At 34.3% G+C, this 57,671-nt stretch carries 54 protein-coding genes, 1 pseudogene and 3 other annotated features (1 of these 58 running past the window's edge); of the genes and pseudogenes, 43 read left to right on the top strand and 12 right to left on the bottom strand.

Annotated features, from left to right (window positions below; translation table 11 throughout):
* The 3 genes from G9F74_RS22775 to G9F74_RS22765 form a co-directional block, all read left to right on the top strand.
* On the top strand, window positions 1-1,898 hold the 3' portion of the coding sequence (locus G9F74_RS22775) for a bacteriocin-processing peptidase family protein (protein ID WP_016108301.1). The gene continues 2,305 nt to the left of window position 1, outside the view; 1,898 of the gene's 4,203 nt are visible here — the last part of the coding sequence; the start codon falls outside the window, past its left edge; its stop codon occupies window positions 1,896-1,898.
* Between the two features lie 105 nt (window positions 1,899-2,003).
* Window positions 2,004-2,243: a binding site (T-box leader), on the top strand.
* Window positions 2,244-2,297: 54 nt separating this feature from the next.
* Entirely contained in the window at window positions 2,298-5,399 is a 3,102-nt protein-coding gene (gene ileS / locus G9F74_RS22770) for an isoleucine--tRNA ligase (RefSeq protein WP_000754889.1), read from the top strand.
* Between the two features lie 339 nt (window positions 5,400-5,738).
* Window positions 5,739-7,247, top strand: a complete 1,509-nt coding sequence (locus G9F74_RS22765; protein WP_016108302.1) for a M36 family metallopeptidase — start codon at window positions 5,739-5,741, stop codon at window positions 7,245-7,247.
* A 108-nt stretch (window positions 7,248-7,355) separates the two neighbouring features.
* Here G9F74_RS22765 and G9F74_RS22760 read toward each other — a convergent pair whose 3' ends face one another.
* The gene (locus G9F74_RS22760) at window positions 7,356-7,835 is read right to left on the bottom strand and encodes a hypothetical protein (RefSeq protein WP_016108303.1); all 480 of its coding nucleotides are present in this window, start codon (window positions 7,833-7,835) and stop codon (window positions 7,356-7,358) included.
* A 221-nt stretch (window positions 7,836-8,056) separates the two neighbouring features.
* Window positions 8,057-8,269, top strand: a binding site (T-box leader).
* 105 nt (window positions 8,270-8,374) lie between these two features.
* On the opposite strand from G9F74_RS22760, the gene aspS reads away from it, so the two are divergent.
* From aspS to G9F74_RS22745, 3 genes are all read left to right on the top strand, one after another.
* Window positions 8,375-9,673, top strand: coding sequence for an aspartate--tRNA(Asn) ligase (gene aspS / locus G9F74_RS22755; RefSeq protein ID WP_000372098.1), 1,299 nt, complete (start codon window positions 8,375-8,377; stop codon window positions 9,671-9,673).
* Window positions 9,674-9,842: 169 nt separating this feature from the next.
* Window positions 9,843-10,091: a binding site (T-box leader), on the top strand.
* A 117-nt stretch (window positions 10,092-10,208) separates the two neighbouring features.
* Window positions 10,209-11,549 (top strand): sodium-dependent transporter, encoded by a 1,341-nt coding sequence (locus G9F74_RS22750; RefSeq protein ID WP_000814551.1) that lies wholly within the window; start codon window positions 10,209-10,211, stop codon window positions 11,547-11,549.
* Between the two features lie 36 nt (window positions 11,550-11,585).
* On the top strand, window positions 11,586-12,500 hold the full coding sequence (locus G9F74_RS22745) for an alpha/beta fold hydrolase (RefSeq protein WP_000584213.1): 915 nt from the start codon (window positions 11,586-11,588) through the stop codon (window positions 12,498-12,500).
* Window positions 12,501-12,536: 36 nt separating this feature from the next.
* On the opposite strand, the gene G9F74_RS22740 is transcribed toward G9F74_RS22745, so the two are convergent.
* Both G9F74_RS22740 and G9F74_RS22735 read right to left on the bottom strand, forming a co-directional pair.
* Window positions 12,537-13,112: a nucleotidyltransferase family protein gene (locus G9F74_RS22740; protein WP_016108304.1), complete on the bottom strand. Its 576-nt coding sequence runs from the start codon at window positions 13,110-13,112 to the stop codon at window positions 12,537-12,539.
* Between the two features lie 24 nt (window positions 13,113-13,136).
* A complete protein-coding gene (locus G9F74_RS22735) occupies window positions 13,137-13,934 on the bottom strand; it encodes a lipid II flippase family protein (RefSeq protein ID WP_000028917.1) in 798 nt (265 codons plus the stop codon).
* Window positions 13,935-14,128: 194 nt separating this feature from the next.
* Here G9F74_RS22735 and G9F74_RS22730 point away from each other — a divergent pair, with 194 nt between their 5' ends.
* From G9F74_RS22730 to G9F74_RS22705, 6 genes are all read left to right on the top strand, one after another.
* Window positions 14,129-14,794 (top strand): HAD family hydrolase, encoded by a 666-nt coding sequence (locus G9F74_RS22730; RefSeq protein WP_000288768.1) that lies wholly within the window; start codon window positions 14,129-14,131, stop codon window positions 14,792-14,794.
* A 203-nt stretch (window positions 14,795-14,997) separates the two neighbouring features.
* Window positions 14,998-16,437 carry a GntP family permease gene (locus G9F74_RS22725; protein ID WP_000424323.1) on the top strand — a complete coding sequence of 480 codons (1,440 nt, stop codon included), beginning with the start codon at window positions 14,998-15,000 and terminating at the stop codon, window positions 16,435-16,437.
* Window positions 16,438-16,523: 86 nt separating this feature from the next.
* The gene (locus G9F74_RS22720; protein WP_016108305.1) at window positions 16,524-17,726 is read left to right on the top strand and encodes an iron-containing alcohol dehydrogenase; all 1,203 of its coding nucleotides are present in this window, start codon (window positions 16,524-16,526) and stop codon (window positions 17,724-17,726) included.
* 146 nt (window positions 17,727-17,872) lie between these two features.
* The gene (locus G9F74_RS22715; protein WP_000848586.1) at window positions 17,873-18,571 is read left to right on the top strand and encodes an aspartate/glutamate racemase family protein; all 699 of its coding nucleotides are present in this window, start codon (window positions 17,873-17,875) and stop codon (window positions 18,569-18,571) included.
* A gap of 87 nt (window positions 18,572-18,658) precedes the next feature.
* Window positions 18,659-19,132 (top strand): SAM-dependent methyltransferase, encoded by a 474-nt coding sequence (locus G9F74_RS22710; protein WP_000493241.1) that lies wholly within the window; start codon window positions 18,659-18,661, stop codon window positions 19,130-19,132.
* Window positions 19,129-19,569 (top strand): GNAT family N-acetyltransferase, encoded by a 441-nt coding sequence (locus tag G9F74_RS22705; protein WP_001223858.1) that lies wholly within the window; start codon window positions 19,129-19,131, stop codon window positions 19,567-19,569. The genes G9F74_RS22710 and G9F74_RS22705 overlap by 4 nt, the downstream gene beginning before the upstream one ends.
* 56 nt (window positions 19,570-19,625) lie before the next feature.
* On the opposite strand, the gene G9F74_RS22700 is transcribed toward G9F74_RS22705, so the two are convergent.
* Together G9F74_RS22700 and G9F74_RS22695 are read right to left on the bottom strand one after the other, a co-directional pair.
* Entirely contained in the window at window positions 19,626-20,153 is a 528-nt protein-coding gene (locus G9F74_RS22700; RefSeq protein ID WP_000181774.1) for an HAD-IIIA family hydrolase, read from the bottom strand.
* Window positions 20,154-20,182: 29 nt separating this feature from the next.
* Complete coding sequence (locus G9F74_RS22695) at window positions 20,183-20,614, bottom strand: GNAT family N-acetyltransferase (RefSeq protein WP_000009785.1); 432 nt, start codon at window positions 20,612-20,614, stop codon at window positions 20,183-20,185.
* A 628-nt stretch (window positions 20,615-21,242) separates the two neighbouring features.
* Here G9F74_RS22695 and G9F74_RS22690 point away from each other — a divergent pair.
* From G9F74_RS22690 to G9F74_RS22675, 4 genes are all read left to right on the top strand, one after another.
* On the top strand, window positions 21,243-21,830 hold the full coding sequence (locus G9F74_RS22690; RefSeq protein ID WP_001134417.1) for a YpjP family protein: 588 nt from the start codon (window positions 21,243-21,245) through the stop codon (window positions 21,828-21,830).
* Window positions 21,831-21,936: 106 nt separating this feature from the next.
* Window positions 21,937-22,572 carry an HAD family hydrolase gene (locus G9F74_RS22685; protein WP_001174982.1) on the top strand — a complete coding sequence of 212 codons (636 nt, stop codon included), beginning with the start codon at window positions 21,937-21,939 and terminating at the stop codon, window positions 22,570-22,572.
* A 1-nt stretch (window position 22,573) separates the two neighbouring features.
* Window positions 22,574-22,960 carry a VOC family protein gene (locus G9F74_RS22680; RefSeq protein WP_001094654.1) on the top strand — a complete coding sequence of 129 codons (387 nt, stop codon included), beginning with the start codon at window positions 22,574-22,576 and terminating at the stop codon, window positions 22,958-22,960.
* Between the two features lie 11 nt (window positions 22,961-22,971).
* Window positions 22,972-23,904 (top strand): aminoglycoside phosphotransferase family protein, encoded by a 933-nt coding sequence (locus tag G9F74_RS22675; RefSeq protein WP_000848159.1) that lies wholly within the window; start codon window positions 22,972-22,974, stop codon window positions 23,902-23,904.
* A gap of 50 nt (window positions 23,905-23,954) precedes the next feature.
* Here G9F74_RS22675 and G9F74_RS22670 read toward each other — a convergent pair whose 3' ends face one another.
* Entirely contained in the window at window positions 23,955-25,412 is a 1,458-nt protein-coding gene (locus G9F74_RS22670; RefSeq protein ID WP_000034328.1) for a serine hydrolase, read from the bottom strand.
* 199 nt (window positions 25,413-25,611) lie between these two features.
* Here G9F74_RS22670 and G9F74_RS22665 point away from each other — a divergent pair, with 199 nt between their 5' ends.
* The 5 genes from G9F74_RS22665 to G9F74_RS22645 all read left to right on the top strand — a co-directional run bounded on the left by G9F74_RS22665 (window position 25,612) and on the right by G9F74_RS22645 (window position 30,922).
* Window positions 25,612-26,568, top strand: a complete 957-nt coding sequence (locus G9F74_RS22665; protein WP_016108306.1) for a thymidylate synthase — start codon at window positions 25,612-25,614, stop codon at window positions 26,566-26,568.
* A 19-nt stretch (window positions 26,569-26,587) separates the two neighbouring features.
* Entirely contained in the window at window positions 26,588-27,076 is a 489-nt protein-coding gene (locus G9F74_RS22660) for a dihydrofolate reductase (RefSeq protein WP_000637202.1), read from the top strand.
* Window positions 27,077-27,233: 157 nt separating this feature from the next.
* The gene (pbpC, locus tag G9F74_RS22655) at window positions 27,234-29,219 is read left to right on the top strand and encodes a penicillin-binding protein 3 (protein WP_001227253.1); all 1,986 of its coding nucleotides are present in this window, start codon (window positions 27,234-27,236) and stop codon (window positions 29,217-29,219) included.
* Window positions 29,220-29,455: 236 nt separating this feature from the next.
* Complete coding sequence (locus G9F74_RS22650) at window positions 29,456-30,091, top strand: FMN-dependent NADH-azoreductase (protein WP_000170037.1); 636 nt, start codon at window positions 29,456-29,458, stop codon at window positions 30,089-30,091.
* A gap of 111 nt (window positions 30,092-30,202) precedes the next feature.
* Window positions 30,203-30,922 carry a lysophospholipid acyltransferase family protein gene (locus G9F74_RS22645; protein ID WP_000616571.1) on the top strand — a complete coding sequence of 240 codons (720 nt, stop codon included), beginning with the start codon at window positions 30,203-30,205 and terminating at the stop codon, window positions 30,920-30,922.
* Between the two features lie 41 nt (window positions 30,923-30,963).
* Here G9F74_RS22645 and trhA read toward each other — a convergent pair whose 3' ends face one another.
* Window positions 30,964-31,620, bottom strand: a complete 657-nt coding sequence (gene trhA / locus G9F74_RS22640) for a PAQR family membrane homeostasis protein TrhA (RefSeq protein WP_000136879.1) — start codon at window positions 31,618-31,620, stop codon at window positions 30,964-30,966.
* A 213-nt stretch (window positions 31,621-31,833) separates the two neighbouring features.
* Here trhA and G9F74_RS22635 point away from each other — a divergent pair, with 213 nt between their 5' ends.
* The 4 genes from G9F74_RS22635 (at window position 31,834) to G9F74_RS22620 (ending at window position 34,394) form a co-directional block, all read left to right on the top strand.
* Window positions 31,834-32,019: a twin-arginine translocase TatA/TatE family subunit gene (locus tag G9F74_RS22635; protein ID WP_000492443.1), complete on the top strand. Its 186-nt coding sequence runs from the start codon at window positions 31,834-31,836 to the stop codon at window positions 32,017-32,019.
* 42 nt (window positions 32,020-32,061) lie between these two features.
* Window positions 32,062-32,805 carry a twin-arginine translocase subunit TatC gene (gene tatC, locus G9F74_RS22630; RefSeq protein ID WP_000390131.1) on the top strand — a complete coding sequence of 248 codons (744 nt, stop codon included), beginning with the start codon at window positions 32,062-32,064 and terminating at the stop codon, window positions 32,803-32,805.
* A 341-nt stretch (window positions 32,806-33,146) separates the two neighbouring features.
* Window positions 33,147-33,398 carry a DUF2535 family protein gene (locus G9F74_RS22625; RefSeq protein WP_000629011.1) on the top strand — a complete coding sequence of 84 codons (252 nt, stop codon included), beginning with the start codon at window positions 33,147-33,149 and terminating at the stop codon, window positions 33,396-33,398.
* Window positions 33,399-33,551: 153 nt separating this feature from the next.
* Window positions 33,552-34,394, top strand: coding sequence for a DegV family protein (locus G9F74_RS22620; protein WP_001169473.1), 843 nt, complete (start codon window positions 33,552-33,554; stop codon window positions 34,392-34,394).
* Between the two features lie 335 nt (window positions 34,395-34,729).
* On the opposite strand, the gene G9F74_RS22615 is transcribed toward G9F74_RS22620, so the two are convergent.
* Window positions 34,730-35,704 (bottom strand): MBL fold metallo-hydrolase, encoded by a 975-nt coding sequence (locus G9F74_RS22615; protein ID WP_016108307.1) that lies wholly within the window; start codon window positions 35,702-35,704, stop codon window positions 34,730-34,732.
* 335 nt (window positions 35,705-36,039) lie between these two features.
* Between G9F74_RS22615 and G9F74_RS22610 the strand changes: the two genes are divergently transcribed.
* Window positions 36,040-36,627 (top strand): SCO family protein, encoded by a 588-nt coding sequence (locus G9F74_RS22610; RefSeq protein ID WP_000833349.1) that lies wholly within the window; start codon window positions 36,040-36,042, stop codon window positions 36,625-36,627.
* Between the two features lie 34 nt (window positions 36,628-36,661).
* Here G9F74_RS22610 and G9F74_RS22605 read toward each other — a convergent pair whose 3' ends face one another.
* The gene (locus G9F74_RS22605) at window positions 36,662-37,126 is read right to left on the bottom strand and encodes an Hsp20/alpha crystallin family protein (protein WP_001288081.1); all 465 of its coding nucleotides are present in this window, start codon (window positions 37,124-37,126) and stop codon (window positions 36,662-36,664) included.
* 217 nt (window positions 37,127-37,343) lie between these two features.
* On the opposite strand from G9F74_RS22605, the gene asnB reads away from it, so the two are divergent.
* The 10 genes and pseudogenes from asnB (at window position 37,344) to G9F74_RS22560 (ending at window position 45,956) form a co-directional block, all read left to right on the top strand.
* Entirely contained in the window at window positions 37,344-39,245 is a 1,902-nt protein-coding gene (gene asnB / locus G9F74_RS22600; protein WP_000333815.1) for an asparagine synthase (glutamine-hydrolyzing), read from the top strand.
* 94 nt (window positions 39,246-39,339) lie between these two features.
* Window positions 39,340-39,699, top strand: coding sequence for a GNAT family N-acetyltransferase (locus G9F74_RS22595; protein ID WP_000559960.1), 360 nt, complete (start codon window positions 39,340-39,342; stop codon window positions 39,697-39,699).
* 51 nt (window positions 39,700-39,750) lie between these two features.
* Complete coding sequence (locus tag G9F74_RS22590; protein ID WP_000200454.1) at window positions 39,751-40,080, top strand: hypothetical protein; 330 nt, start codon at window positions 39,751-39,753, stop codon at window positions 40,078-40,080.
* Between the two features lie 105 nt (window positions 40,081-40,185).
* Window positions 40,186-41,187 (top strand): N-acetylmuramoyl-L-alanine amidase, encoded by a 1,002-nt coding sequence (locus G9F74_RS22585; RefSeq protein WP_000779881.1) that lies wholly within the window; start codon window positions 40,186-40,188, stop codon window positions 41,185-41,187.
* A 234-nt stretch (window positions 41,188-41,421) separates the two neighbouring features.
* A complete protein-coding gene (locus tag G9F74_RS22580; protein WP_000903334.1) occupies window positions 41,422-42,384 on the top strand; it encodes an ABC transporter substrate-binding protein in 963 nt (320 codons plus the stop codon).
* Between the two features lie 215 nt (window positions 42,385-42,599).
* Complete coding sequence (gene dat / locus G9F74_RS22575; RefSeq protein WP_016108308.1) at window positions 42,600-43,475, top strand: D-amino-acid transaminase; 876 nt, start codon at window positions 42,600-42,602, stop codon at window positions 43,473-43,475.
* Window positions 43,476-43,572: 97 nt separating this feature from the next.
* Window positions 43,573-44,220 carry a nitroreductase family protein gene (locus G9F74_RS22570; protein WP_001105130.1) on the top strand — a complete coding sequence of 216 codons (648 nt, stop codon included), beginning with the start codon at window positions 43,573-43,575 and terminating at the stop codon, window positions 44,218-44,220.
* A 262-nt stretch (window positions 44,221-44,482) separates the two neighbouring features.
* Entirely contained in the window at window positions 44,483-44,971 is a 489-nt protein-coding gene (locus tag G9F74_RS22565; protein WP_000713451.1) for a putative periplasmic lipoprotein, read from the top strand.
* 76 nt (window positions 44,972-45,047) lie between these two features.
* Window positions 45,048-45,293, top strand: a pseudogene (locus tag G9F74_RS30450) (hypothetical protein).
* Between the two features lie 114 nt (window positions 45,294-45,407).
* Window positions 45,408-45,956: a cysteine hydrolase family protein gene (locus G9F74_RS22560; protein WP_016108309.1), complete on the top strand. Its 549-nt coding sequence runs from the start codon at window positions 45,408-45,410 to the stop codon at window positions 45,954-45,956.
* A gap of 33 nt (window positions 45,957-45,989) precedes the next feature.
* Here the strand turns inward: G9F74_RS22560 and G9F74_RS22555 are convergent, their stop codons facing one another.
* The gene (locus G9F74_RS22555; protein WP_000540498.1) at window positions 45,990-46,439 is read right to left on the bottom strand and encodes an NUDIX hydrolase; all 450 of its coding nucleotides are present in this window, start codon (window positions 46,437-46,439) and stop codon (window positions 45,990-45,992) included.
* A 349-nt stretch (window positions 46,440-46,788) separates the two neighbouring features.
* On the opposite strand from G9F74_RS22555, the gene G9F74_RS22550 reads away from it, so the two are divergent.
* The 5 genes from G9F74_RS22550 (at window position 46,789) to adhP (ending at window position 52,024) form a co-directional block, all read left to right on the top strand.
* On the top strand, window positions 46,789-47,682 hold the full coding sequence (locus G9F74_RS22550) for a mechanosensitive ion channel family protein (RefSeq protein ID WP_000025244.1): 894 nt from the start codon (window positions 46,789-46,791) through the stop codon (window positions 47,680-47,682).
* A gap of 225 nt (window positions 47,683-47,907) precedes the next feature.
* Window positions 47,908-49,026, top strand: a complete 1,119-nt coding sequence (casK, locus tag G9F74_RS22545; protein ID WP_001008436.1) for a two-component system sensor histidine kinase CasK — start codon at window positions 47,908-47,910, stop codon at window positions 49,024-49,026.
* Window positions 49,027-49,040: 14 nt separating this feature from the next.
* Window positions 49,041-49,676 carry a two-component system response regulator CasR gene (gene casR, locus G9F74_RS22540; RefSeq protein ID WP_000694625.1) on the top strand — a complete coding sequence of 212 codons (636 nt, stop codon included), beginning with the start codon at window positions 49,041-49,043 and terminating at the stop codon, window positions 49,674-49,676.
* Window positions 49,677-49,805: 129 nt separating this feature from the next.
* Window positions 49,806-50,660 carry a MurR/RpiR family transcriptional regulator gene (locus tag G9F74_RS22535; RefSeq protein WP_001119637.1) on the top strand — a complete coding sequence of 285 codons (855 nt, stop codon included), beginning with the start codon at window positions 49,806-49,808 and terminating at the stop codon, window positions 50,658-50,660.
* A 326-nt stretch (window positions 50,661-50,986) separates the two neighbouring features.
* Window positions 50,987-52,024, top strand: coding sequence for an alcohol dehydrogenase AdhP (adhP, locus tag G9F74_RS22530; protein WP_000649126.1), 1,038 nt, complete (start codon window positions 50,987-50,989; stop codon window positions 52,022-52,024).
* A gap of 151 nt (window positions 52,025-52,175) precedes the next feature.
* Here adhP and G9F74_RS22525 read toward each other — a convergent pair whose 3' ends face one another.
* Both G9F74_RS22525 and G9F74_RS22520 read right to left on the bottom strand, forming a co-directional pair.
* The gene (locus G9F74_RS22525; RefSeq protein ID WP_000836570.1) at window positions 52,176-53,195 is read right to left on the bottom strand and encodes an ABC transporter permease; all 1,020 of its coding nucleotides are present in this window, start codon (window positions 53,193-53,195) and stop codon (window positions 52,176-52,178) included.
* Window positions 53,192-54,094 carry an ABC transporter permease subunit gene (locus G9F74_RS22520; protein WP_016108310.1) on the bottom strand — a complete coding sequence of 301 codons (903 nt, stop codon included), beginning with the start codon at window positions 54,092-54,094 and terminating at the stop codon, window positions 53,192-53,194. The genes G9F74_RS22525 and G9F74_RS22520 overlap by 4 nt, the downstream gene beginning before the upstream one ends.
* 655 nt (window positions 54,095-54,749) lie before the next feature.
* Here G9F74_RS22520 and G9F74_RS22515 point away from each other — a divergent pair.
* Both G9F74_RS22515 and G9F74_RS22510 read left to right on the top strand, forming a co-directional pair.
* Window positions 54,750-55,907: a serine hydrolase domain-containing protein gene (locus tag G9F74_RS22515; RefSeq protein ID WP_016108311.1), complete on the top strand. Its 1,158-nt coding sequence runs from the start codon at window positions 54,750-54,752 to the stop codon at window positions 55,905-55,907.
* Between the two features lie 152 nt (window positions 55,908-56,059).
* Window positions 56,060-57,391: an erythromycin esterase family protein gene (locus G9F74_RS22510; RefSeq protein WP_000728396.1), complete on the top strand. Its 1,332-nt coding sequence runs from the start codon at window positions 56,060-56,062 to the stop codon at window positions 57,389-57,391.
* Window positions 57,392-57,671 lie beyond the last annotated feature (280 nt).

Raw genomic sequence — 57,671 nt, 5'->3', positions numbered from 1 at the left:
CTCATTTCGGACTTACGCAAGTTTATATGGCAAAAGAGCGATATGATGAAGCGAAAGAATATATTCTTGGTCTCGAAACACAAATTGAAAAGAGCCAAGATTTCCTTATGAATGCAGGAATGGTTTTATGGGATGCAGAGGTTGAACTTGGTGGAAATGAAGATGGGTTTAAAGTAGCATTGTCTAAGTTAGAGAGTGGTATAAAGCAGAGTGAATATAATGTAGCAAGTGCGTTAGATGAATATGTGAATCGAATTAAAGGAACTGTATTTGTACAACGAGGTATAGCATTCTTAAGAACGTTACAAAAAGAAAGAAATGAAGTAAGTGAATACAGTTGTTATGCAGGTATTTTACATGAATCTATTGGACAGTATGGCCAAGCGATGAAAAGATATAATAAAGCAATAGAACAAAAGAAAACGGCATTGCCATATTACCGAATTGGTGAAACACTTATGGCATTAGGACAATTGACAGAAGCAAAACAAGCGTATGAAACATGTTTAGAGCTTGATGAAAACTTTTTAGGTGTACATTTACAACTAGCAGAAATATACGAAAAAGAAGAAGACCGTTTCAAAGAACAAATTCATATGGTTCATGCGATGAAAGAAGAGCCTTTGTATATAAATATGGAATATTTGGCACAGCTTTCAGTAGAAATAAATCTTCAAGAAGAGTTGCTAAAGGAATTAGAACATCTAGCAGGCGAAGTACCCGAAATATGGCGCTTAGATGCGATTGCGTATGTGTATGGAGCGATGGATGAAATAGATAAAGAACAAGCACAGATTGAAGAAGCGCTACAATTAGATAGTGAGCATGCAGAAGTTCTATATCATTATGCAAAAGTATTAGTGAAAAAAAGAGATGCAAAAGCGATTGAAGTTGCAATGAAAGTAATACAAAAAGATGTAAATAATGAACGTATATTTGATGTTTATGTAAAAGCGGTAGAACAACATAAGAAATTGTCTAACATCCGGGATTTTCTTCATACATTAAAAGTGAAAAAAGCAGAAAGAAGTACAGCATTCATGTGTGCAGCAGCTGCGGTTACGGAAAGATGGATTGAACGTCAACAAAATGAACAACCGAAAAAATCTATATTTACGAGAGCTTTTTATCGTATGAAAAACCGGGCAAAAGAAATTTCAATGGTTACAACAATTATTGAGTTATATGAAATCTCATTAAAGTTAAATCCAAAAAATAGTATGGCAGCACAACGATTTGGATTATTTTACGAAAATGTATCGATGAATAAAGAAGCGATAGATGTTCTGCAAACATCGTTAGAAAATAAATGGGATTATGAGGTAGCGAAGCAACTTGTAAATCTTTTCATTGAGTGTGAGGACGAAGATTTGTTACAAGATGCTGTAGAGTTAATGAAGCAATTAGTTCGAGAGCTACCGGATGATTATGATACGCTTCTTATACAAGCGCAAGTATTCTTGAAAGTTGGGGAAGAAGGAAAAGCAGAAAAAATATGCTTACAATTAACGGAGAAAACACCGTTTGTAAGTAGAGGATTCCTTGCTTTAGGAGAAATATACCAAAGTCAAGAGAGATATGAAGAGGCAATTCAGTTATTAGAAGATGCTTCTATACATCATCCAAATGATACGGCAATTCTTCTCTCATTAGCATCTTCATATCATAGTGCCGGCCAAACGATAAAGGCAGAAAAAATAACAAGTGAAGTAGTAACAATGGATACGAGTGATCTGTTAGCAAGATATGATCATGCTTGTTATTTAGCGTTATTAAATAGAAATGCAGAGGCGAAAGAAGAGCTTGAACATGTACTTCGTGAGGATGAATCTGGATTTTTTGCTGAACTTATCGAAGAAGATGAAGATCTAGCAAGACTGAGAGAGTTTGAAAAGTAATTGTATATGTATATAAGTAGTGAAAAAAGGATATAAATAAAAATATATTTTGAATTAGTTGACAATTTATTGTTAAATGGCATAAAATAGCTTTTAACAAAGTATACAAATCTGAAGACGAGAAAGAGTAAAATAATGAACTGTTCTCCAGAGAGCCGGTAAAGTGCTGAAAGCCGGTGTTCAGACGTTATTTGAAAATCATCTCCGAGGAGCCGAGGCTGAAAGTAAGTAGGCCCGGACGGATGTCTACCGTTACAAAGAACGCGTATGTTAGTACGTTGCTAAGCGCTATTAGTGAAAAGCTAATAGAATTAGGGTGGTAACGCGGGTAAACCCGTCCCTACTTCATAGGGGCGGGTTTTTTGTGTGCTTTTAAAACATTCAAAGGAGTGATTGTAGATGAAGAAAGTAGATGTAAAAGAGTCAGCTGTAGGGAGAGAAACACGTATTCGTAAGCAGTGGAACGAACAGAGCATTTTTGAACAATCAATTCAGAATCGAGAAGGCGCGCAATCGTTTGTGTTTTATGAAGGACCACCAACGGCGAACGGTTTACCACACGTCGGCCATGCACTTGGTCGGGCAATTAAAGATTTAGTAGCAAGATATAAAACGATGGCCGGTTTTAAAGTAGTAAGAAAAGCAGGATGGGATACACACGGTTTACCTGTAGAATTAGGTGTTGAGAAGCAACTTGGTATTTCTGGTAAACATGAAATCGAAGAGTACGGAATTGAGCCATTTATTAAGAAGTGTAAAGAGAGTGTATTCACATATGAAAAGCAGTGGCGTGAGTTCACTGAAAGTATCGGTTATTGGGTAGATATGGATGATCCATACGTTACTTTAGAAAATCCATATATCGAAAGTGTATGGCATATTTTAGGGACGATTCATGAAAAAGGCTTGTTATATAAAGGGCATAGAGTTTCACCGTACTGCCCAAGCTGTCAAACCTCTCTCAGTTCACATGAAGTTGCACAAGGGTATAAAACAGTAAAAGATTTAAGTGCAACAGTTAAGTTTAAAGTGGAAAATAGTGAAAATGAGTATTTCTTAGGTTGGACGACAACACCATGGACACTTCCAGCAAATGTTGCACTTGCTGTACATTCAAATATGGAATACGTTAAAGCGAAACAAGAAGGTCATGTATACATTGTTGCGAAAGAACGTGTACAAGAAGTATTAAAAGAAAACTATGAAGTATTATCTGTTCATAAAGGTGAAGAATTAGTAAATACATTTTACACAGCACCATTTCCAATGAAAGAAGTGACAAATGGTTACCGTGTTATTGCAGCGGATTTTGTAACGGCAGATAGTGGTACTGGACTCGTTCATATTGCTCCAGCATATGGGGAAGATGATTATAGAGTTGTTCAAAGTGAAGGATTGTCGTTCCTACATGTTGTAGATGGAAAAGGTGAGTATACAGATGCAGTACCATTTTTGAAAGGTAAATTTGTAAAAGATTGTGACGTTGATATCGTTCGTTATTTGGCGAAGGAAGGTTTGCTATATCATAAAGAAAAATATGAACATAGTTATCCGCATTGCTGGCGTTGTGATTCACCACTTCTTTATTATGCAGGAGAAAGTTGGTTAATCCGAACAACTGCAATTAAAGATACATTTTTAAAAAATAATGATTCTGTTACTTGGTATCCGGATCATATGAAACATGGACGTTTTGGTAAGTTTTTAGAAAATATGGTTGACTGGAATATTAGCCGAAATAGATATTGGGGAACACCATTAAACGTATGGGAATGCGAAAGTTGCGATCATCAGTTCGCACCGAAAAGCATTGCTGAATTAAGAAAGCATAGTAAGAAAGAAACACCTGAAGATTTAGAATTGCATAAGCCGTATGTAGATGAAGTGCAAGTCTGCTGCGGGAAATGCGGAGGCACAATGAATCGCACACCAGAAGTAATCGATGTTTGGTTTGATAGTGGTTCTATGCCATTTGCACAATATCATTACCCATTTGAAAATAAAGATTTATTTGAAGAGCAGTTTCCAGCGGATGTTATTGCAGAAGGAATTGATCAAACACGCGGCTGGTTTTATAGTTTATTAGCAGTATCAGCACTATATACAGGCAAAGTGCCGTATAAACGAGTGTTATCACTAGGGCATGTTTTAGATGAAGAAGGACAAAAAATGTCTAAAAGTAAAGGCAATGCACTAGATCCAGTTGATTTAGTAGAGAAGTTTGGTGCAGATGCGCTAAGATGGGCTTTACTCGTTGATAGTGCCCCGTGGAATGCGAAGCGTTTTTCTGAAAGAACAGTACTGGAAGCGAAATCTAAATTTGTAGATACATTAGTCAATGTGTATAGCTTCTACGTTTTATATGCAAATTTAGATGAGTATAATCCGAAAGAAACGTATGACGTAAAGCTTACGAAATTAGACGAATGGGTATTATCAAGATTGCATAGTACAACGAAAAAAGTGAGAACAGCACTTGATGAGTATCAATTTACGAATGCAGCTCGTGAAATTGCAGCACTTGTAGATGAAGTGAGTAACTGGTATGTAAGACGCTCACGTAATCGTTTCTGGGAATCTGGTATGAACGCTGAAAAAGCATCTGCCTATGAGACACTTCATGAAGTGCTTGTAACAATTAGTAAATTAATTGCACCATTTACACCGTTTGTCGCGGAAGACATTCATCTGAATTTAGAAGGAAGTAGCGTTCATTTAGCGGATTATCCAGTTGTAAATGAATCACTACTTCAGCCGAAATTAGAAGCGGAAATGGATGCTGTTTTACAAGTTGTCGAACTTGGAAGAAGTAACCGTAATCAGCATTCTTTAAAAGTAAAACAGCCGTTAGCTGAGCTTGTATTACTTGAGCATAAAGAGAATGATATCGATTGGGAATCGTATCGCGATATTGTAATGGATGAGCTAAATGTGAAAGCATTCCATGTTGAACTGGATGAAACGAAGTATACATCATATCAATTGAAGCTCAATTTTAAAACAGCAGGGCCGAAGTTCGGTAAAAATGTGAATGCAGTAAACGGCTGGTTAAAACAATTATCACAAGAAGAAGTACAAAAATTTGTATCAACAGAAAGAGCAGTTTACGAAGCAACATCAGGAGAAGAAGTGGTTGTAACCGCTGAAGATGTGTTAGTTGAGAAAGTTGCAAAATCAGGATTCTCTAATACGACTAACGGACAATATACGGTTATGTTAGATACGAATGTAACGGAAGAATTGTTACAAGAAGGAGTAGCTCGTGAATTCATTCGTGCGGTTCAAGAATATCGTAAGCAGTTGAATTTACCAGTTAACTTACGAGTTGATGTGATTCTTGATGCAGAGGAAGAACTACAGCAAACGTTAACGAATCATAAACATCTATTGGAAGAAAACTTACTCGTCAAGCAATTTACATTTGGCCACTTAACGAATGAAGACGACGAGCTTTCTTTAGGGGAGACAAAACTCCGAATTAAGTTAAGCGAGGCTAATTAATGAAAAAAGGAAGTTGGAATCATTCCAACTTCCTTTTTTGTATGAAGGGAGATTAACCGGATGATTTCCTCATAATCCACTCGATAGGGACACTGGAACATTTCTTTCTTCATATTTTAAAAGTATAAGGTTGAAAGAATTGATAAAGAAATATATTTCTAAAGTATTGTTTTCGTTTTACACATAAATATTGAGAAAATTTCACTTACCCCAAATGTAAAGGTAATAGAATTGCTCGTATAGAATTACTCGTAGATTCACTTTATTTCGTTACTTGTCGACAGTAATAGCCTTATAGGAATGGGGTAAAGGTTTCAATTTATTAGGGGGAGTGGTTTTATGTTAAACAAAAAAATGGTGGCAATGGCAATGACTGTACCATTAGTAATGGGGACGATTTCTACAGTTTCCGCATTGGAAAAGAAGCAAGTAAAGGTAGAAGCTTATTCACCACAGAAAAAAGCAGTTGAATATTTAAAAGGGAATGCCAATCAGTATGGATTAAAGCCCGATCTTTCAGACTTGCAATATATTTCTACAACAGAAACGTCAGTAGCTTCATATGTTAGGTTCCAACAAGTAGTAAATGGCGCGCCTGTATTTTCAAAACAAATTACGGTTACTCTTAACGGAGAGGGAAAAGGAGTACTTGCTGTTTCTGATTATCAACCTGTTACAGGTGTGAAAGAAGTAACGACAAAAATTAGTGAAAAAGATGCAATACAAAAATCAATAGCGTATGTTGGAGAAGCGAGTGAGCAAAACTTATGGGCTCCTACAGAAAAAGAATTCGGATATATTGTAGAAGAAGGTGTCGCTCTTCCAGTATATAAAGTGGTAGTCCATTCTAATAATCCATTCGGTGCATGGGAAACATTCATTGATGCAGAAAATGGAAAGTTAATTAAAAAGGTTGATATAAACCGAAAAGCTGAAGGGTCAGGAAAAGTATTTTTACCTAACCCGGTCGTATCTAGCGGTAGTAAAGTAGGATTAAAAGATAATAATGATGCAGATTCAACAGCTCTAACGAACCAATTGAAGACTGTTACGTTAAAAGGTTTAGATGGAACAGGATTTTTAATTGGAGAGTATGTAACGATTTCTTCAAAAGCGATGACGAAATCTACAAACTTACAATTTAACTATACACGTGCAAATGATAGCTTTGAAGATGTTATGTCGTATTATCATATCGATACATTGCAGCGCTATATTCAAGGACTAGGCTTTAAAAATATTAATAATCGTTCGATTAAAGTAAATGTTAATGGTACAACGGATGATAACTCATTCTATTCTCCATCAACGAAAGCTTTAACTTTCGGTACTGGCGGAGTTGATGATGCAGAAGATGCTGGTATTATCGCGCATGAATACGGCCATTCAATTCAAGACAATCAAGTGCCTGGATTCGGTAGCTCACCAGAAGGTGGAGCAATGGGAGAAGGATTTGGTGATTTCTTAGGTGCTACTTATGAAGATGCAGTGTCGACTACAGGGTACGGAAAAGCATGTGTTGGAGAATGGGATGCGACAGCTTATTCTAGTTCGGATCCAACATGCTTACGCCGATTAGATACGAATAAAGTATATCCGAAAGATATTACGAATGAAGTACATGATGATGGGGAAATTTGGGCTCAAGGACAATACGAAATGGCACAAGCTTTTGGCCGTGATGTAGCAACAAAAATTATTTTACAATCACATTGGTCATTAACGCCAAATGCTAAATTCCGTGATGGAGCAAAAGCAATTAAGCAAGCGGATGCTCTTCTATATGGCGGACAACATGCTGCTGATATCGATCGTATTTGGGCAGCAAGAGGAATTAGTACGAATTAATATAAAAAGTCGTGGCGTTTATAAGCCACGACTTTTTAATTTACATAAGAACTGGTACTAGTAAATAAATTAATATCAATGATAATGTGAATACATCCGCAGCCTCATTTACTTTTTAGATTCTTTAAAAACAAAATGCTCTTTAAATTTTCTAGACTCAACTTTTTGACCGTTTCGCATCGAGCGGAAAGGGTGTTCTTGCCACGTAATAATCACGTCAACCTCATCTGTTTTTGTAGAAATAGGTAAGTTAGCATGTTCAAATCCAGTTTTGTTGCTTGCTAAACGACTTTCCTTTAGGGAAAGGAGTTCATATTTCGTTTTTGTATTTGGCTCGTTGCGGAAGACTTCAACTTGTACGTTATACACTTCGCTTTTTCCGAGATTTTTTACAGAGAAATAATATGTTTGAAATACACCTTTTTTAGGTTGCAACAATTTTTTACTCGTTTTTTTCACTTCATCAATATTCACTTGCCATTGATTAGAATGTTGAGAGATTGGTAAAGATTTTGGTGAATATGCGTACGTTTCATTTACTACAATTAGGCATAACAAAAGGAGAAAGAAACTAATTGCTTTTTTCATATGTACACCTCCGCTACAATTTTGCTATTAATATGCGTGGGAAACATGTAAATTATGTAATAAAATGGAAATGTATATAGAGCGTGAAAAAGACTAGTGTAAATCTAAATGGGAAAATAATAATAGAACATGAAAAATACGCATATATAACGGTAGATGAAGAATCTTAAATAAAAAGGCTTGCGTTTTATAAAATAAAGAGATAGAATACTCTGTAAATATAAAAAGTGATGATCAGGAAAAGTACATGATGCAAAGGTCTACAGAGAGCAATCGGTTGCTGGGAAGATTGCGATACCGCATGATGGAAAGACACCTGTGAGTGTTGCTTTGAACGTGATTATTAGTAAAAGCAAACGGTACCTACCGTTATCAGGGCTAAGATGGTCATTGTGACAATTTGGGTGGTACCGCGGAAAAAATCCGTCCCTATTTCTAGGGGCGGATTTTTGTATTCTTTGAAAGGAGGTGAGTGAACGTGGATGACGATGATGACAACAATAACGTAAATAAAATGAAAACTATTGGAGGGAAATATAATGGATCAAATAATGACGCGTTCACTCGCTCAAGCGTGTACGGAGCATGTTGGAAAAGTGGTACTCTTACAAGGGTGGGTAAAAAAGATCCGTCATCTAGGTAATGTGAGTTTTTTATTATTACGGGACCGAACGGCAGTTATTCAATGTGTATTAGAAAACGAGTTAGCTGGATACAAAGTTGATGTAGAAAGTGTCGTTCAAATAGTTGGTGAAATTGTAGAGACTTCGAAAACAGAATTAGGGGTTGAAGTACTTGCTCATGAAGTGAAAGTATTAAATGGTGCAGAACAACTTCCATTTGAATTAAATAAAAAGAAATTACAAGTTGGTTTAGATCAACTATTGAATGAACGAGTATTATCGTTAAGACATGAGCGAACCGCGGCGATATTTAAAGTGAAAGCTACACTCGCTCAAAGTTTTAGTGACTATTTAACAGAGAACGATTTCATACGTATATTTACGCCGAAAATTGTTTCGCAAGGGGCAGAAGGAGGAGCGAATGTTTTTAAGCTTCCATATTTCCAAAAAGAAGCTTATTTAGCTCAATCACCACAGTTTTATAAACAAATGATGGTAGCGGGAGGATTGGAACGTGTTTTTGAAATTGCACCTGTTTACAGAGCGGAACATCACAACTCTTCCCGTCATTTGAATGAATATATATCGTTAGACGTAGAGCTTGGATTTATCGATGATTTTCATGAAGTGATGCAATTAGAAACGGATGTTTTACGACATATGTTTCAGCAAGTAGGAGAAACATGTGAGAAAGAACTACAACAATTACAAATAGAAGTACCTGTCATTACTGAAATACCGAAAATTACATTATCAGAAGCACAAGAGATTTTGAAAAGTAAGTATCGAAAAGAATCACCGATTGGAGATTTAGATACAGAAGGTGAAAAGTTACTAGGGAAATATGTGAAAGAAACATATAATAGTGAATTTGTTTTCATTACACATTATCCGAAAGAAGCGAGACCGATGTATACGATGCCGAATAAAGAGAATCCAACTATTACTGATTCTTTTGACTTATTGTATAAAGGATTAGAGATTACGTCAGGTGCACAGCGTATTCATAATTATGATCTATTACTCGCATCTTTTAAAGAAAAAGGATTACACCTAGAGAAATTTCAATCTTATTTAAATACATTCCGATACGGTTGTCCACCGCATGGCGGTTTCGGCATTGGGCTAGAAAGGATTGTATATAAACTTTTAGAATTAACGAACGTACGAGAGGCGAGTGCTTTTCCGAGAGATTGTACACGTCTTACACCATAAAAAAGAACCTTCGCGATTATCGCGAAGGTTCTTTTTTAATGTTCTTTTATTTTTACATTGAAAGTTTATAAAAAACCTTTTCGACAAAAAAATTAATATATACCTTGACAGTTATAAATATAACCGATATACTTCATATTAATTTCAAAAGAAAATATATTCTAAATATTAAAATGTGTTGAATAGGAGTAGTAAGGTCATGTATTTGTGCAGAGAGCTATGGGTTGGTGCGACATAGTCAAATGACATCCTGAACTCGCCTAGGAGCAGTAAGGTGGAACGGAATCACATTCTTAGTAAATCTTAACGGTTAACCTTCGATATTAGGTTTGTAATCAAACGATTACTACTAAGGTGGATTCATAATGGAATCAATAAGGGTGGTACCGCGTTAAGTAAATGGCTTAGCGTCTCTTTATATAAAGAGATGCTGAGCCATTTTTTATTTTATAGAAAAAGAAATGGAGGGTTTATTCGGATAGGTATGTAAAATTTAATTATTTGTATAAAAAGATTTAATTAGGAGGAAAATAAGATGAAACAGACAGAGCAATGGACTTCGAAATTAGGATTTATAATGGCTGCAGCAGGATCAGCAATTGGATTAGGCGCAATATGGAAGTTTCCTTATATCGCTGGGAAGAGCGGGGGAGGAGCATTCTTTTTAATTTTTATATTATTTACTGTGTTAATTGGACTACCACTATTAATAGCTGAATTTATGATTGGACGCAGTACACAGAAACAAGCAGTTGGCGCATTTAAAAGTATTGCACCAAATACAGGGTGGCACTGGATTGGACGCCTTGGCGTTGGAACGTGTTTTATATTACTTTCGTTTTATAGTGTTGTAGGTGGATGGGTATTGATTTATTTATTTAGAGGAGTAACTGGACAACTTATTACTCCGGGACAAAATTACGGTGCATTATTTACTGAAACAATTGGAAATCCCGCTTGGGCTATTACTGGACATTTCGCTTTTATGTTCATTACGATATGGGTTGTATCAAAAGGTGTACAAAACGGAATTGAAAAAGCAAGTAAATATATGTTACCAGCATTGTTCGTTTTATTTGTCGCCCTTATTATTCGTTCATTAACATTGGATAATGCAATGCAAGGTGTGAAGTTTTTCTTACAACCAGATTTCTCAAAGATTACTTCAGAAAGTATTTTGTTCGCAATGGGCCAATCGTTCTTTGCGATTAGTATCGGAATATCAATCATGGTTACGTATAGTTCCTATTTAAATAAAAAAGAAAGTTTACCAAAATCAGCAATAACAATTGTTGGATTGAATTTATTTGTTTCTTTATTTGCAGGTCTTGCAATTTTTCCAGCAGTATTTTCATTAGGAATGGAGCCGACGGAAGGGCCTGGATTGCTATTTATCGTATTACCATCTGTATTTAGTCAAATTCCATTTGGCGGATTGTTCTTAACGGTATTTCTTGCGCTATTTACATTTGCCACATTAACATCGGCGTTTTCTCTACTAGAGACGGTTGTTTCAGCATTAGCAAATGGTGAACAAGAAAGAAGAACGAAACTATCATGGATCATTGGTTTCTGTATTTTCTTAGTAGGTATACCATCTGCGTTATCATTTGGAGTATGGAGTGATATTACGATTTTTGGAAAGAATATTTTTGATGCGGTAGACTTTTTATCTAGTAATATATTAATGCCACTAGGAGCGCTATTTATTAGTATTTTCGTATCATTCAAAATGGAAAAGAAGGTGCTAGAAGCAGAATTTTTTGTAGGTGGAAATTACGGAAAGAAAGTATTTACTTGTTGGGCATTTTTACTTCGGTTTGTAGCACCAATTGCCATAATCATCGTCTTTTTAAATGTAATAGGAATTATTTAACATAAAATGTTATAATATTCAGTAAAAAAGAAGGTGATGATTATAAAGGCGAATTTGATAGAAGCAGGGAAATACATGGACATTAGAGGGAAGAAGTTATATGTTGAAGCACATGGAAACCCTAAAAGTAAGCCTGTATTATACTTGCACGGCGGTCCGGGAGAGAGCTGTTATGATTTTTCATTTCATCAAGCGGAACGTTTAAAAGATTCTTTATATGTAATTATGATAGATCAAAGAGGTGTTTGTCGCTCAGAAGAAATTCTTGAGGACGAAGCTTTTGGATTAAATGATTTGATTGAAGATTGTGAAGAACTAAAAAAAGTATTGCAAATTGAGAAGTGGTCTGTAATTGGACATTCTTTCGGTGGATATGTAGCATTGTTATATGCATCGATATATCCAAGTTCAATAGAGAAAATAATATTTGAAGGACCAACTTTCGATTTTGCATTAACAAGTAGAGCTTTGTTACAAAAGACAGGGGATTTATTAAAAAAGTATGGAAAAGAAGAAATAGCAGAAGAGTCCATCGCTTATTCATCTAGCAATGCTAGTTCCGAAGAGTTGCTTGAAGCTTATATAAGATTAAGCGATGAATTAGAAGAAAAAAGAATGGAGATTTACAATAATAAGGAAGATAGGACAGATGAGAGTTTATACAGTGATCAAGAGTGGGAAATATTTTCAAAACGCTCCAAGATTCATTTTGATAGATTAAAATTAGAAGGCGCATGTCATACATCATTATTATCCAAAATAAAAGATGTACAAAATCCAATGTTATTACTTGTAGGAAAACATGATGTAGTAACGTGTGAAAAACAAATTGAAATATTTAATAAAGATGCTCGAAACGGCAAGTATATTGCATTTGAAGAGAGCGGTCATTCACCTCATTATGAGGAAGCAGATAGATTCGCAGAAACAGTCATGTATTTTTTGAAATGAAGAAAAGGGTGCTTCTATTAATGAGAAGCACCCATTCTAAATTTCTGGATATGTGATTGTTATGTTAGGCCATTTACTTTGCCAATTCTTTTTAATAACTCTGTTTTTGTACATATGTATACGTCCTTTTGATTCGAGAAAATGAGCTGTTGGTCTCACTTGTAATGAAAGAACATCTTCAATACCGCACGGAGCTGTTAATATAACATTGTTTTTTTCGTCTAATGTAACCCCTAAAGCCGTTGCTGTTTCAGGGAATTTAGAAATAGCATCAACAGAAGAAGAATATGGTGGCATGTTGTTCACCACATGCATACGAGCTTGATTTTTAACCGACCAAGGTATAGAAGCATCCATATTTGTTAGTGTTTTCACTACGGATTGTTCATATGTCTCGTCTTTATGTAATGGATCAAAATAGATGACATCAACGTCCGGTGTAGCAGTTCTTACTTCGTAGTTATGCAAAGTATCCCAAAGTTTAGAACGAACAAAACCGGCGCAAATCCACCAATCAGGTAGCTCTAGTGATTTTGCTATGTGTAATACGTTCATCATCCATTTGTCGTTTTCTATTAAGCGAATTACATCTTGTTCTGTTTGTATCTTCATTGATAAATTCACCTTCCTAGTAAATTAATGCATCAGTTCAATAATCCATAAAATCCAGTAAGCACCTGGTACGAACAACAGTTGTGCGAGTAAAGTACCGAGAAGTCTAGATATCATTAACCAACCATACATTTTACTCATAGATTCAGCACCATTTTCTGATTGTAAAGCACGCTCTGTTAATAGAGCAATGCGTGGATCGAGCAATACTGTTAATAAAATAGTAGCAAAACCATTCACAAGGCCAGAAGCTGTACTTGCATTTGTTGCGTAATCTGGATTTAGAAAAGAAGCATAAAGGGCAGAAAGAACACCTGCTGTATAAATTGCAGTAGCAAACATGTTAATAAGCATAATACGCTTTGGAATACCACCGATACGCAATCTATGAATCATTTCAAATCTTGGAAAGCGCACATATTTTTTTGTGTACTTTAATTTTTGAATGTTATTTGTTTTCATCATTCGAATGAAAGAACCATCTGTTTCAAAGTTTTGAATGACATATCCAAATAGTTTTGTCAAAGTTGGATAAAGAATAATCGCAAGTAATGTACCTATGGAAGCAGATAATAGTACAAGTCGTATAGTATGCTCTAAATTAATAGAAGCATCTCGTTTTGCTTCATCGACAATCCCGCCAATTAAAAAGGCTTGTAGTAAATTTGAAGTTCTTGAAATAAGTAATACCATTCCTACGACAGATAAGGCAACGACAATCTTTTTTAAACGAACACCAGCTAATCGAATACTATAAGAACTAGTTTCGACTGCGTGGATGACAATTGTGAAAGCCATTATAAAAATTAACGTAATTGACATTTGTTTCACCAGTTTCTATTGAATTAATTGTAACTTTCTTACTTTATCATATCTATCCGTCTAATGTAACCGAAACTATGTAACATAGAAAAAGTGATTTTTTTGAAAAAACAAATAATGGTAGTATAGTAGAGGTAGAGTAGTAAAAAAACCTTTAGTATTACATGTAAAGTAGGATGAGTGGGGGATTAAATATGTATACAACATTTTTATTTGATTTAGATGGAACAGTAACGGATCCTAAAAAGGGGATTGTAAATTCAGTTTTGTACGCGTTAGAAAAGGTTGGAATTGAAGAATTACATGTAAGTGAGTTAGATTCATTTATTGGTCCTCCTATTCAGCAATCATTCGTAGAGAGATATAATATGAATGAAGGAGAAGTTGAACGAGCTGTTTTTTATTTCAGGGAATATTTAAAGCAACGTGGGTTGTTGGAGAATAGTGTATACGAGGGTATTCCAAATCTCCTAAAACAATTAAAAGATAACGGAAATCGTTTATTTATAGCTACTTCAAAGCCTACTATCTTTGCTAGACAAGTAATAGAGCATTTTCAACTAACGAATTATTTTGAAGATATCATTGGAAGTAATTTAAATGGAACAAGAATAAAAAAAGAAGAAATAATTGCACATATTTTACTTCAGAATGAAGGACTTAATAAAGAGGAAGTTGTTATGATTGGAGATAGAAAGCACGATATAATAGGTGCAAATCATAATGGAATTGCTTCAATTGGCGTTTTATATGGCTATGGTAGTGAAAATGAGTTGATTGAAGTTAGTTCGACCCATATAGCGAAGGATATAGAAGAACTACACCATTTTTGTATAGAAAATAGTTTAATAAAAAAATAAAAATAGAGACTAACAATCCCTTTATAACGTATGACGATGAAATCGTTTTTGTTTAAAGGGATTTTTCATATGTAATCGAATATGTATAATTAGACATTTTAGTATGAAAAATTTGTATGAATTAGAGGAGGGATGTCAGAAATGAAAGATTAGTAGAAGTTTATCAAAAAAGATTGAATTTTCAGTTTAAAGGAGAGGTATAATTGGAGCTAGTTATTATATTATTAGCACTTAGCTTACTTATGTTTGTAGCCTATAGAGGGTTTTCTGTTATTTTATTTGCACCAATTTTTGCATTATTTGCGGTATTTTTGACAGAACCTAGTTTTGTATTACCTTTCTTTTCTAATATTTTTATGGAGAAAATGGTAGGGTTTATTAAACTATATTTCCCGGTGTTTTTACTTGGAGCAATTTTTGGGAAAGTAGTAGAAATGTCAGGAATTGCTGATTCTATTGCAAAGACGATTGTAGAGTTGGTTGGAGAAAAACGTACAATTTTAGCGATTGTTTTAATGGGTGCTATTTTAACATATAGTGGTGTTAGTGTATATGTAGTGGTATTTGCTATATTTCCGTTTGCAGCTAAGCTTTTTCGACAAGCTAATATTCCAAAACGCTTAATACCTGGAACAATTGTCCTTGGAGCAGTAACATTTACAATGGATGCGCTCCCTGGATCACCACAAATTCAAAATGTAATACCTACAACATTTTTTAAAACGGATATTTATGCTGCACCGATACTTGGTATTGTAGGGGCAATTTTTGTACTCACGTTAGGTTTATTATATTTAGAGAGTAGGCGTAAGAAGGCAAAAGCGGCAGGTGAAGGATATTTTGGTTTTAACGATGGTAATACTGAAATGGCAGCATCTTTGGAATTAGAGCAGAAAGAAATACCGCTGTTAAATAGTTTAGAAATTACGAGGGCACAACAACTTATTGCTTTTATACCACTTATTTTAGTAGGTGTAATGAATAAAGTGTTTACTATTATGATACCGAAGTGGTATCCGAACGGTTTTGACTTTTCAGCAATTGGTATGAAAGCATTTGGAAAAGTAGAATTGAGTGCGGTAGTTGGAATATGGTCTGTAGAATTGGCACTTATAATAGGAATTTTAACAACTCTTTTATTATACTGGAGACGGGTAGTAACAGGATTTCAAGCTGGACTGAATACAAGTATTGGTGGAGCACTACTTGCAACAATGAACACTGGAGCAGAATTTGGTTTCGGTGGTGTCATTGCAGCACTTCCAGGTTTTGCAATTATGAGAGATGGCATTTCTGCAACGTTCACAAATCCTTTAGTGAATGGAGCGGTAACGACGAATATTTTAGCCGGTATTACAGGTTCTGCATCAGGAGGAATGGGGATTGTTTTAAGTGCGATGGGGGATAAATTTATTGCAGCAGCCAATCAATTTGATATTCCATTAGAAGTTATGCACCGTATCGTATCAATGGCATCAGGAGGAATGGATACATTACCACATAACGGGGCTATTATTACTATTCTTACAGTAACAGGTTTAACACATAAACAGTCATATAAAGATATATTTGCTATTACAGTTTTGAAAACGCTTGCTGTGTTTTTAGTTATCGCATTCTATACTATTACAGGAATTTATTAAAAATAGATACTATATGAATTGTAAAGGTTTATTTAGTTGATATTTTATAAACTAAACATTAATAAGGGTAAGAAGGGGTGGAGTATTTGCAAGAAGTTGCTGAGTTTCGTATGCCGAAGTCTGTACTATATGGAAGAAATTCGATTGAAAAGCTGGGGGAACAATCAAAGAAGTTTGGGAAAAGAGCTTTTATAGTTACTGATACAATTATGGAGAAATTAGGGTATGTTGAAAGGTGCATAAAACAGCTAAATAAGAAAGGGATTACTGTTATTACATATAATAAAGTGAATGCTGAGCCTACAAATTTACACGTATTAGAAGCGTTAACGATTTGTAAAGAAGGAAAGTGTGATTTTATTATCGGTATTGGTGGTGGAAGTTGTATTGATGCTGCGAAAGCAGTAGCGGTGTTATATACTAATGGTGGAGCAATTGAATATTACGTCCAAAAAGATGTTGAAATAGAAAATGATCCACTACCACTCATTGCAATTCCAACAACTTCAGGTACTGGGTCAGAAGTAACAAGTGTAGCAGTAATTACGAATAAAAAAACAGATGTAAAAATGATGATGAAGCATCCGAGTTTTACCCCGCAAGTAGCGATTATTGACCCGATATTAACAAGTTCGGTACCACCTCATATTACGGCAGCGACAGGTATAGATGCATTATGCCATGCAATTGAAGCATATATTTCTAAATTTTCTCAACCACTTACAGATGTACTTGCTCTTTCGGCTATTGAAAGTATTATGAAATATTTACGTATTGTATATGAAGATGGAGGTAATATGGAAGCAAGGGAAGCAATGATGATCGCTTCATTACAAGCTGGAATTGCATTCTCAAATGCATCTGTTACATTAGTTCATGCAATGTCAAGACCAGTAGGGGCGTTATTTCATGTACCACATGGTATATCAAATGCAATACTATTACCTACAGTTTTAGAATATACAAAAGTGAGTGCAACAAAAAGACTAGCGGAAATTGGATGTTGTTTAAATAAAGATATGTATTCCTATTGTGATGAAGAAGTAGCCGATTATACGCTGAGGGAAATAAAAAAACTTTGTTTTGATCTTCGTATTCCAAATTTAAAAGAATACGGAATCGGTGAGGTTGAATTTGAAAATGCTATTTCAAAAATGGCCTCGGATGCAATTGAAAGTGGTAGCCCAGGAAATAATCCGCGAGTTCCTTCTTATAATGAAATTAAACAGTTGTATCGACAATGTTTTAATTATCAATATGAAGATTCTATAAAAACATTAGGGAATTAATTTCAGAATATTCACATAAAATTTCCTTGGAAATAGTTAAAACAAGACTTTATATTATAAACTTAAAGTCTTGTTTTATTGTGTATAATATACATAATAAAACATTGTTATTAGTTTAGAAAAAAGTTTAGGTAGGTGTGTTATATATGAAAACGATAGGGCTTATAGGTGGTATGAGTTGGGAATCGACTTCGGAATATTATCGAATTTTAAATGAAGAGATAAAAAGTAGATTAGGGGGATTACACTCAGCAAAATGTTTGATTAATAGTGTGGATTTTGAAGAGATTGAACGATTCCAGTCTAACGGGGATTGGGATGGAGCAGGAGAAGTATTAGGGAATGCGGCGTATTCATTGCAGAAGGGAGGAGCAGATTTTATAATCATTTGCACAAATACAATGCATAAAGTAGTGGAGAAAATAAAAGAGAATATTAACATCCCCGTATTACATATTGCTGATACTACTGCAAAAGAAATTAAAAGAAAAGGTATTCAAACGATTGGTCTACTTGGAACGAAATATACAATGGAGCAAGATTTCTATAAGTCACGTATAGAAGAGAATAATATAAAAGTAATAGTGCCAGTAGAAAAAAATAGAGAAAAATTAAATGAAATAATTTATACAGAATTATGTTTAGGAAAAATAACATCGCAATCTAGAGAATATTATAAAAGAGTCATAGAAGAGCTAGTGCAAAAAGGAGCACAGGGAATAATTTTAGGTTGTACAGAAATAGGATTATTAATAAAGCAGGAAGATGTATTAGTTCCGATATTTGATACAACTTTTATACATGCAATGGAAGCAGTAAATGTGGCTTTAGAAAATAGATTATAATTATATTATGTAAACTTAGTTCGTGTATGTGGAAAACATTCAGAAAATATTTTATAATGTAAGTGGTTACATTTAAGGGGGATGCGTATGTTTTCAGTTCAACCAATCGCATTTGTACATAATGAAAGAAAGGAAATAAAAGATGACGAATGGGGAGAAGTAAGATCCTGTATTACTTTAACTGAATTGTATACAGAGGAAAGTATACAAGGGATTGAAGAATTTTCTCATATTGAAGTTGTTTTTTATTTTCATAAAGTAACGGATGAACAAATTCAATATGTTGCTAGACATCCTAGAAATAATAATGATTATCCTAAAGTAGGCATTTTTGCACAGCGCGGGAAAAATCGCCCGAATCGCTTAGGTGTAACAATTGTAAAAGTGATAAAAAGAGACGGTAAATCAATTATTGTTGAGGGATTAGATGCTATTGATGGCACCCCTATATTGGATATAAAGCCGGTAATGAAAGAATTTATGCCGAAAGAAGAAATTCTACAGCCTAAATGGGTAACGGATATAATGAGACAGTATTGGAAGGGGAATGGAGTAAAATGAGAATATATGAGGCAACAATTGCAGATTTAGATGGACTAGCATCAGTTTTTAATAACTATCGTATGTTTTACCGACAAGATTCCGATTTAGATGGTGCAAAAGTATTTTTACAAAATCGTATCGAGAGAAAAGAATCCGTTATTTTCGTAGCAGTTGAAGACGGTGAATATATTGGATTCACGCAACTATATCCATCATTTTCTTCCATTTCAATGAAAGAATTATGGATTTTAAATGATCTGTTTGTACAAGCCGCGAAGCGCGGAACTGGAACAGGTAAAAAATTATTAGAAGCTGCTAAAAAATTCGCATTAGAAAATGGCGCAAAAGGTGTAAAATTACAAACAGAGATTGATAATTTATCAGCACAGCGATTATACGCTGAAAATGGTTATTTAAGAGATAATCGTTATTTCCATTATGAATTAACATTTTAAAAAATGTAAGATTAAAAGAGACGTTTTCAAAATGAAAACGTCTCTTTTAAATTGTATTATAGTTGATTTAATATCCAGTTTGTTGCATCTTCAAAGTTTTCTGCAATGTAGTTTGGCTCAATATGTGCCCACCTGTCTCGGTACGTATGTAAAGCATCGTATCCAGCGCCTGTTCGTACTAATATTGTTGTCGCATTCACTTTTTCACCTGCCACAATATCAGTCCAACGATCACCAACTACAGCACATTGTGTTAAATCAAGCCCATGTTTTTCCGCTGCTTTTAGAAGCATGCCTGTACTTGGTTTACGGCATTCACAACCATCACCATGTTTGTGAGGACAAACGTAAATATCATCAAAACCGAAATCTTTTAATTCTTGTACAAAATCAGCTACAGTCGCTATTCCATCCGCGATACCTGGTTGATTTGTGAAAGAGAAAATTTTTATATTTTGAGCTTTTATTTTTTGCAGAGCTGCTTTTGTAAAGGGGAATAATGTAAAAGAACCAGGGTAATGTATTGTAGTGTCGCCGCCAATTGTACCGTCACGATCAATGAAAATTGCTTTAATGTTTGTCATATTTATAGTCCCTTCAAGTAAAAAGTAGTTTAAAAATGTTTTACAAATCGATATCCATTTACTTCATAACCTAATTTTTTGTAAAAAGGATGTGCTTCTACTCTTTTTGTTCCACTAACTAGCCATGTTCCAATGCAATGATGCTTCTTTGCTAATTGTTCTGCATAATCCATTAACACTTGTCCAATGCCTTTCCGCCGTATTGTAGAATCGACGCTAATAATTGAAATTTCTCCATAACGAGTTACATCTTCTAAATTTTCGCGTATACGAAACCCGAGTAATCCAAATATAGTTTCTTCTTCCACATAAACATATAAAAAATCAAAAGGACTCATTTGTACGAATTGCAAGCGGTTGTTCATATCTTCATAGGAAATAGAGGAACCTTTTAATTCTTTCGTTAAAGAACAAAGTGCATCTATATCATCTATCGTCGCTTCACGAATTTGAAAAGACATATTATTCACTCCAATAAAATGTAATCAAACATTTAATATTCTGTTAAAAAATGTTTTTTCCTGCTATGAAAATAAATATTTTATAATGATATATAAATAGTTATACTTCTTCATTTTTATTTATTACCAGCTGTAATTGCCGGGATTATTTTTATAGTATGGATTGGTTGGATTGTATTTTTACCATAGAAAAAGAGCCGAAAATGGCTCTTTTTCTAATCTGTCACACATTGATAAATAAAATATACTAAAACGAGTATGCTTGCGGCGGAATACATGACATCTAAAGTCATTTGGTCGCCTCCTTATTGTTGTTGTATTTTATTGTATGAAATCTTACAATTTCATATTCAAGTGAAAAATATGTGAACGTTAACAAAATTGTAAAGTGCAAAAATTACAATCATTTTGTATAATAGAAGAAACAACCGTTATATAAAGTGAAACTTTAATCAGTGGGGGGTTTTCTTCATCCCCCACTGATTATTAGCCTTCACCAATCGGGCTTTTACGGGCAGTTGATCCCCTGCCTAACTTTTTTGCCTTCACTGAATTTTGAGGTGGTGGGGGTCTTGCTTACCCGTTAATGCGGGATAAAATATAATGAGTGAAAGGGGAGGGAACATAAATGCCAAATTGGTTTAGAAAAACCTTAGTCGCATTAATTACCGTATTTACATTTGGTTTAGTGACGCCTCCTTCCATATTGCTTGATAATGCCAAAGCTGCGGACAAGCCTACGAGTACAGCTGGGCAACAAAATTTGGAGAGTACGTCCTATACATATGAAGAAACGAATGACAGGTTAACCACCGATACTTTTATTACTTATGCAATGCAAGAAGCAGAGAAGCAGTCGATGCAAAAGTTTGGAACTAAAATTGGTCCAGTAATTGAAGATGAGTTTAAAGATGTAATATTACCGAAAATTGAAGAGGCAATTGCTGAGCTTGCAAATGATGTTCCAGAGGAGTCGTTGCAATCATTATCGATTTCTCAGAAACCCGCTGGTGGAAATAATGAAAAGATTTTTCACGTTTACGATACGAAATCTGGAAATGACTTACTACGATTTCATGTAAGAAGAGATCATCCACCGCAAGATGGTTATTATTTCAATTTCCATTATCATCGTTTTGATGATGGATACTCTGGACATCATGAACTAGGAAATATTTATTGGAATACGAATGTACCGCCAAAATGGCTTTCTTAAAAAGAACAAGAGAAAATCTTGTTCTTTTTTTGTTGATAAAAGGGTAAGACAACTATGTTGTTGAATAACATATGTTTAGGAAAAAAGAAGAAAAGGGAGTATGGAAATGCAAAAATATATTGTTTTTGACTTTGATGGCACATTAGTAGATTCACAAAATATATTTGTACCGATCTATAATCAAATAGCTGAAAAGCATGGTTATAAAACAGTAAGGGAAGAAGAAATTGAGCATTTACGTAAATTAACGATGCCCGAGAGATGTAAAAAACTCGATGTACCACTGTATAAACTACCGATATTAGCGTTAGAGTTTTATAAATTATATCAACCAGCTATAAAAGATCTCGTTTTGTTCCATGGGATGAAGGATGTATTAGATGAATTACATAAAAAAGGCTACGGGATTGCCGTCATATCCTCTAACTCAGAAGAGCATATTCGAGCGTTTTTACATAATAATGGTATCGAAAATATTCAAGAAGTGTATTGTTCTAAAAATTTGTTCGGTAAAGACAAAATGATAAAAAGGTTTTTAAAATCAAAAAAAATAACAGAGCAAGAAATGTTATATGTCGGTGATGAACAGCGAGATGTAGCAGCGTGTAAAAAGGCTGGTGTGAACGTAATTTGGGTATCTTGGGGATATGATGTCATTGAAACAGTAGAAAAAGATGCACCAGATTATATGGTTCATACGCCTATGGAAATTGTACAAGTCGTACAAGGGGCACATTCTTAATATGAATACACTTCGAGCAGGTATTCATCATATTGAATTTTGGGTCGCGAATTTAGAGGAGTCTATTTCTTTTTATGATAAATTGTTTTCGATAATTGGATGGAGAAAGTTAAATGAAGTAGCATATAGTACGGGAGAAAGTGAAATATATTTTAAAGAGGTGGGCGGGGAAATTGTAAGGACTTTAGGGCCTAGACATATTTGTTATCAAGCTACTCGTAGAGAAATAGTTGATGAAGTAGCAGATTTTCTTGCTAGTACAAAAGTGAAGGTAATACGTGGTCCGATAGAAATGAATCATTATTCGGACGGATACTATACGGTTGATTTTTACGATCCGAATGGATTTATTATAGAAGTAGCGTATACACCAAATGTAGAAATGTAAGGGGAATAAACATGAAGACAATTGCAGCACGGCAAAACAATATACAAATAGTAAAGGATGCAGCAAATATTGAAGAAATTTCTAAAGGTTTCTCACCTGATAAAAAATATATCATTACGACTATTAAAGATGAAAAGTATTTGTTACGGACAGGCGATATAAAAGAGTTTGAAAGAAAGAAAATAGAGTTTCAAATTTTAAATGAAATGCAAAAACGTAGTGTGCAAGCACAAAGGCCAATTGAAATGGGTTTGTTGGAAGAAGAAGGTTTATGCTACGGTGTTTTTTCGTATATAGAAGGAGAAGATGCGAAAAAATTGTTGCCTACATATACACTAAAAGAACAATATGATATTGGTATAGAAGCAGGAAAAGATTTAGCAAAAATGCATACATATGAAGCTCCTAAGGGTATACTTCCATGGTATGAAAGAGCCATGAAAAAACATCGAAAATATTTAGAGGCATACAAAACATGCGGAATAAAAATAAAAAATGATGATAAAATCATTAAGTTTATAGATGAAAATGAAATGTATGTACAAAACCGCCCAAATCGATTTCAACACGATGATTTTCATTTAGAAAATATAATTGTGCGGGATGGGAAATATGTAGGTGTTGTTGATTTTAATGGTTATGACTGGGGCGACCCACTTCATGATTTTGTAAAAATTGCACTATTTGCAAGAGACATTAGTATTCCGTATTCAATCGGACAAATAGAAGGATACTTTAATAGGAGAATACCAGAGGAGTTCTGGAAATTATATGCGGTGTACGTCGGCATGACAGTTTTCTCATCAGTTGTCTGGACATTACGAGCAGCACCGCATATGTTAGATGATATGTTAGAGCGTCTTACTATAGTTTTAGAGGATCATAATAACTTTGAGTTATCGAAGCCGATTTGGTTTCAATCAGATAAGATTGATATGAAATAGAAAAGATAGGTGTAATTCGCACCTATCTTTATTTTTTACCATCAAAATACTTATTTAATTTTCTTAAATATAAGCGACTGAGTACTTAACGTAGCTGGCACATGTAACTGAAGGGATGGAAATTCACCACTCACACTCATTTCATAAGCGAATAATAAACTCATTTTCATTCGGAATAAGTCAACTTTTGCAGAGAAGACGTCGTAATGATGATGTGTTAATTGAATGTCCATTTCCATGAATTGCACAAATAATGAATCATCTCGCTTGTATACTTGTAATGTTCCGTATGCAGGATGTTCGAAAGTACCAGTATAATCCTCTAATTTGTGAGAAGGTGTAGTCCCTTTAATTTGCTCAGGAAGGGATTCAGTTGCTTCTTTCATCATTTCCTTCATTTTTTCAGTATCTTCTACAGCACGTTTATGCCAATCGATGCCTTCTAATTCAAGTAGCTCGTCATAAATTTGGTTAGCAAGATAAGTAGGAAGTAATGTGCCTCCAGCATTCGTTAAAATGACAAGACCTACATTTTCTTTTGGCATGAATGAAACAAGTGCCGAAAATCCATCAATATTACCGCCATGATGAATCACTTTGTTACCACGATAAGCGCTAATAAACCAACCGAGGCCGTAACTATTTAATGGAGATTCAGGGAGTGATAGAACTGGTTGATCTGGAATTGAATTGTGTGGTGTATACATTTGTTGTAATAATTCAGAGGAGATTAATTCATGATCTCCAAACTTTCCTTTGTTTAAGTGAAGAAGTACCCAATTTACCATATCTTCAATTGTAGAATTAATACACCCAGCAGCGCCAACTGTATCGATGTTACGGAATGGAACTTCTTTTATTTCACCGTCTTTTTCAATGTAAGGTAAAGCATAATCCTCTGTAATTTGTGAATCTGTAACAGAGAAGTTTGTATGCCTCATATTTAAAGGTTCTAAAATATGTTCTGTAGCGTATTGCTCCCACGTTTGATTTGTAATGTTTTCAACAATGCAGCTAATTGTCGCATACATTAAGTTGTTATATAAAAATGCTGTTCGGAACGGTGCATCAAGTGGTAAATGTTTTATTTTTTCAACGAGATCTTTTCGAGATAAGGAAGAGCTGTACCAAAGAGCATCATGACGACTCACTCCAGTGCGGTGAGAGGCTAAATCCCGTCCTGTAACTTGTGAGGTAGCAAGTAGTTCACATAAAGAGAAGTTAGGTATATAAGACTGGACAGGAGTATCCCAATTAAACTTTTTTTGCTGTGCTAACAAGCTTAATGAAAGTGTGCCAAAAGCTTTCGTTGAGGAACCGATTGCGAACCGGGTGCTCGGTGTAACAGCCTCTTTTGTTTCTATATTTCGATAGCCGAAACCTTCTGAAAGAATAACTTCACCGTCTTTTATAACAGCTACAGCAGCACCAGGAACTTTTAAATCCTTCATCATTTTTTCAACCGTAGTTTGTAACGAAGTCATAACAGGAGTTTCAATTTTAGACATAATTCTAACCTCCAAATTTAAATTTTGTCCTACCGCACTATACTTTCGGTAATAGAAAATGAAAACCTTTTTAAATATGGAAAGTTAATAATTTTGTAAGAATTACTGAAAATAATTTTTATTTATCAAGATTATTAAATTTGTTGTTTTTCATGTTATGATAAATTTCATATAAGATTGAAAGAAGGTTTTTCTACATATGAAACATGCTGAATATGAATACTTAAATTTATGCCGCCATGTAATGGAGCACGGTACGAAGAAAGAAGATCGTACAGGGACAGGAACTGTATCTGTATTTGGATATCAAATGCGTTTTGATCTGAGTAAAGGATTTCCTTTATTAACCACAAAGAGAGTACCATTTCGCCTTGTAGCAAGTGAACTACTTTGGTTTATGAAAGGTGATACAAACATTCGCTATTTATTGCAGCATAATAATAACATTTGGAATGAATGGGCATTTAAGAGCTGGGTAGAAAGTGACGAGTATACTGGGCCTGATATGACAGATTTCGGTCTTCGCTCACAACAAGATGAGGAATTTAAAGTGCAATATGATGAGCAAATGGACCTATTTAAAAAGAATGTTTTAGAAGATGATGATTTTTCGAATAAATATGGCTACTTAGGAGACGTATATGGCAAGCAATGGCGTGCTTGGAAAACGACGGCTGGTGAAACACTGGATCAACTAAAAGATGTAATTGAAATGATTAAAAAAACGCCAGATTCACGTCGCTTAATCGTTTCTGCTTGGAATCCTGAAGACGTACCGAGTATGGCATTACCGCCTTGTCATACGCTATCCCAGTTTTATGTAGCGGACGGAAAACTTTCTTGTCAGCTATATCAAAGAAGTGGCGACATCTTCCTTGGAATTCCATTTAACATCGCAAGTTATTCACTACTAACACATTTAATTGCACATGAATGTGGTCTTGAAGTAGGAGAATTTGTTCATACAATTGGAGATGCGCATATTTATACGAATCATTTTGAACAAGTAGAAAAACAATTGGCACGTGAACCACGTCCGTTCCCGAAACTTACATTAAATCCAGATGTGAAATCTGTGTTTGATTTTGAGATGGAAGATTTAACGATTGAAGGATATGATCCACACCCAGCGATTAAAGCACCGGTTGCAGTGTAATTGTAGAGGAGATGACAAGATGATTGTTTCATTTATGGTCGCAATGGACGAGAATAGAGTAATTGGTAAAGATAATAACTTACCTTGGCGTTTACCGAGTGAATTACAGTATGTAAAGAAAACAACGATGGGTCACCCACTTATTATGGGGAGAAAGAACTATGAAGCAATTGGTAGACCATTGCCTGGAAGACGTAATATTATTGTAACTCGTAATGAAGGGTATCATGTAGAAGGCTGCGAAGTAGCTCATACTGTAGAAGAAGTGTTTGAACTATGTAAAAATGAAGAAGAGATTTTTATTTTTGGCGGAGCGCAAATTTATGATCTCTTTTTACCGTATGTAGACAAGTTATATATAACAAAAATCCACCACGCATTTGAAGGAGACACATTCTTCCCAGAAATGGATATGACAAATTGGAAAGAGATTTTTGTAGAAAAAGGTTTAACGGATGAAAAAAATCCGTATACGTATTATTACCATGTATACGAGAAACAACAATAATAATAAAAATTGATGTGAGTATTCGCATCAATTTTTTTTATTTGTATTTATAAATGTAAGTTTATAGATGGTATTCAATAGTGCTATAATGAAAGGTAGCATGTGAAAAATGCTAAAATTTTCAAAAGTATTAATATAGAAAGAGGAGGAGAATCAGTTGAGAAAAATATGGGGGATTCTTTTTCTTTGCTTAACATTCATGTTAGTTGGATGTGGTAAAGAAGAAAAACCACAAGAAGCGTTTGATACATATGTGAAATCATGGAATAAACAAAAATTTGCAGATATGTACGATCAATTATCAGAAAATGCAAAAAAAGATATTTCCAAGAAAGAGTTTACTGAGAAATATGAAAAAATTTATTCTGGTATTGAAGTGAAAGACTTAAAGGTAGAAACAGGGGAAGTAAAAGAAGATAAAAAAGATGAAGGCCCTGTTCCTTTTAAAGTAAGCATGGATACAGTTGGTGGTAAAATCACTTTTGGTCATGAAGCAAAAATGGTGAAAGAAAAAGATGGAGATAAAGAATCTTGGAAAATAGATTGGACACCTGATTTCATTTTCCCTGGCATGACAAAAGATAGTAAAGTGCGTATGCAAACGACGGAGCCAAAACGTGGTGAAATATACGATCGTAATGGAAAAGGTCTTGCGACGAATGGGAAAGCTTCTGAGATCGGAATCGTTCCAGAAAAATTAGATGAAACTGCTCCGCAAACGAAAGAAGCAGTAGCTAAGTTGTTAAATATGTCTGTAGAAGAAATTGATCAAAAACTAACTGCTAAATGGGTAAAACCAGGGTATCTTGTACCAATTGGAATTTTACCTGAAGGGGCAACGCAAAATACGTATATTGATTTACCTGGTGTTGCAACAAAACCTGTAAATGTTCGTACATATCCGTTAGGGGAAGCGGCAGCTCATCTAACTGGTTATATCGGAAAGATAAATGCTGAAGATTTAAAAACGCTACAAAAGAAAGGCTACCAAGCTGATGAGCCAGTTGGTAAAGCTGGATTAGAGCAAGTATTGGAAGAAAAGCTACGCGGTAAAAAAGGTGGCCGTGTCTTTGTAGAAGATGCACAAGGAAAAGAAATTAAAAATTTAGCAAAAACAGAAGCTGTTGATGGAGAAAATGTAACTTTAACTATCGATAGTGCTGTTCAAGAAAAAACGTATAATGAAATGAAGGGCGAAGCTGGTTCAAGTGCGGCAATTAATCCGAAAAGTGGAGAAACAATTGCACTCGTAAGTAGTCCAGCATATGATCCTAATTTAATTGCACGAGGAACATCGAAAGCACAACGTGAAGCTTGGAATAATGATCCGAAAAAACCGATGACGAACCGATTTACACAATTATCGGTACCAGGTTCTGTATTTAAGCCAATTACAGCTGCAATCGGTCTTGAAACGAAAACGATTGATCCAAAAGAAGAATTGAAAATTGAAGGATTGAAATGGACAAAAGATTCTTCTTGGGGCAATTATTACGTAACACGTGTGAAAGATGCAAATCCGATTGATTTGGATAAGGCAATGAAATATTCGGATAATATTTACTTCGCACAAGAAGCTTTGAAAATCGGAAAAGATAAATTTATGAGTGAAGCGAAAAAATTCGGATTCGATGAGAAATTACCAATTGAATATGGATTCCCAGCTTCTAAAATCGCAAATGATGGTATTAAAAATGATATTCAAATGGCAGATACAGGATATGGTCAAGGACAAGTGTTAATGACTCCTCTTCATCTAGCTTTAACATATGCGCCAATTGTAAATGATGGAACAATTCCGTCACCATATATCATTAAAACAGATAAACAACCAAAAGCTTGGAAGGAAAATGTCATTTCAAAAGGAAATCAGGATATATTAAAAACTGCTATGACTAAAGTAATTAATGATCCGGATGGTACAGGGAAAATTGCTAAAATTGATGGTATGACCCTTGCTGGAAAAACAGGTACAGCGGAATTAAAAGTATCTAAAGAGGCCGAAGGAAAAGAACTAGGCTGGTTCGCTGCATTTGATTTAAATGCACCTGATATGGTCATTACAATGATGATTGAAGATGTAAAAGGTAGAGGTGGAAGTAACATTCCAGCTGAAAAAGTGAAACATATTTTTCAAAAATAAAGGTTGATGAAGGACTATCTCCATGAAATATGGAGGTAGTTTTTTATTTAGTTAACATTTTAAATGGAAATATATAATTTATAGATTACAAAACAACTTATTAACTTACGAAAAAAAAGTAGCTATTTTTTATTGACATGAAGCGAGAGATTTTGTATTATACTTACATAAGGTAAGTTATTTACTTTCGAATTATAAATCTCAAATTAAAGATAAAATTAAAGGGAGAGAATACAATGACAAAAGTACTATTTATCACAGCAAATCCAAATTCAGCAGAAGGTTCTTTCGGAATGGCAGTAGGAGAAGCTTTCATCGAAGCTTATAAAAACGAGCATCCACAAGACGAAGTTGTAACAGTTGATTTATTCAATACGACTGTACCAGCAATTGATGCAGATGTATTTGCTGCTTGGGGTAAATTTGCAGCAGGTGAAGGCTTTGAAACTTTAACAGAAGTTCAACAACAAAAAGTTGCAGCAATGAACACAAACTTAGAAACATTTATGCATGCAGATCGTTATGTATTCGTAACTCCAATGTGGAACTTTAGCTATCCACCAGTAGTAAAAGCATACTTAGATAACTTAGCAATCGCAGGTAAAACATTCAAATATACTGAAAATGGTCCAGTTGGCTTATTAGAAGGCAAAAAAGCACTTCACATTCAAGCAACAGGTGGCGTTTATTCTGAAGGAGCATACGCAGCTGTAGACTTCGGTCGTAATCACTTGAAAACAGTATTAGGATTCATCGGTGTAAATGAAACTGAATATATTGCAGTTGAAGGTATGAATGCTAATCCTGAAAAAGCACAAGAAATTAAAGAAGCAGCAATTGCTAACGCACGTGAATTAGCAAAACGTTTCTAATATAGAATACTTAAAAATGTCCAAACACTTGTTGTTTGGACATTTTTTCTTCTTTTTCCTTCGTTTGTCTAGTATAATGAAGGTCGGAATGATAATAGGTGGGGGTTCTGTATGATTCAAACGTTTTTTAAAATCTTTTATTTAATTTTAATTGTAATTGCGATTACACCGAGAATGTGGCGTCTTAAAAAACAAGTAAATACGATGTCACCGCAAGAAAAAGATAGTGCTGTGTATAAAACGACAAATTGGTTTGGTAAAAAAATGGTACGTGTTGCTGGTGGGGCAGTAGAAGTAAAAGGGCTTGAAAATGTTCCGAAAGACAAGCCGGTACTAGTTGTAAGTAATCATCAAAGTAATATGGATATTCCTGTTTTACTAGGTTACTTAAATAAACCAATTGGATTCGTTTCAAAGGCAGAGATTAAGAAGTTTCCAGTTGTACCAACTTGGATGGAACTTATGAATTGTGTATTTATGGTTCGTAATGATCGTCGTCAATCTCTTCAAGCGATTAAAGATGGAATTGAACTATTAAAGAATGGACATTCTATCGTAATTTTCCCTGAAGGAACGAGAAGTAAGGGTGGCGAAATTGGAGAGTTTAAAGCTGGTAGTTTTCACCTAGCAGTAAAATCTGGTGTAGCAATCTTACCTGTAACGTTAGATGGTACATATAAAATGTTTGAAGCGAATGGAAATCGTATGAAACGAGCTCATGCAACAGTAACGATTTCTAAGCCGATTACACCTGAAGAGTATGCGAATATGGATATTAAAGAATTAACGAAGCATACACAGGATGTTATCGCATCACAATTACATAAGTAATAAAAAAGGTTTCAGCTTTCATCAAGCTGAAACCTTTTTTATTACGCTGCAGGTAAGACGTAAAAGAGTACACAGAAGAACATCATTGCACTACCGCCTAAAACGAAGAGGTGCCAAATGGCATGGTTGAAAGGTAGCTTTTCCCAAAGGAAGAAGATTGCCCCGACTGAATATAAAATGCCACCTGCTAAAAGTAGTGAAAAACCATGTCCAGTTAGATTTTCGTAAAGTGGTTTAATAGCAACGATTATGAGCCAGCCCATAATGATGTAACATAAAGTTGATGCTTTTATAAAACGGCGTACAAAGAAAATTTTGAAGACAATACCGCCAATTGCAAGTGTCCATATAATTGCGAGTAACGTCCAACCTAAAGGTCCACGAAGTGTAATGAGTAGAAAAGGAGTATATGTGCCAGCGATTAATAAATAGATGGCTGAGTGATCTAAAATAGTAAATAATTTTTCTACTTTTGGATGGTGAATGCTATGTAGCAACGTTGAAAACAAGTACAGTAAGAACATGCTTACACCATAAACGGTAAATGCAACAACAGCAGATGCAGTACCATGTTTAGACGCATGAATAATTAATATAATTAAGGCAGGGATGCTTAAAATGGCACCGATACCATGTGTTATTGCATTTGCAATTTCTTCTTTCACAAAATGTGTCATTCGTGTCATTTTTTCAGTCATAATGCAAATCCTTTCTACTATCATAAAATAATATGTCATTTCCCTTACCATATCATACACAAGAGCAATAGAAAATGAAATTTGTATAATTGATTATATTTTTGAATTTTTTTGACAAAAGACGATGGATTTGTTGACGTTTTCAAACTTTTTTGACAAAATAAAATTATGCAATAGTAGGACAAGAAATCTACTAATAAAGGGGATGGGGAAATGTTTTCAAATATTGGCTTTCCAGGGTTAATTTTAATCTTAGTAGCTGTACTAATATTATTTGGGCCTAAAAAATTGCCGGAAATCGGAAAGGCTTTAGGGGAAACGTTAAAAGAATTCAAAAAATCAACGAAAGAATTGACTGATGACGCATTTCAAGAGAAGGAAAAGAAAGAAAAAATGTAATGGATTTTCCTCGTAATGGATAAGTAAAGTGTGGTGAACGAGATGGAAGATCGGGAAATGAGTGTAGTAGAACATATCGTTGAGCTTCGAAAACGAGTAATTTATACAGTGTTATCCTTTGTATTATTTTTAATTATTGGATTTACTTTTACGAAGGATATTTATTTTTGGCTTGTAAAAGATTTACCAATGAAATTAACTGTTCTCGGTCCAAGTGATGTATTGTGGATTTTTTTCTCGATTGCTACAGTATTTGCTATCGTTTGTACAATTCCTTTTGCTGCTATACAAATTTGGTTATTTGTAAAACCAGGTTTACATCCAAATGAACAAAAGATGACTGTAATGTATATACCGGTATTGTCTATATTATTTATTGCAGGTTTAAGTTTTGGATATTTTATTGTAATGCCGTTTTTATTTCATTTTTTAACTACGATAGGTAATGAAATGTTTAATACGATGTTTACGACAGAAAAGTATTTTCATTTTGTACTTAATTTAACAGTTCCATTTGCTGTGATTTTTGAATTACCTGTAGTGGTAATGTTTTTAACGAGTATTGGCATACTTACGGCGGAGTTTCTAATAAAAATAAGAAGGTATGCTTACGTAGCATTGATTATCATTGCCTCGTGTATATCACCGCCAGATTTTTTATCTCATAGTTTAGTTGCGGTACCGCTTATTTGTATTTATGAAATTAGTATTGCCTTATCAAAGATTGTTAGTAAGCGAAAAAAGAAAAGGGAAGAAGAAATACAGTCGAAAAGTGCCTCGTTATAAAGGCACTTTTTTAATTATTTGTTATACTATGGCTATAAACGTATACAATATAAAGAAGAAAAAAATAATAGAATCTCCAAAATTTAGACAAACTTTGCACCTTTATAAGTTTATACTGAATGTATTAAGCAATTTACGGATAACGAGATTCCCGTCTCACGTGATAATTAGGACGGGGGATGGATTAGGTGGAGATGAATAGAGAATAAATCTACTAACCATAAGGACTAAAGGGATCATCTAAGGATACTTTTGTATTCAAAGGAGTCTCCACTTTAAACAACGTGTTACAGCGTAAAGTAGAGGAAGTTCAAAATCCAATGAAAAAGAGGATTGATATTGTGATTACGAAAAGTTTTTATTTCACTCATTCAACAGGGGATTGTATTAAAATATTCGAAATCCCTGTCCTACAGGCGCAGCATCCATTATCGTTTCTAATTCAGTCTCGTCTTCAATTATTTATTGCAAAAATTCAAAAACAAAAGCACCCAAGATTTTCGTATTCTTTCCGTGAATATTTACAAAAATGTTTGAAGTGGAATGATTATTTAAATGTATATAAAACAAATACCCTTGAAAAAAACGCATAAATTAGAGCAGGACAGAGTCAGGAATACTCTGTCTTTTTATTTTAGGTATAAAAATATAATTAATTTGATGAAATTTCGTTCGAAATTGTTGAAAGCATTAGGAATGCTAGTATAATAACAAGGAGAGCGTATTGGAAAGGGAAGAAGGATAGTATGCAAAAAATTAAAATTGTAACAGATTCAACGGCAGATTTATCACAAGATGTAATCGAGAAGTATGACATTCATGTTCTACCATTATCAATCTCTGTAAATGGACAAACATATTTAGATCGCGTTGATTTACAACCTGATGAGTTTATTGAAGAAATGATTAAATCAGAGGAACTACCAAAAACATCACAACCAGCTATGGGTACATTTGTAGAAATGTATGACAAGCTAGGTGAAGATGGAAGTGAAGTACTTTCTATCCATATGACAAGTGGAATGAGTGGTACTGTTGCGACTGCAAATAGTGCTGCATCGATGACTGATACAAAAGTAACAGTTGTTGATTCACAATTTATTACACATGCTTTAGCATATCAAGTAATAGAAGCTGCAAAAATGGCAAATGAAGGACGCTCACTAGAAGAAATTTTAAAACGTGTAGATGAAGTGAGAAAGAATACTCGTTTATATGTAGTGGTAGATACATTAGAAAACTTAGTGAAGGGTGGACGTATCGGTAAAGGAAAAGCGTTTATCGGTTCGCTACTTAATATAAAGCCAATTGCTAGCCTTGAAGACGGTGTTTATAACCCTGTAACGAAAGTGCGCAGTCAAGGCCAAATTGTAAAAACGTTAGCTAAGTTATTTGAGCAAGATACAGCAGGAAAATTTGTAAAAGCTGTTGCGATTCCGCATGCAAAAGCAATTCCTTTAGCTGAAAGTATGAAAGCAGCTGTGGAAAAAGTGAGTGGATTTACTCAATCAGAAATTTTCTATACAACGCCTATTATTAGTACTCATACAGGTCCGGGTGCAATTGGATTTATGTATTTAGCAGAGTAATAAAAAAGCTACTTGAAAATATATTTCAAGTAGCTTTTTTATCCCGCATTAACGGACAGTAAGACCCTCACCTCAAAATTCAGCGAAAGCAAAGAAGTTAGGTGTGAGATCAACGGTCCGTAAATGCCCGATTGGTGAAGGCTAATAATCAGTGGGGATGATGAACAACCACCACTGATTAAAGTTTCACTTTATGTGAATAGAAAGTAAGAAATGAGAAGGGCTATACAGGCGCTCCCGCTAATGATGTAGCGAGTCTGTAAATATTCATTCATAGAAAACACCCTTTATGATTTTCTATATTATATGATGGATATAGAAAATAAGTAGTTACATTACACTTGTAAAGTTTCGATTTTTTCTTGTACTTGTTTTTTATTTGTGTCGCTATTATAAGTAAAAGTTTGGCCTAAAAAGAGTACATGCAGTTGTTCCCACGGTAACATACGTAAATTCCAATTACTTCGAAGTTTTGTTATTGCCTCGCGAGGTGTTTCATCAGCAAGTGCAAAAGCTCCGTAATGCATTGGAATAAAATGTGTCGCGTTTAAATCTAAATAAGCTTGCACTGCTTCTTCAGGGGAAACATGAGATACTTTCATAAACCATTCTGGTTCATAAGCGCCAATTGGCATAAGAGCAATATCAATTAAAAAGCGCTTTCCAATCTCTTTGAAACCCTGGAAATAGCCGCTGTCGCCACAAAAATAAATGGTTTCCAAAGTCGTTTCATTATCAATAATCCATCCACCCCAGTGAGATGTATTCATGTCAAATAAGGATCTTCTCGTCCAGTGCTGAGCAGGTACGAAGTGAAAAGAAACTTCATTAATCGTCGTACTTTCCCACCATTTATATTCTTCTACATGCGTAAATTTCTTACGAGTAAATAATTTTTTTAATCCGATAGGTACAAGATATAGAACATCATCATTTAACTGACGAAGAGTTGAAAAATCTAAATGATCATAATGACCGTGTGAAATAAGGACTATATCAATTTTAGGTAGTTCTTGTATAGTAAGACCTGGTTCAGTAAGCCTCGGAACTAACTTTAATTTATTTGCCCATACTGGATCTGTTAATATATTAAATCCATTCGTTTGGATAAGAAAAGTAGAATGGCCCACCCATGTGACTGTCGTTTTTTCAACATTGCTTTGCAAAAATGCATTTTGTTTAACAGGTGATTGTTCTACTAAAAAAGAAAAGTCTTTTTTGTTCAGCTTTCGTTCTTTACGCCATCTTAAAAAAGAACGAATTGATTTTTTTGTACTGACATTATCCATATTTTCATAGCGCTTTGCCATGAACATCACCTCATTTAAAATCGTTGTAGTTGTATTGTACCGAAATGTTGTTAAGGAATACAGTGTATAACATGGATTAATGTTTAATTAATTGTTAAAAAATAGGGAGAGGTATTTACAATTTTAACATTGAGCTTTGTTTTGCGAATACGATTTAGAGAAATAATAGTGAAAAAACATATTTTGTCTAGTAATTCGCTTGAAATTAAGAAGTATCATACGTAAATTCGTACGATTTCGTGAACAAATGCAGTAAACAATTTTCTCGTAGTGTTAACTTTTGTTATGATGAGCATAACCTATTTAAATTTAGGATAGAGAAAAGAGGTTTATAAATGAAGCGTTATCAAAAACTAATTGGTCTTATGGTTGTATTTTGTCTATTTGTACTCGCTGGATGTAGTGGATCAGGCTCAAAGCTTCGTAAACCATTAAATTGGGATTTAGAAACTTTCCAATTCACAAATCAAGATGGAAAACAATTTGGTACAAAAGATTTAAAAGGGAAAGTATGGGTTGCAGATTTTATGTTCACAAACTGTCAAACAGTTTGTCCGCCAATGACTGCTAATATGGCAAAATTACAGAAGATGGCAAAGGAAGAGAAGTTAGACGTTCAGTTTGTCTCGTTTAGTGTAGATCCAGATCTTGATAAACCAGAAAATCTGAAAGCTTTCATTCAAAAGTTTACAGAAGATACTAGTAATTGGAATTTATTGACGGGTTATTCGTTAGAAGATATTACAAAGTTTTCAAAAGATAATTTCCAATCACTTGTAGATAAGCCAGAGAACGGTCAAGTAATACATGGTACATCATTTTATTTAATTGATCAAAATGGAAAAGTAATGAAAAAGTATAGCGGTATTAGTAATACACCGTACGAAGATATAATACGTGATATGAAGCGATTAGTGGATTAAAAATAAGGGTGCGTAGCACCCTTATTTTTTTACATTAGTCTATAGATAAAATGTCATGCTGTTGTGGAAGTTTCGGTGCACGAATTTCTAACACACCATTTTGATAGGAAGCTTTCGCTGCTTTTTTATTAATGGAATAAGGCAATTTAATCATTCTTGCGGCTTCTGAAATAGACCGTTCTCGGCGATAATAGTTATGAGATGTTTGTTCTTCTGCCTCTTCAAGTATTTCTTCTTTTACAGAGACTTTTAAGTATTCGGTTTGTATTTCAATTTGAATTTGCTCTTTTTGTATACCCGGTAGTTCAGCGGTAACAACGAGTTCTTCATCAACTTCATATAAATCTACAGGGAATGTTAATAAACGATTTCCTTTTTGGAAAAAATGATTCAAATCAGCGATTACATTGCGAAGAGGTGTTTGCTCAAAAAAATCATCAATTTGCTTTAAATAATTGCGAACCGGTGGACGAGAAGAATCTTTTTTTTCTTCACTCATGGTATTCCCTCCTAGAAATCAATTTGCAATATCATATGACAAAAGCGGAGAAAGGTGATTGCCTAATTTTCATGTTTTCATAAAAAAATGTTAAAAATGTGAAATGGAGTGATTTTTTTATAGTTTTTGGTCGCCATATTGAGTTGATTATGCTAGTATAAATAGGGTTGATATAGTAGTATAGAAACAGAATGAAAACCGAAAGAGGGTAAGAAGTATGTGTGGTTTTGTAGGATGTTTATGTGAAAACCCTAGAGAGTTTTCAGAAACAGAAAAACATCAATTTGAAAATATGAACACGATGATTTTCCACCGCGGTCCAGATGACGAAGGATATTTTCGTGATGAACATGTACAATTTGGCTTCCGCCGTTTAAGTATCATTGACTTAGAGGCAGGACATCAGCCGCTAACTTATGAAAATGATCGATATGTAATTATTTTTAATGGTGAAATTTACAATTATGTAGAATTACGCGAAATGTTACTTGAAAAAGGTGCGACTTTCGCAACGCAATCTGATACAGAAGTTATCATTGCATTGTATGCACATATGAAAGAAAAATGTGTAGACTATCTTCGTGGTATGTTTGCATTTATGATTTGGGATCGTGAAGAAAAGAAACTTTTCGGTGCACGTGACCACTTTGGTATTAAACCATTATATATCGCGCAACAAGGTGATACTACATTCTTCGCATCTGAGAAGAAAAGTATTATGCATGTAATGGAAGACAAAGGGGTAAACCCAACGTCACTACAACATTACTTTACGTACCAATATGGTCCAGAACCAGAAACATTAACAATTGATGTTAATAAAATTGAGCCTGGTCATTATTTCGTAAAGGAAATCGGTAAAGAGATGGAAATCCATCGCTACTGGAAGCCTTATTTCAATGCTTCAAGCGCAACGAAAGAAGAGCATATCCAAGCAATTCGTGATGTATTATACGATTCAGTAAAAGTACATATGCGAAGTGATGTACCAGTAGGTTCATTCTTATCTGGTGGTATCGATTCATCTATTATCGCTTCTATCGCAAGAGAAATGAATCCGAACCTTTTAACGTTCTCTGTTGGTTTTGAACAACGTGGTTTCAGTGAAGTTGATGTTGCGAAAGAAACTGCTGAGAAATTAGGCGTTAAAAACCATAACGTATTTATTTCAGCGAAAGAATTTATGGATGAGTTCCCAAAAATTATTTGGCATATGGATGATCCTTTAGCAGATCCAGCAGCTGTACCATTGTACTTCGTTGCAAAAGAAGCACGTAAACATGTAACAGTTGTTCTTTCAGGGGAAGGCGCAGACGAGCTATTTGGTGGTTATAACATTTACCGTGAGCCAAACTCACTAAAAATGTTCTCGTACATTCCTAGCCCAGGTAAGAGCGTTCTAAAAGCATTAAGCGGTGCTCTTAAAGAAGGATTTAAAGGAAAGAGCTTCCTAGAGCGTGGATGTACGCCAATTGAGGAGCGCTACTATGGAAACGCGAAAATCTTCCGTGAAGAAGAGAAAGCGGAATTAATGAAGTTCTACAATGAAAGTGTTAACTATATGGATATCACGAAACCATTGTATAACGAGATTAAAGATTATGATGATGTAAGTAAAATGCAGTACATTGACATGTTCACGTGGTTACGTGGTGACATTTTATTAAAAGCTGATAAAATGACAATGGCAAACTCATTAGAACTTCGTGTACCGTTCTTAGATAAAGAAGTATTCGATGTTGCATCTAAAATTCCAACTGAATTAAAGATTGCTAACGGAACTACGAAAGCTATTTTACGTGAAGCAGCACGCGGAATCGTTCCAGATCACGTGTTAGATCGTAAAAAACTTGGATTCCCGGTACCAATTCGTCACTGGTTAAAAGATGAAATGCATGACTGGGCTATAAATATTATAAACGAAAGTAAAACAGATCATTTAATCGACAAACAGTATGTATTAAACTTACTGGAAGCACATTGTGCAGATAAAGGCGATTATAGCCGTAAAATTTGGACTGTACTTGCGTTTATGGTTTGGCACCAAATTTATGTTGAGCATAAATACGATACGAATAAGTTCCACGAAGAAACAAAACGTGCGTATAGCTTAGTTTAATAAGAAAAACCTTAAGACCGCATATGGTCTTAAGGTTTTTTTTCATAAATAGAACGTATTATTGATACAATAATAGTAAAAGGATGGACAACATATGATTGCGTTTGAAAAAGTAACAGTAGAAAATGAAAGCGTTGTTAAAGAAATGTTCCGCTCGCATAATGTAAGTGAGAAACAGGTGCAGTATTGCGTAAAAGTTGATGATACATATATTGGTGTAATAGATTACAGTGTTCAAGAAGAGAGTGTAGTTTTATCTCAATTAATAATTCATTTTGATTATCAAAGTTACGGATATGGAACAAATACGTATTTTACATTTGAAGAGATGATGAAACAAAGAGGTGTGAAAGAGATAAAAGTGTTACAAAAGGAATTAACAGAACAAGCAAAAACTTTCATAGAGAGCTTTGGCTTTAATGAAGAAGATGGAACATACGTGAAGAAAATATAACGATGATTAGTAATGTGCTAAAATAAATATAAGGCAGGTGGATACATGATAATGACTTCTGGTCTTGTATTAATTGGAGGATGTTTTATTTTGGCAGAACTAAGCCATAAGTTCATTCGGAAAAGAGCTAGTAAGAAAAGAAAGCCGTACGAATTACAATATGTACCTGTGTTTTTTATTTTGTTTTGCATGCTTGTTACAGTACAAAATATTACTAATTTCCCGCCACTTTTGAACATTTTTTTAAAGTTCGGTTTGTTATACAGCGGTGTTGGAATGGGTCTTTTATTTATTTTATTTTGCATACGTTATATTCACTATCAATCGTATATATTTATTTTAAATTGGTTAAAGCAAGATGATAGAAACCGCCTTACATAAGGTGGTTTTTTATTTGTAATTGTAACGGAACTTGTACATTTTACATAAAATAGGACGAGTAGCAATGTAAACCTATTACACGAAAGAAAGGAACGAGACAGTGATATGAAACTTGTAATAGACGCAGGTCACGGTGGATATGATTCTGGTGCTGTTGGTAATGGTTTAGTAGAAAAAAACTTAACACTTCAAATAGCGAGACGTGTGCGAGACATTCTATCTGCAAACTACCCAATTACTATTAAAATGACACGTGATAGTGATGTATTTATCTCTTTATCAGAACGTGCTAATATCGCTAATTCTTTTGGAGCAGATTACTTTATCTCATTTCATATAAATAGTGGCGGTGGAACTGGATTTGAAAGTTATATTTATAATGGGTTATCTAACAGTAGCTCCGCATATGCAAAGCAACAAAAAATTCATGCAGCAGTCAATCCTGTATTAACAAAATACGGCCTTCGTGACCGAGGGGCAAAAAAAGCAAATTATGCAGTACTAAGAGAGACTGCAATGGATGCAATTTTAACTGAGACTGCTTTTATTGATACAACGTTTGATGCAAATTTATTGAAAAACCCACAATTTATTGAAGATCTATGTCAAGCATATGTAAACGGAATAGCAGCTATTTTTGGAGTAGCTCCGAATCCAAATCCTCCAAATCCACAACCTCCAAACCCTCAGCCAACACCACAAACGAAGGGAATTGCTTATATACTTGGGAAAAATGTAAATTTAAGAAGTGGCCCATCAACATCATCTTCAGTAATTCGCCAATTAAACTCTCCAGAATCGTATGTCGTATATCAAGAAAGTAACGGATGGTTAGACTTAGGTAACGGACAGTGGGTGTATTATGACCCGTCTTACATTAATTTTGTAAAGACGAGCAATAGTGATGGTAGCGCAATCGGTGTCGCATATATACAAGGAACGAATGTGAATTTAAGAAGTGGTCCATCAACATCTTCTTCAGTAATTCGTAAATTAAATAAACCAGAATCTTATTTAGTATTTATTAATCAAAACAGTTGGTTGAACCTTGGTGGAAATCAGTGGGTGTATAATGATCCATCATATATTAAATATAATCAATATTAGGAAATAAAATTATAATGTAATATGAATGCGTATCTATATATAACATAGATACGCATTTTAAGAACGGCCATTATTTACATACTTATACAAATAGTTTCAAAAAGAAACATTTGAATAACGGATAGAATCTAAATAGTATATATTAAAAAAGTTCTCTGATATACATTGACAATGTATGTAATATACATTAACCTTTAGTTGTTAATGATAATCGATTTCATCTAGGGAGGACATATGTTACATACTAAAAAAATGTTTATGTTCTGCATTATGATACTTATGGTTATAATCGCAGGGTGTAGTAAAGAAGAAAAAAAAGAAAATGATCCATCAGCTAAAGCGAAAGATTCTTATACTGTAAAGCATGCAATGGGGGAAACAACAGTAAATGGTACACCTAAAAAAGTTGTTGTTTTAACAAATGAAGGTGCAGAGGCTCTTCTAGCTGTGGGAGTAACGCCAGTTGGAACTACGAAACCGCGTGCGGGTGATGAATGGTACCCTCATTTAGCGAAAGAGTTAAAAGATACGAAAGTTGTAGGAACTGAGCGTGATATTAATTTAGAGGCAGTAATGAAGCTTAAGCCGGATTTAATTATCGGGAATAAAATGCGTCATGAAAAAATATATGAACAATTGAAAGAAATCGCGCCAACTGTATACGCTGAAACATTGCGTGGAGATTGGAAGGAAAACTTTACGCTCTATACAAAGGCTGTAAATAAAGAAAAAGAAGGTCAAAAGGCAATTGAAGATTATAAAAAGCGTATTGAAGGAATGAAAGAGAAGCTAGGAGATAAATTAAGCTCTAAAGTTTCTATTATTCGCTTCGTTCCAGGTGATGTTCGTATATATCAAAAGAACTCATTCTCAGGTGTTGTTTTAAACGATATTGGATTTAAACGACCACCATTACAAGATAAAGATGAATTTGCGATAAAAGGAATTACAAAAGAACAAATTCCAAATATGGACGGGGACTACTTATTCTATTTCACATCTGATAAAGATGGCGATAAGAAGAATGAAGGAAACACGTTAGCAAAAGAATGGACAGAAGACCCACTCTTTAAGCAGCTACAAGCCTCTAAAAATAATAAAGTATTCCAAGTAGATGAAGTAATTTGGAATACAGCAGGCGGTATTAAAGCAGCAAACCTAATGCTAGATGATATTGAAAAATATTTTCTGAAATAAAGTTGAACCAATCAGGCGATTACGGGCCGTTATCTCCCACCTAACCTTGAGGTGAGAGTTTTACTGCCCGTCAATAGCGGGATAAATGAATGGCTGAGTGCATCACTTTAAATAGGTGATGCATTTTTTATTTATATAAATACAGAAAATTCCTTTTTTTCAGTCGTTTTAAGTTGTACAATAAAATCAATCACGTAATAAAGGAGTGGGAAGGAATGAAAGCTACTCATAAAGATTGGATTTTGTTTAATGGGAGAATTGTAAATACGAAGGAAGAACAGCCGATGGTTGCATTAGAAGAGCGAGGTTTCCAATTTGGTGATGGTATATATGAGGTATTCAGACTATACGATGGGAAGCCACATTTATTAGATTTACATTTGGAGCGTTTTTTTAAATCAATGGAAGAAATTAAACTCATTGCACCATTTACAAAGGAAGAGTTAGTAGAAGAGCTACATCAAATGATTGAAAAAAATCAATTTCAAGAAGATGGTAATGTATATTTACAAATATCAAGAGGTGCTCAAGCAAGAAACCATGTATATGAAAAAGACCTTCAACCAACGTATTTTGCAAATATTGTTTCGTTCCCAAGACCAGTCGCTACGATGGAAGTCGGTATAAAAGTAACGATAGAGGAGGATATAAGATGGAAATTTTGTCATATAAAATCATTAAATCTACTTCCTAATATCATGATTAAAAATAAAATAAATGAACAAGGATATCAAGAAGCGATTTTAGTGCGAGATGGAGTTGTAACAGAGGGATGTCATTCTAATTTTTTCATAGTAAAAAATGATAAACTGATTACACATCCAGCTGATCACTTTATTTTGCATGGTATTACTCGCTATTATGTTATAACATTAGCGAAAGAGTTACATATCGAAGTAGAAGAACGAGAATTTTCATTACAAGAGGTATATGAGGCGGATGAGTGCTTTTTTACAGCGACACCACTCGAAATATTCCCGGTTGTTCAAATTGGCGATGAACAGTTTGCTAGCGGCGAAAGAGGACCAATTACGAAAAAACTACAATCTGCATATGAAGAAAGTATTAGTTTGTTTAAAGTGACAAATTAATAATGAAGAAAAAAGCTGGTATTCCCCCAGCTTTTTTTCATGATATAATTCAAACATAGGACAGGTTTTGAAAACGCTGTAAAAGGGGATTTAATGTATGAATTATGAAGCTTTTAAAGAGGTAATCCACGGAAGAAGAAGTGTTAGAAAGTTTACAGAACAAGAAGTATCTACTAGTGATATAAAAGAAATTATTGATTGCGCTCGTTATGCACCGAGTGATACGAACTCGCAAACGTGGGAGTTCTTAGTCATTATGAATCGAGAGAAAATTAAAGAAATTGAACAAATGACTTGGGATGCATTACATAAACTTGCGGCAAAAGCAGCAGAAAATGGAGAAGAGAAAGCAGGGAAATTACTTACACGTTCTTTCGGGCCATATGCAACAGCTTTCTCTGAGGCACCAGTATTAATCGTATGTTTGGCAACACCTTATGAATCAAAGTTTCGTGAAAAGATATTTGATCCAATTGCCTTCGTTCCGGATGCAGTGTGGGAAGAGGAAGGAATTAAGAGTAGCTGTTTAGCGGCACAAAACTTAATGCTGGCTGCACATGCGAAGGGTCTTGGTACGTGTCCAATGACAGGGCCTGTATTGTTAGCTCAAAAAGAACTAAGACAATATTTTCAAATTGAGACCGAAAAACAAATAAATATGGTTATTTCACTCGGTTATCCGAAAGATAAACCGAAGAAACTTCCAAGAAAAGAAGTAGATGAGATTACAACGTTTATTTTTTAATCACCATATAGAAAAGACATTGAAATAACAATGTCTTTTTATTTTGGATAGGTATGTTATTAATTTGTTGGGCTAAAATGATAAATAAGATAAAATTACTATTTATTTCATTAAAAAAATTAATGTTCTATTAAGGAAAGTATGGTACAGTAATCGTGAGCAAGCTACTAATATTTGTTCATGAAAGTGTTAAAAATAGTTTTAAAATTACAAAGTTATTTTTGTATAATAAATTATAATGAAATTACAGGGGGGATGAATTTTGAAGAAATTCATAATCGCTGGATTGTCTGTATTGTTATTAGTAGGCTGTGGTGCTCCAAAGGAAAAAGAGGATGCACAGTCAAATCAGGAAGAACAAGTTGTAAATGCGAGTGAGGAGAGTGTGGTTGTATTTCCTGAAGGGGCAGTACCAATTGGAGAAGGGATAGTAAAAGTCATTACACCAGATGGTACTTCTGAAAACGGCAATACACCGACTGTATTTATCAAAAAAGATACTTTAATTCAGCAAGTTGAATTAGAACTTTCTAATTTTCAAAACGATAAAGAGACATTCGTATTTGTAGATCAAATATTTGCTGATAAACATCAAGTAACTAGTACAACACAGACAACAGTACAATTAAAAGAAAAGACACTTGAGACAGGTAGTCATACGATTACTGCAGCTCAGTTTGAAAATAATGACCCAAAAGGAAAAGTCATTAGCTTTAATCAAGCGACGTTTGAAACGAAGCCAGCATCTTAATTATGGATAAAAAGTACATTACTTAAAGTAGTAGTGTACTTTTTAATTTGGATATAAATGGGTTGTTGAGAATAATTTGTTTCACTTTCTAGTACGTATGAATAGTAAGAAATTACTCTTTACTACTAAGAAAGAGAAAGAGGTTGAAGGTGTGCAGTGATTTGTTCGTATCATCTTGCTTAGTATGATGATTTCGATAATCTGGTTTACTTTACACGAGGTGGTTGAAGTTACGCTCAATTATCAAATCCATGACATGCTAATAGGAACAGTATGTTTTGTCATAGTATATCTGTTTTATGATAAACTTAGATTAAGTTAAGTTTTGCAAGAAAAATGTAGGTATTTCATTTGAAATGTCGAATAGTACATACGATGTCGTAATAACAAATTTTCTATTGTTTATTGTGAAACAGGAGAAGGAGAGATAGTAGTTATGAAACGAGCTCTTATTAATATCGATTATACATATGATTTTGTAGCTGAAAAAGGTGCTTTAACTTGCGGAAAACCAGGTCAAGAAATTGAGAAGGAACTTGTACATATAACGAAGCAATATATTGAAAATGGAGATTATGTAGTGTTTGCAATCGACAAACATGAAGAAAATGATGAATATCATCCAGAAGTAAAGTTGTTCCCTCCTCATAATATAGCAGGTACAAATGGAAGAGACTTATTCGGTGAATTACAAGATGTATACGAAAAATATAAAAATGATGCGAATGTATATTATATGGATAAAACGCGATACAGTGCATTTGCTGGAACAGATCTAGAGATGAAGTTGAGAGAACGAGGAATAGAAGAAGTTCATCTTGTAGGGGTGTGCACTGATATTTGTGTTCTTCATACAGCAGTAGATGCTTATAATAAAGGATTTAAAATTGTTGTATATGAAAAGGCAGTTGCATCTTTTAATGCGCAAGGACATGAATATGCACTTGGACATTTTAAATTTTGTTTACATGCAGAAGTGAAGTGAAAAAGAGGCCTTTGAAAAGGCCTCTTTTTACGTTTAAATTGAGACGACATTTTGCTCAATTAGTTTTTTTATGAAAGGGCTAATGTTTTCTGGTAGCCCATTTAAATCAAAAAATTGTACATGTAATGATTCAACTCCGTCAGCTTTTAGCAAGCCACCTTTAATGTCTTTGCAAAGGTAAGCGATTGTTATAGGATAAAATTCATCTCCGTTCGCTAATTTCACAAAACACTCTTTACCTGAAAATACACTTACTAACTGAAGTATACCAATTTCAATACCTGTTTCTTCAAGTACTTCTCGTCTTCCGGCTTCTTCTGTGGATTCACCAAGTTCCACAAAACCTCCAGGAACACCCCACATGCCATTTCGTCTTTGTTGTAGTAATATTTGTCCTTGGTCATTTAAAACAGCTACAGCAACTCCTGCTAAATTGAGTGGTCTTGATCCAACAATTTCTCTTAGTTCTTCGATATACCCCATTAATTGTAACCTCCGTGAAAAAAGTATCAAATGAATGATTCGGTGTTATGTGAATGTATTCCTTTAAATGAGGTAAGTATTACAAAGTTGTTTATAAAAATTTCTATTGTAATCTCCCTTTAGATTATTAAAAAGGGTATATTTATAGTAAATAGAAAAGGGCATCAGAAGTTGAAAGATTAATGAAAGGGTTATATTGTTAAAGATGTACTAGGGATACAAATACATAGTTAAGAAAGTAAAATGAAAGGTCAGGGGAAAAGTTACGAAAGAAAATTTTGAGATAATTAATAAGGAATTATTATAGATTAGCTCTACATGAAAATTTAAAAAATAAGGAAGTGGATAGATGAGTATATTAGCGTATACGGAGGAGTTTTTTAATTATGTAAGGGAGTTTTTACTATTAAGGTTTTTACTATTTGCTTTAGTTCTTATCATTATTTCGTTTGTTATTAATCGCATTATTGATTGGTTTTTTAGAAAGTCCAGCTTTTTTGATGAAGAGGTAGAGCAGACGATTCAAAGTGTCATTCGATCTATTTTTAGATATATCATTATCATCAGTCTAATCATTTATTTAATTAGTCAGTTTGTAGATATAAAAAGTATCATTGCAGGTGCAGGGATAGCGGGAGTTGTCATTGGTTTTGCTGCGCAACAGATGCTAAAAGATGTCATATTAGGCTTTGCGAGATTAGCGGACAAAGAGTTTCGCGTTGGCGATTTTGTTACTTTTAATGGAACAAATTCAGGAACTATTGAGGAAATTAGTATTCGTTTTATGCAAATACGTGAATGGTCAGGAAAACTACTTACCATACCACATGGAGAGATTAGAACGATACAAAATTTTAATAAAGGGTGGATGCGAGTAATTGAACGCATCACGGTAAGTTATCAGGAAGACCCTACAAGAGTTAAGGAATTGCTAGAAGACGTATGTGTGATATGCAATGAAAATTTGGAACAAAGTTTGTATAGAGTAGAGGATGAGGCTGTTGAACCATTTAAATATGTTGGTGTTACAGACTTAAATCCTAACCTTAAATATGTTGGATATGAATTTTGTATTACAGGTTTAATTAAACCAGAAGATTATTTTGAAACTTCTAGACAAGTAAGGTTTGCATTAATGGCTATGTTCCATAAACATCAAGTGCAAATGCCAGCAGCGAATATGTTCGTTACTACTGAAAGTTTGCAGCATATCCGTGGAGAACAATTTTTGTCAGACAATTAAATAAAGCTTTACATTTAGAATTCTGATTTATAGATGTAGATGAGTCTTAGAGGGTTTAAAAGTAACTTCATTACTTGGCGTTGTTCAGTTTAAGAATTACGCGGTCAAAATTTAAAGGGAAAATAAAAAAATGATTGATAAATAAAAAGAGCTGAAGGAATTCAGCTCTTTTTATTTGTAGAATTTAGAAATTTCTTAATGTTATAATGATAGTTGGTGATGAGAATGAACTTTGAAGAAAAAGAGATACATCGTTTAGAAGCATTAAAAGAAATTGCGGAATTGCTAAATGAAGCAACGAATTTACAGGACATGTTAGAAAAAGTTTTACATACATTGTTACAAGTTATGAATTTACAAACAGGGTGGATATTTTTTATTGATGAAAGTGGAAAGCACCGTATGCTTGTAGACGAAAACTTACCACCAGCTCTTACGTGGCAAGAGAAGAAGCCGATGTGTGAAGGAGACTGTTGGTGTGTAGAGCGTTTTGTGAATGGCAGATTAGAAAAAGCGACAAATATTATTGAATGTAAGCGAATAGAAGATGCGATTGAATGTAATTGGGGTGAAACAGAAGATGTTACACATCATGCGACAATTCCGCTTAGGTCCGGATCAGAGAAATTTGGTCTATTAAATGTGGCTGCACCTCATAAGACTCATTTTTCTGAGGAAGAGTTAGCGTTATTAGAAGCGATTGCATTTCAAATTGGAACGACAATACAACGTATTCAATTAGTGGAGAAAGAACGTAAATATGTAGTGGTAGCGGAAAGAAATCGACTTGCACGTGATTTACATGATTCAGTAAAACAATTGTTATTTTCTATTATGCTAACAGCGAAAGGGACTCTGAATATGACGCAAGATAGAGGTCTGCAAGAGATGTTAAGTTATATTGGAGAATTATCACAAGAAGCATTACAAGAGATGACGCTATTAATTTGGCAATTAAGACCTGAAGGATTAGAGAAAGGATTAGCAGAAGCAATTCAAAATTACGGGAAGTTATTAGGAGTTCAAGTGGAAGTTCGAATTGATGGGATGGTTTCAATTGGGGATGAAATAGAAGAAGTTTTATGGCGTATTAGTCAAGAGGCGCTACATAATTGTAAAAAGCATGCTTCGTGTGAAAAGGTACATGTTCTTTTAAAAATAGAAAATAACCAGTTACATTTTTACATAGAAGACAATGGAATAGGATTTATACAAGAACAAGTAAGGGGATCAGCACTTGGTCTGAAAAGTATGAAGGAACGTATTCAGTTGATGAAGGGATCGTTTCAAATTACAACAGAGCTAAAAAAGGGTACAAAAATAGAAATTCAATTGCCGATTTGAAGGGGAGAATAAGGTTGAAGATTAAACTGCTACTAGTTGAGGATCATCATATCGTTCGAAGAGGACTTGTATTCTTTTTGAAAACGAGAGAAGAATTTGAAATTATTGGGGAAGCGGAAAATGGCGAAGAGGCATTACATTTCGTGCAAAAAGAAAAACCGGATGTCGTGCTAATGGATGTATCGATGCCGAAAATGGATGGAATTGAGGCAACAAAACGTCTAAAGCAATACGATGAGACGATAAAGGTACTTATATTAAGTAGTTTTTCAGAGCAAGATTATGTTATACCAGCACTTGAAGCTGGAGCAGATGGTTATCAATTAAAAGAAGTACAACCTGAGCAACTTGTCGCTTCTATTATTGCAGTACATCAAGGAAATGCGAATTTTCACCCGAAAGTAACACCTGCATTAATGGGGCGTTCCGCAGTAAAGAAGGAAATAGAAAATCCTTTTTCAATGTTAACGAAAAGAGAGCAAGAGGTACTTCGCGAAATTGCGAAAGGAAGAAGCAACAAGGAAATTGCAGCAGAGCTTCACATTACAGAACAAACTGTGAAAACGCACGTTTCAAACGTTTTAGCTAAATTGGAAGTAGATGATCGTACACAAGCTGCATTATATGCGGTGAAGTATGGGGGAAACTAGTTATAAGTGTGTCATATGTTAAGGTAACATTTATAGGAACAAATAAATAATAGTATGATACCGAATAAAGGTTTTTCTTCTTTCAATAATTAGGTACAATATAGCTACAATGGAAGGGGAAGATATGCTATGCCTGGAACAAGAAGTGGGATTGGAAAAATTCAGGCTTCGTTAAACGGTTTGTCACCGAAATTGCGAAGTATTGCCGAACATATTTTGAAACATCCACAAGATGTTGTACATAAATCTATTACTGAATTAGCAGAAGTTACGAATAGTTCCGAAGCTACGATATTCCGCTTATGTAAACACCTTGGTTTGCAAGGGTTTCAAGATTTGAAAATTACATTAGCTCGTGAAATTGTACATACACCGATGCAAAATATTCATGAAGAAGTATCAGCAGAAGATAGTATGGTAACAGTTGCTAAAAAAGTTTTTCATTCGCATATTACAGGACTGCAAGATACATTACATTTGTTAAATGACACCGCACTTGAGAAAGCTGTACGAGCTTTGCAAGAAGCGAACCGAATTGAGTTTTACGGAAATGGTGGCTCTGGAATTATTGCGATGGATGCATATCATAAATTTATGAGAACGGGTATTTCTTGTATTGCTCATACAGATTCTCATTTTCAAATTATGGGTGCTGGTTTACTTACAAAAGAAGCAGTAGTCATTGCAATTTCTCATTCTGGTAGTAATAAAGGATTATTGGAAGCGTTAGAAGTAGCAAAAGCAAGAGGAGCTTGCATTATTGCAATTACGAGCTATCAGAAATCAGCACTAAGTCAACTTGCTGATATAACACTTTATACTTCAACACGTGAAACAGAATTTCGTACGGAAGCAAGTTCATCACGCTTAGCGCAGCTAAGTTTATTAGATACTTTGTATGTAGGATTGTCGTTGCAACGACAAGAGGAAACACTACAAAATTTACAAAGTATACGTGAAACAATTTCGATGAAGCGAATATAAAAAAGCTCTTCAAATGAAGAGCTTTTTATATTGGTGGATCGTTTGATTATATAATCTCTAAATGTAGTTGATTTATTTTCCTGTAGAAAAATGCGACCTACTTATATTCATAAACTCTCATCTTTAATTCAGTTAAGAAATCGATTTATGCAATAATTCAAACATTGTTCATAATTTCACAATTTGCTTATGAAATGTCATGTTATGATGAACGTGTAATGATGATTGAACATTTAAATTTGGCGCAATAATTAGCCAAAATAGTGAGGACAGTAGTTGTGAGATGAACTCATTAAAACTCTAAAACACTAAAGGGGAGATCACATATGAAAGCAGTAGTGGTTAATAAAAACAGCAAAGCGAACATCGAGGTTATTGAAAAAGAATTACGTCCGTTACATTCAGGTGAAGCGTTAGTAGATGTAGAGTACTGTGGGGTTTGCCACACTGATTTACACGTTGCGAATCATGATTTTGGTAACACGGATGGCCGCATCCTTGGTCATGAAGGTGTAGGTATTGTTACTAAACTTGCTGATGATGTAACTTCACTTAAAGTTGGTGACCGTGTAAGTATTGCATGGATGTTCCAATCTTGTGGACGTTGTGAATATTGCGTAACTGGTAGAGAGACATTCTGTCGTGAAGTTAAAAATGCTGGTTATTCAGTAGATGGTGGTATGGCTGAACAATGTATCGTTACAGCTGATTATGCAGTGAAAGTACCAGAAGGATTAGATCCTGCTCAAGCATCATCAATTACATGTGCAGGCGTAACTACATATAAAGCTATTAAAGTATCAGATATTAAACCTGGTCAACCTATCGTCATCTATGGTTGTGGTGGATTAGGTAACTTAGCTATCCAATATGCTAAAAACGTATTTGGTGCAAAGGTAATTGCAGTAGATATTAATGATGATAAATTAGCCTTAGCAAAAGAGGTTGGTGCTGATATGACTATCAATCCAATTTCTCAAGGTCCTGCTGATAAGATAGTGCAAGATGAGTTTGGTGGTGCTTATGCTGCTGTAGTAACAGCCGTTTCTAAAGTAGCATTCAACTCAGCGGTTGATGCAGTACGTGCCTGTGGTAAAGTAGTTGCGGTAGGGTTACCAGTAGAAACTATGGATTTAAACATTCCACGACTTGTACTAGACGGAATTGAAGTAGTTGGCTCTCTAGTAGGTACTCGTAAGGATCTCGAAGAGGCATTTATGTTCGGTGCAGAAGGAAAAGTAGTACCGGTTGTTCAAACGTGTTCTCTAGATAAAGTACAAAATGTATTCGAAGAAATGGAACAAGGTAAAATTCAAGGGCGTATGGTAATCGATTTTAAACAGAATAGTTGTGATTGTAAATAATTCATTTTAAATATAAAAAGCATGAGTCTAGCAAAGGTCATGTAAAAAAGTTAGACGGCATAAAAAAGATGATTCCTGTATTCAATAGGGATCATCTTCTTTATATTCTACTAATATCAATGCCAATTCATACTTGATTGAGGAGATATGATTAAAAGTTCACTTTATTTGCAAACGAAAAAGAATCTTTATTTTTAACAAACTTTTTATGATCTGGAACGTTTTGAGTTGCTACAACTTGTGAATCTCTTGCTTTCAGTGCATCTTGAATCCCGATTGTCATAAGCTTAATAAATAGAATCGTAATAAAGAATGAAGCGAGAGTATAAAAAATAATCCACCATGAAAGATTCATTTCATTACGATTTAATCCAATAAGGCCTGCCCAATCATTAGATATAGAAACAGGTCTGAGCACTCCGTCATAGAGTTCACGCATTTGTATCCCGCCAATTACAATGTTAAGCAACGCTAAATGGATAACGAGTATGAGTGTTTGGACGATATGTTCCATGAATAACACAAATAAGCGGTCAAGTAATAAGACTCGTAAGTGTTTTTTGATAATATGAAAACGGCTAGCACCCAGTAATTGTGAACTTAAGATGTAATCTCGTTTCATAAATTCATCCACCTCTGAGGATATATATAAAGAAAGTGTAGGCAGAGCGACGAAAATAAGTACGAGTACTTGATAAAACGTAAATGAAATATTTGGATCTAACCCATCGGCATTTGATGTGATTACAATATTAACGGGCGTGATGAGTATGAATGCGATAAATAGAGTTGGAATATAATAAAAAACTTCTGAGCATGCCTGAAAAAATCTCTTGAGTTTTGGAGCGTATAAACTTAAGAGGATTCCTATACATGTTCCGCATAAAATTCGAAAGAAGCTAATTGCCACGGCTAATAAAATAGTGAATTTTGCTCCTTCTACAATTTGTAAGAAAACAGACTCTCCAAAACGATCAGATCCAAAAGGCGGTATTAACGATGGTGGAAAGGGGGCCTTTCCAAGTAATTCGTTATTGTCATTGTAAAGTAACTGAGGAGGTTTTGGGATGTTATCTTTAAAGAACCAACTATAAATAAAACTAGCTGAAATAAGTATGAATAAATAAGTAAAGCCGATTAAAAAGCGTTTTGATTTCCAAATAGATTTCATAATGTTGCTCCTTTCAATTGATTTTGCCATCTATTCATCATGAATGAGATTATTTGAAAAATGGCATAAAACGGTAAAATAATCATAACAAGTATGATAAATGCAGCTGGTGGTGAAATAAACGCCTTATTAAATAAAAATTGAATAATACCTTGCATATTAAAAACAAATTCTAAAATGAATAAGTTAGACAGTAAGAAAACAAAAATCGTTTTTAAATGATGGAAGAAGTGGATAGATATATTTTTGAATAAATGAATGCATAGTATATAACTTGATGAAAGGCCTTTTCCATATGCAACCTCTACGTAATGTTTTCCATGTTCTTCTTTTATGTATAACACCATCATCCGAAACATTTGTAATGTAGGTAAGACAGCTAAAGATAAAATAGGGAGTAAATAAGCTCGATTTTCATTAAAAGAAATAATGGTGACAGGAGATTCCCCGAATTTCTGAAGTACCCATATGAAAAATATTTGCCAACAAATCATCATCATCATATCAGGGACAGCTTCTAATATGAACACAATTCGGTTTATCCATTTTTTTATATAATCTTTTGCTAAAAAATAAAAAAATGCCATGCTAGAAGACAGAAAGAGCGCAAGTAAAAAGGCTAAAAATAATACAGTAAATGAATATAGGTAAGGTTCTAAAACAGTGGGGAATAATGGTGTTTTTTTGAAACTACCAAATTTCGGGTCTGAGCCGATAACCACTAATGATTCAGGGGAGAAAACCTCTTTTAACATAGTAACGATCTGATTAAAAAAATATATTGGTTGAAAGGTAAATCCTTGTTGAGTGATAAATAAATAAGGTAAATTTAATAATAGTAAGAGTGATAAAAGAATTGATGAAAGCTTAATTGTGAATTGAGTTATTGTATGTAACATAAAATCCCTCCGACATCTTTTTACAACATTATACAATAAATCCTAATTTATTGTTTTATTTTTCTGAAAAATAAGAAATTTTTAGGTTTTATAATTATAATACGTAATATATATTTATATGGTAAGAAGGTTATACTAAGGAGCCGGTCCCTATGTCCATCAAGCAAAATGTGCAGTATTTTCATTTTCGAGGCATTTACTTTTCTTCAGTTGATGGGCATTTGGTGCTATTCCATTGCGATCAAGTTAATAGAACTAAGTTTTCTTAAAATAAAAACCACCGAAATATAGAAGTGATTTTGAACGTAAGGAATTTGTAAGGAAGGAGTAAGAAAAAAGAGATTTTCAATGTGTATGATCAAAATATAGAGAAGAACGGGGGGGGGGGAGTAGTTACTATCTATTTATATAAAAACAAATTAATTAATAAAACGCTATGGAAGAAAAGAAGAAATTATAGAAGTTAACAGATATCTGAAGAAGAGGGATTAATCATTTATTAGGTCAGAGAGTTGTTTGAAGAAATAATTGGTCTATAGATGATTGCAAATTCAGTATTGACTTTTATCATTGGGAGGGTTGATAGCTGTGTGATTAGCATATGAGATACCTATCAACCATCAATACAATTTAAATAAGAGGAGAGGAATGCTTTATGAAAAAACGCAGTAAAATTACATGTGCCAGTCTAGCACTTTTAATAGGTGGAAGTTCCCTGTTATACATAACATCAAACTCAATTGTAAAAGCAGAATCTACGCAAAATGTATCTAGTTCGTTACAAACAAGTACTCAAAGCGATCGTACTTCCGTTAAGAACGCAATACGGGATGCACTACAACTTGGATACCCGGGAATACTCGCTAACATTTCTAAGGGTGGTAAAACTTGGAGTTATGCCGCTGGGATAGCGGATGTGAGAACCAAGAAACCAATGAAAGCAGATTTTCGCTTTCGTATTGGCAGTGTGACGAAAACGTTCATTGCAACAGTTCTACTTCAATTATCTGGAGAGAATCGTTTGAATTTAGACGACTCCATTGAAAAATGGTTGCCTGGTGTCATTCAAGGAAACGGATATGATGGTAACCAGATTACGATCCGGCAAATATTGAATCATACAAGTGGTATTGCTGACTATATGAATTCAAAAGACTTCGATATTATGGATACAAAAAAATCGTATACGGCTGAAGAATTTGTAAAGATGGGGATTTCACTTCCCTCAGAATTTGCCCCAGGAAAGGGTTGGTCTTATTCAAACACAGGATACGTATTACTGGGGATCCTTATTGAAAAAGTAACTGGCAACAGCTATGCGGAAGAGATTGAAAATCGGATTATTGAACCGCTTGATTTGTCAAATACATTTCTACCTGGTAATTCAAGCGTAATTCCAGGCACGAAGCATGCCCGTGGCTATATCCAACTAGACGGAGCAAGTGAGCTAAAAGACGTTACGTATATTAACCCAGGTAGCTCGGATGGGGATATGATTTCTACTGCTGACGATTTAAATAAATTCTTCTCATACTTACTCAGTGGTAAATTGCTGAAGGAACAGCAGCTAAATCAAATGCTTACTACAGTTCCTACAGATAGAGAAGGAACGGGATATGGTCTTGGAATCGTTGAATTTAAGCTTCCGAATGGTGTCTCGGTATGGGGGCATAGAGGTAGCGTTCTAGGGTTTTCCACTTTTGTTGGTGGAACACTTGGAGGCAAACATACATTGGCCGTCAATTTGAACAGCTTTAACTTTAGTAATCCTGATCCTTTTAAAAGTATTTTACTTGCTGAATTTAGGAAGTAGGCAAAAAGGCGAAATGGATAAGTTTTGTCATAGGTTTATAGTTTAAAATATATCATTTTGGTGCAAAAAACAACTTGCTCTAAAAAATTTAATACTCGTAATTAAGTATAAAAGAACGCTATCGTTTTAAGAAAATATTTCAGGAGGGTTTTATGAAAAAGAAAATGATTACTGCATTTGGTGTTTCTGCTATAATACTGACTAATTTTGTAGGAAGTACTTATGCAGACTCGAAGACAGGAGTTTCTGTTACAGCTCCCTACAATAAAAATCAAATAGCGGAATGGTTAGAAATGCACGCGAAGCCTTTAAGAACAACGAATCCAAATTCACCTTTTAATGATTTAAAACCACTTAAGAATATGGTAGGTTCAGCTTCAATTGTAGGTTTAGGTGAAGCTACGCATGGGGCTCATGAAGTTTTTACGATGAAAAACCGTATTGTGAATTATTTAGTATCTGAAAAGGGCTTTACCAACCTAGTTTTAGAAGAGGGGTGGGACAGAGCTTTAGAACTTGATCGATATGTTCTTACTGGTGAGGGAAATCCAAGCCAACATCTATCACCTGTATTTAAGACGAAAGAAATGTTAGATTTACTTGATTGGATTCGGCAATATAATGCTAATCCAAAACATAAATCTAAAGTGCGTATCATCGGGATGGACATTCAATCAGTAAACGAGAATGTTTATAATAATATAATAGAATATATTAAAAGAACCAATTCAAAACTTGTGCCGAGGATAGAAGAGAAGATAAAAGGTCTTATTCCTGTAACAAAGGATATGAATACTTTTGAAAGCCTTACGAAAGAAGAAAAAGAAAAGTATATTTCAGATGCTAAACAAATTAGTGCTTTATTAGAGGGAAATAAAAGTTATTTAAATGGGAAATCTAAAGAGTTCGCATGGATAAAACAAAATGCTCGTATTATTGAACAGTTTACTACAATGTTAACGTCACCTCCTGATAAACCATCTGATTTATATTTGAAACATGATATCGCAATGTATGAAAATGCGAAGTGGACTGAAGAACATTTAGGAAAAACTATTGTATGGGGGCATAATGGCCACGTTTCGAAAACAAATATGCTTCCTTTTGTATACCCTAAAGTAGCTGGGCAGTATTTAGCAGAGTATTATGGAAAACGGTACGTATCTATTGGAACATCAGTTTATGAAGGACAATACAATGTCAAGAATAGCGATGGTGAATTTGGCCCATATGGAATATTAAAATCGGATGATCCAAACAGTTATAACTACATCTTTGGACAAGTTAAAAAAGATCAATTTTTTATTGATTTACGTAAGGCAAACGGCGTGACAAAAACTTGGTTGAACGAACAACATCCAATTTTCGCTGGAGTAACTACCGAAGGGCCTGATATACCAAAAACAGTTGATATATCATTAGGTAAAGCGTTTGATATACTTGTTCAAATTCAAAAAGTGAGTCCATCTCAACTACATCAATAAATTTAGAATAATGTACCTTAATGAAGTGTAGTGTTAAGTGTCAATAGAGTTGTTGGAATATGTCAGTTAGGTTATTTTCATTAAAGAATTATTAAATGGAATAAATGTTTTTAAATTAGAGACGATGTGGGATAGAAGCACAGTATCATCAAGTTAACAAAATAAAATTCTACCTAAAATGAAAAAATACGCTATTCTTTCTATAGAATCATAGGTGGTCTGACCCCATTTGATGAGACAAAGAAAAAACACCTAGACAACGTGTTTCCTATAAGATATA

This window comes from Bacillus sp. EKM202B, assembly GCF_011066025.1.
In the GTDB taxonomy this organism is placed as follows: domain Bacteria; phylum Bacillota; class Bacilli; order Bacillales; family Bacillaceae_G; genus Bacillus_A; species Bacillus_A toyonensis.
The sequence above is the reverse complement of the archived record's forward strand: the minus strand, read 5'-3'. Positions and strand labels throughout refer to the sequence as shown.

Coding starts and splice junctions, on each gene's coding strand:
- ileS (WP_000754889.1), top strand. CDS start 2,298: ATGAAGAAAGTAGATGTAAAAGAGTCAGCTGTAGGGAGAGAAACACGT.
- G9F74_RS22765 (WP_016108302.1), top strand. CDS start 5,739: ATGTTAAACAAAAAAATGGTGGCAATGGCAATGACTGTACCATTAGTA.
- G9F74_RS22760 (WP_016108303.1), bottom strand. CDS start 7,835: ATGAAAAAAGCAATTAGTTTCTTTCTCCTTTTGTTATGCCTAATTGTA.
- aspS (WP_000372098.1), top strand. CDS start 8,375: ATGGATCAAATAATGACGCGTTCACTCGCTCAAGCGTGTACGGAGCAT.
- G9F74_RS22750 (WP_000814551.1), top strand. CDS start 10,209: ATGAAACAGACAGAGCAATGGACTTCGAAATTAGGATTTATAATGGCT.
- G9F74_RS22745 (WP_000584213.1), top strand. CDS start 11,586: ATGATTATAAAGGCGAATTTGATAGAAGCAGGGAAATACATGGACATT.
- G9F74_RS22740 (WP_016108304.1), bottom strand. CDS start 13,112: ATGAAGATACAAACAGAACAAGATGTAATTCGCTTAATAGAAAACGAC.
- G9F74_RS22735 (WP_000028917.1), bottom strand. CDS start 13,934: ATGTCAATTACGTTAATTTTTATAATGGCTTTCACAATTGTCATCCAC.
- G9F74_RS22730 (WP_000288768.1), top strand. CDS start 14,129: ATGTATACAACATTTTTATTTGATTTAGATGGAACAGTAACGGATCCT.
- G9F74_RS22715 (WP_000848586.1), top strand. CDS start 17,873: ATGAAAACGATAGGGCTTATAGGTGGTATGAGTTGGGAATCGACTTCG.
- G9F74_RS22710 (WP_000493241.1), top strand. CDS start 18,659: ATGTTTTCAGTTCAACCAATCGCATTTGTACATAATGAAAGAAAGGAA.
- G9F74_RS22705 (WP_001223858.1), top strand. CDS start 19,129: ATGAGAATATATGAGGCAACAATTGCAGATTTAGATGGACTAGCATCA.
- G9F74_RS22700 (WP_000181774.1), bottom strand. CDS start 20,153: ATGACAAACATTAAAGCAATTTTCATTGATCGTGACGGTACAATTGGC.
- G9F74_RS22695 (WP_000009785.1), bottom strand. CDS start 20,614: ATGTCTTTTCAAATTCGTGAAGCGACGATAGATGATATAGATGCACTT.
- G9F74_RS22690 (WP_001134417.1), top strand. CDS start 21,243: ATGCCAAATTGGTTTAGAAAAACCTTAGTCGCATTAATTACCGTATTT.
- G9F74_RS22685 (WP_001174982.1), top strand. CDS start 21,937: ATGCAAAAATATATTGTTTTTGACTTTGATGGCACATTAGTAGATTCA.
- G9F74_RS22680 (WP_001094654.1), top strand. CDS start 22,574: ATGAATACACTTCGAGCAGGTATTCATCATATTGAATTTTGGGTCGCG.
- G9F74_RS22675 (WP_000848159.1), top strand. CDS start 22,972: ATGAAGACAATTGCAGCACGGCAAAACAATATACAAATAGTAAAGGAT.
- G9F74_RS22670 (WP_000034328.1), bottom strand. CDS start 25,412: ATGTCTAAAATTGAAACTCCTGTTATGACTTCGTTACAAACTACGGTT.
- G9F74_RS22665 (WP_016108306.1), top strand. CDS start 25,612: ATGAAACATGCTGAATATGAATACTTAAATTTATGCCGCCATGTAATG.
- G9F74_RS22660 (WP_000637202.1), top strand. CDS start 26,588: ATGATTGTTTCATTTATGGTCGCAATGGACGAGAATAGAGTAATTGGT.
- G9F74_RS22650 (WP_000170037.1), top strand. CDS start 29,456: ATGACAAAAGTACTATTTATCACAGCAAATCCAAATTCAGCAGAAGGT.
- G9F74_RS22645 (WP_000616571.1), top strand. CDS start 30,203: ATGATTCAAACGTTTTTTAAAATCTTTTATTTAATTTTAATTGTAATT.
- trhA (WP_000136879.1), bottom strand. CDS start 31,620: ATGACTGAAAAAATGACACGAATGACACATTTTGTGAAAGAAGAAATT.
- G9F74_RS22635 (WP_000492443.1), top strand. CDS start 31,834: ATGTTTTCAAATATTGGCTTTCCAGGGTTAATTTTAATCTTAGTAGCT.
- tatC (WP_000390131.1), top strand. CDS start 32,062: ATGGAAGATCGGGAAATGAGTGTAGTAGAACATATCGTTGAGCTTCGA.
- G9F74_RS22620 (WP_001169473.1), top strand. CDS start 33,552: ATGCAAAAAATTAAAATTGTAACAGATTCAACGGCAGATTTATCACAA.
- G9F74_RS22615 (WP_016108307.1), bottom strand. CDS start 35,704: ATGGCAAAGCGCTATGAAAATATGGATAATGTCAGTACAAAAAAATCA.
- G9F74_RS22610 (WP_000833349.1), top strand. CDS start 36,040: ATGAAGCGTTATCAAAAACTAATTGGTCTTATGGTTGTATTTTGTCTA.
- G9F74_RS22605 (WP_001288081.1), bottom strand. CDS start 37,126: ATGAGTGAAGAAAAAAAAGATTCTTCTCGTCCACCGGTTCGCAATTAT.
- asnB (WP_000333815.1), top strand. CDS start 37,344: ATGTGTGGTTTTGTAGGATGTTTATGTGAAAACCCTAGAGAGTTTTCA.
- G9F74_RS22595 (WP_000559960.1), top strand. CDS start 39,340: ATGATTGCGTTTGAAAAAGTAACAGTAGAAAATGAAAGCGTTGTTAAA.
- G9F74_RS22590 (WP_000200454.1), top strand. CDS start 39,751: ATGACTTCTGGTCTTGTATTAATTGGAGGATGTTTTATTTTGGCAGAA.
- G9F74_RS22585 (WP_000779881.1), top strand. CDS start 40,186: ATGAAACTTGTAATAGACGCAGGTCACGGTGGATATGATTCTGGTGCT.
- G9F74_RS22580 (WP_000903334.1), top strand. CDS start 41,422: ATGTTACATACTAAAAAAATGTTTATGTTCTGCATTATGATACTTATG.
- dat (WP_016108308.1), top strand. CDS start 42,600: ATGAAAGCTACTCATAAAGATTGGATTTTGTTTAATGGGAGAATTGTA.
- G9F74_RS22570 (WP_001105130.1), top strand. CDS start 43,573: ATGAATTATGAAGCTTTTAAAGAGGTAATCCACGGAAGAAGAAGTGTT.
- G9F74_RS22560 (WP_016108309.1), top strand. CDS start 45,408: ATGAAACGAGCTCTTATTAATATCGATTATACATATGATTTTGTAGCT.
- G9F74_RS22555 (WP_000540498.1), bottom strand. CDS start 46,439: ATGGGGTATATCGAAGAACTAAGAGAAATTGTTGGATCAAGACCACTC.
- G9F74_RS22550 (WP_000025244.1), top strand. CDS start 46,789: ATGAGTATATTAGCGTATACGGAGGAGTTTTTTAATTATGTAAGGGAG.
- casK (WP_001008436.1), top strand. CDS start 47,908: ATGAACTTTGAAGAAAAAGAGATACATCGTTTAGAAGCATTAAAAGAA.
- G9F74_RS22535 (WP_001119637.1), top strand. CDS start 49,806: ATGCCTGGAACAAGAAGTGGGATTGGAAAAATTCAGGCTTCGTTAAAC.
- adhP (WP_000649126.1), top strand. CDS start 50,987: ATGAAAGCAGTAGTGGTTAATAAAAACAGCAAAGCGAACATCGAGGTT.
- G9F74_RS22525 (WP_000836570.1), bottom strand. CDS start 53,195: ATGAAATCTATTTGGAAATCAAAACGCTTTTTAATCGGCTTTACTTAT.
- G9F74_RS22520 (WP_016108310.1), bottom strand. CDS start 54,094: ATGTTACATACAATAACTCAATTCACAATTAAGCTTTCATCAATTCTT.
- G9F74_RS22515 (WP_016108311.1), top strand. CDS start 54,750: ATGAAAAAACGCAGTAAAATTACATGTGCCAGTCTAGCACTTTTAATA.
- G9F74_RS22510 (WP_000728396.1), top strand. CDS start 56,060: ATGAAAAAGAAAATGATTACTGCATTTGGTGTTTCTGCTATAATACTG.